The organism is Vibrio sp. 1457 (assembly GCF_033340195.1).
Lineage (GTDB): Bacteria > Pseudomonadota > Gammaproteobacteria > Enterobacterales > Vibrionaceae > Vibrio > Vibrio alginolyticus.
In genome coordinates this window covers 1-57,551 of sequence record NZ_JAWOWA010000007.1, presented here as the reverse complement: position 1 = coordinate 57,551, position 57,551 = coordinate 1, and the positions used below count along the sequence as shown (strand labels likewise).

Here is a 57,551-nt window from a genome sequence, read left to right as displayed (position 1 = left end):
CGTAGTTCGCGTATTCACAAAGCGGTAAATCGTTGATTGAATCGGTATAGAAATGGATTTCGGAATAAGGCTCAGGCTGATTTTCTAGCCACTGTTTTAATCGCGTGACTTTGCCTTCACGATAACTCGGAATACCGTTGATTTCAGCAGTATAACGGTTGTTTTTCTCGATTAAATCAATTCCGAGTGCGGTTGGAATATTAAGACGGCGACCAACGGCTTCCACCAAAAAAGTGACGCTGGCAGAGATGATAACCATATCTATACCATCACGAGACAGTTGCTCAATCAGGGTTTTGGCTTGAGGAAACTGTTTAGCCAGAATATGGCTTTCAACACATTCTTCAACCAAGGCGTTTACTTCTTCAATCGGCATGTTTTCTAGTGGCTTCATGGAGAACGCTAGATAGTCTTCCATGTCCATTTTGCCTTCAGAGTACAAGGCCATTAGACGCTGATCTTCCATAATAAATAAAGGATCAGTCGCGATGCCTCTATCAACCATAAACTCGTTCCAAATCATTGCGCAGTCAGCGTTTATTAGGGTTTCATCCATATCAAAAACATACAAAGGTTTGGACATGTTTAGGCTCTCACTGGTTGAATTTCGTTTAGGTTAAAGAGTAGCTCTAGTTGGCTGCCATTCGCTAGTAAGCGTTCTGAAGAGCGGTTAAGCAAGTCAACAGTGAGCTCACACTCTTCAACGTTCACTTGATAGCGAATAACATTACCTAGAAGCTGGTGGTTGGTGATCGTACCTACTTGTGGCGCTGAGATGTGGCTATCATATTGACGACCTTGCTCTTTTACATATATAGACTCTGGGCGAATCGCTACTTTCCATTCGGTATCAATGTTGAAGAGTTGCTTGGCTTTATTGGCCTCTACAAGGTTGTAGTGCCCCATGAAACCGGCCACAAACTCGTTAGCAGGATGAGTATAAATTTCTTCAGGTGTTCCTGCTTGAACAATTTCCCCTTTACTCATTAGGAAGATACGATCAGACATAATCATCGCCTCTTCTTGGTCATGAGTTACGAAGATAGTGGTGAGATTCATCTCTTTCTGAATGTCTCGGATTTGCTGACGAAGGTGTTTGCGGATTTTGGCATCAAGCGCAGAAAGTGGCTCATCAAGCAATAATATGCGAGGTTTCACCACCAACGCTCGAGCGAGTGCGACACGCTGGCGCTGACCGCCAGAAAGTTGATGCGGATAGTGTTTTTCTTTACCTGCCAGATCCACCAGTTTGATGACTTTAGCCACTTCACGTCGAATATCATCATTCGCAAGCTTTTTCATTTTTAAGCCAAATGCAATGTTGCCTTCGACGGTCATATTGGGAAACAGCGCATACGATTGAAAGACCATCCCAATACCACGCTCTTGCGGGACTTGATGCGTGATATCTTCTCCGTTTACCCAAATCTCGCCTCCATCGACAGGGTTAAGCCCAGCAAGGCTGCGAAGTAGTGTCGATTTACCACAACCGCTAGGGCCCAAAAGCGTAATGAATTCACCTTGCTCGATGTTAAAGTGAATATCCTCAAATACGGTGTTATCACCAAAACGTTTAGTTAGATTTTTCGCTGTTACGTAGCTCATTGTTTGACTCCTCGGCTGAAACGACTTGCCAACCAAGTCAGTAAAAAAATAAATAGGAAGTAGGTCATCACTAAGGCAGACGTAAAGTGGCCGCTCGTCTGACGCATGTTATACAAGTAGATTTGCAGGGTTTCATAACGTGTGCCGACTAAAATATTGGCGAACACAAACTCTCCCAATAGAAATGAAAATGAAAGGAAAAGCGATGCCATCAGTCCTTTTTTGAGGTTAGGTAAAATGACCATCAAAAACGCTTTGGTTGTGCTTGCTCCTAGCAAGTGTGCAGCGTCCATTAAATCGTTAAGGTTAATTGCTTCGAAGCTATTAGAAATCGCACGATACATGAACGGTAACGCGATGGTGAAGTAAGTACCTACTAGAATCCAAGGAGTACCGATAAGGGAGATTTCACTGTCAGCATAAAGTTGAAGTAAGCCGACGGAGGACACCACTGGTGGTACAGCGAATGGTAGCAAAATCAATACGTTCATGAGCTTATCGAGCCTTGGAAAGTAGTAAAACACCACGAATATCGCTGGCAGAACCAGAAGCACACTGAGGGTTAGCGAAGCAATACAAATAAACAGCGAACGCCCAAACGCTTGCAAAAAGCGTGGGTCGGTCAGCAATTTAACGTACCAATCAAAAGTGAAACCATCTGGAAGCACCGTGGCGCCCCAGCGTGATGAAAGCGAATAGACAAAGGCCGCTAAAATCGGGATGAGCATGATCCCAACAATGGAATAAACCACCGTTTTATGGAATCGAGTATTAACGTTGTTCATGACTACTTCCTACCTGCATAGCTTTTCGAAATGAGCCATTGGTTAATCACTGTGATAAAGGCAAGTAACGCCATTAGAATCACCGAAATTGCAGCGGCGAGATTAGGTTCAAGGAACAGGTCTCCCGATACCAGACTCGCAATTCGAATTGTGATGACGTTATAGTTACCGGAGGTCAGCGCATAAACACTCGCATAAGCGCCAATTGCGTTGGCTATTAAGATAATAAAGGTACCGAATAAGGCTGGTGAGAGCACTGGCAGCGCGATTTTCGCCCAATACTGTGATGTTTTGGCTCCCAGTAGTGCAGCAGCAGCTTGCCAATCATCACTCAACGCGTCGAACGCAGGGTAGAGCAACAACACCGCCAGCGGGATTTGGAAGTAGATGTAAATGGCCAGCAGGCCCCATTTACCATAAAGGTCGAAATCACCGAGTAAGCCATACTGCTTGAGCAAAAGGGTAATCGCCCCATTGGTGCCCAAAATAATAATAAAAGCGAATGACAGAGGTACGCCTGCAAAGTTGCTGCTCATGTTCGTAAACGCAATCACACCGTCGCGGACTTTAGAATCGACTCTGCGCAGAGAAGAGACCAACAGAGTCGCAATGGCTAAGCCAAAAATGCTCGACCATACAGCTAACCACAAACTGTTGCCAAACGCCTGCATCATAAAGGCGGAGTCGATCACTTCAATGTAGTTATCGAAGGCAAACTCGCCATCGTAGATAAAGCTGTTTAACAGTACCCAAATCATCGGTGCGAGTTGAAATAGATAGAAAAACAGTGCGAAAGGCGCCAACCAAATGGCTGGCTTAAAGCGCTTTAACCAAGTACTTGCCAAATTTGAACGTGATTCGCTAGAGCTTGGGGAGAGGACTGAACTGCTCATAGTGCTAACAATTCCTGAGTGTATGGCTTCGTGTGGTCAAGGTTTAGCAATTGACAAACGGTGCCACAAATATCAGTTTGCTTAATATGACAATCTTGATGGGTAAACTTATCACCAATGACAAACAGGGGAACTTCTCGCTCTTCAGGTAAAATCCCACCGTGAGAAAGATCGTTGTTCATGCCATGATCGCTGGTCACAATGATTTGATACCCATCAGCAAGCCATTGATCGATGTAGTTGGAAAGAATAATGTCTGCACCTCGCGCACAATTGCGGTATTGGCGAGAGTCTAGGCCAAACTTATGTCCTGTATCGTCGATATTCATCGGATGGATCAGTAAGAAATCAGGTTGATAGTTGCGGCGTAAATACTCTGCGTCCAGGAACAAGGCTTCATCAGGATAATGATCCCAATGGTAAAAGCAGCCGTGCTGGATATTCAGGGTTTCATCATGCGTGAAACGATCGCGAACAGGTTCAAATGGCGCGCGATTATAAAGCTCACTTACCCAGTGGTAGGCAGCCGCAGCGGTCACTTTTCCTTGGGCTTTTGCCAAACTGAAAATGGAATCGTGTTTGGATAGACGAACGATATTGTTGTTTACGATGCCGCTTTCTACAGGGCGAACGCCCGTTAAAATGCACTCATAAAGTGGGCGAGACATAGAGGGCAGCTCACACTGCACAGGATAAAGCGTTGCGCGAGTTTCTTGTTGGGAACGACTTTGTTCTAGAAGACCATTGAGGTAGCCCATGCAATCACGGGCTACCTGATAGTTCAGTCCATCTAGAACAACAAGGATGACCTTATTGCTCATAACGACTTACTCTTATTGCTGGTGGATTAAGACACTTTCTTGCCATTGACGTGGCAGCTTACGTGCGGACTTTTCCCAAGCTGAGAAGTCAGTCACTGGGTGAACATTGCTGTATTGGTCATTAGCAATTAGCTTGTCTTGCACTGCTTGAGGCAGTGTGATGTTGGTGCGGATTGGACGCGCATAACCTTCTGCTAAGTTGATTTGCCCTTGATCGCTGAAGATGTATTCACGAGCAAGCTTTGCTGCATTAGGGTTCTTCGCGTATTTATTGATTATGGTTGTATAACCAGAAATCACAGAGCCATCTTGAGGAATGCTCACTGTAAAGCAGTCGCGGTCAATTTTGTCGCGGTAGTTTAATGCATTGAAGTCCCACATGATCGCCACTTCCACTTCGCCTTTTTCTAGGTTGGCGATGTTCGGATCGGTAAATGAAAGACGACCTTGCTTCGCGAGTTCAGAAAAGAATTTGAGCGCAGGCTTGAGGTTGGATTCGTCCCCACCGTTGGCGAACGCTGCGGCGAGAACCGCGTTGTTTGCCTGTGCTGCTACGCCTACGTCACCTACGGTCACTTTGTAGTCGCCTTTTAATAGGTCATCCCACGTTTTTGGCGCGTCTTTTACGAGGTTATTGTTGGAGATAAAAGAAATAGTGCCAGTGTAAGCAAGTGCCCAATGACCATCTTCGTCTTTTGCCCAATCTGGGATGTCATTCCAAGTTGTTGGTTTATATGGCTGAGTGACGCCTTTTTTAACCGCTACACGTGCGAAGGCAAAGCCTACGTCACCAATGTCTGCGGTCGCGTTTTTCTTCTCAGCTTCGAATTTTGCGATTTCTTGAGCCGAGCTCATATCCGTGTCTTGGTGCTTAAGGTTGTAATTTGACTTTAAATCAGCCCAAGTGTCTTTCCAGTTTGCCCAACTGTCAGGCATACCCACACTGTAAACCGCCCCTTCTTTTTGTGCTGCTGCTACCAAAGATTCAATATCGGCTTCTTTCGCTACTGTTGGCGTAGCGAGCGTTACCGCAATGATTGCCGCTGGTGCGGTAATTGAACGACTTAGCAAAGTTTTCATTGTCTCCATCCTTCTGGACTAGGTCAGTAAGTTCGCTTTGTATGCTATGGATGGAATGTGACGATTTAGCGCAAGTAATTTGACAGTTTTGCTGATTTTATATGGCACTTATATTTCATACGTTCAGTATGTGTTCTGTTGATTAATGTCATATTTTTGTTACGTAAACGCCTTATGTTATTCGTCAAATTATCGTTGGACTAGATCAGAATGAGAGCGACAGGCACCGGACAATTTGGTACCCAATTAGGAAAAATTAGAAGCAGCTTAAAACAGCAGATTCTTTCCGGAATCATGTCGGAAGGACAAAAACTGCCGTCAGAGAGAGAGCTCAGTGAGCTGTTTTCTACAACTCGAATCACTATCAAAGATGCGTTGGTGTCTTTAGAAACTGAAGGTCTTATTTATCGAGAAGAGCGCCGGGGTTGGTATGTATCTCCTGAGCGTATCTGTTACAACCCGTTGTCTCGTTCTCACTTCCATCAGATGATTCGAGAGCAGCATCGTATTGCAGAAACTAAGTTACTCAACGTGCGAAGTGAAATGGCCGCAGGTGAGTATGCCAAATCGTTAGAGGTGGAGCGAATTACCCCAATTTATGTAATTGAACGGTTACGTTTTATTGATGGGCGAGCGGTATTGTTTGTTGAGAACGTGCTCAAAGCGGCACTGTTTGAGGGTATATTGTCTGAGAACCTCACCATGTCCCTGACGGGCATTTATCGTGAGAAGTATGGTTACGAAACAAAGCGCTCTCGTTTTGATGTGATTCCAACGTCAGCACCTGCTCATGTCGCTAAAGCGTTGAACTTGGCTGAAGGACAACCCGTTCTGAAAATTCGGCGGGTAAACTACAAACAAGATGGGCATTTAATGGACTGCGAATTCGAGTATTGGCGTCCAGACGCAGTGATGATTCGCATTGATAGCGTAGGATAAAGCGCAGAATTAAAAAGAGCCCAATGAAGGGCTCTTTTTCGCATATTGGTTAGAGAGGCGGTTTAAACGAGGCCTTGCTCTTTCGCCATTCTGCTTGCAATGCCGGGTGCTTTCCAAATGCTTGGCAGCAAAATGAAAGACACAGGCACGGCGGTAATCACAATGAAAGACTGCAATGCAGAAATACCACCAGAGCCCATTGAGATAAGCGCAATAGCGACAATACCCATAATCAGCCCCCAGAACGAGCGAATCACTGCGTTTGGTTCTGTTGAGCCCGTCATCACTACACTGATTGTGTAAGTCATCGAGTCACCCGTCGTCACGATAAATGTTGTCGTTAAGATCAGGAACAGAACCGAAATGATCATAGGGTAAGGTAATTCACCAGTAATCGCTAGCAGTGCTGCAGGCAAGTTAAAGCCTTCAAACGCAGATGAAATCAAACCAGGGTTATCAAGTTCAAACGCAAGGCCACTGCCACCAACGATACTAAACCAGAAGCAAGTAATCAGCGGTGCCGCGATGCTAATAGACATGATTAATTGGCGAATTGTACGACCACGAGAGATACGAGCAATAAAGATCGCCATCATTGGGCCATAACCGATAAACCAACCCCAGAAGAATACTGTCCACCAGCTTAGCCACCCTGTATCACCACGGTAAAGTGCCATAGGGAAGAAGTTATCCACCATACGGCCAACGCCTTGCACGTAGCCATCAACGATAAAGCTTGTCGGCCCGAAGAACAGGATGTAACCAATTAACAGTACAGACAAAATGATGTTGTAACGACTGACGATTTGAATACCCTTGCTCAAACCGCTCAGTGCGGAAAGGGTATACATCAGGATCGCCGCCATAATAACCATACTTTGCGTTACGAACGTATCTGGCAGGCCAAACAATGAATTTAGCGCGTAGCTAATTTGTAAACCTAAGAAGCCGATAGGACCGATGGTTCCTGCTGCTACTGCAATGATGCTACATGCGTCAGCAACATCACCAATCCAGCCTTTAATGGCTTTATCACCAAACACAGGGTAAAGCAGAGTACGCGGCTTAAGAGGCAGGCCTTTATCGTAATGCAAGTGCATTAAGACAATGGAAGATAGACCACCAAGGATCGCCCAAGCTAAGAAGCCCCAGTGCATAAAAGACTGAGATAGGGCATTGATTGCGGCAGTTTTCGGTGAAGCTTCCCCGTATAGAGGCGGAGCAGTCACAAAGTGGGCGATAGGCTCAGCTGCGGCCCAGAACACACCACCACCTGCAAGTAGAGTACAGAGTACGATTGACAACCACTTAAAGTTATCAATATCAGGTTTCGCTAGACCACCTAGGCGCACATAACCAGTGCGACCAAACGCAAGAGCCAAACCAATTAGGAAATTCAGAAGAAGCAGTACTTGCCAGTAAGCTCCGAAATATTTAGTAGCAAAGCCGAAGCCGGTGTTAACCATTGCGGTTAGAGAGTCGGTATTCGTTAGAGCAAGTAAAACGAATAGAGTGAGGAAGCTACCACTTAACCAAAAGACAGGATTGGTGAGTTCGAGGCGCTTGAGTAAAGATGGGGGATGAATAGCAGAATAGTCAGCATCCTGAATAGGCGCTGTGTGGGAGGCGGCATTCGTCATATTTGACATAATTACTTCGCTTTTTAGGGCTATGAAGCCGTGCATTTCCCCTCACATCGTTTCAACGAAAAGTGTGAGGATGTTCAAAAAGCCGATGATGTTAACATGTCGAAGTTGCAAATATAACCTTAGATTTCGATTAATTTTTAACAGGTTTGCCAAGTTGCTGATTTTTGGGTAGAGATCAAAAGAAAGAGTTTTTACGTGAAATGCACCGCATTTCGTATGTAATTAACATTTCCCTTATTTTTGCATGGGATTGTCAGGATTACATTGAGAAAACATGTTTTTCCCAAGCTAAGGTTTAACTCGATGGCTCACTTCGAACTTAACGGGCAGTGGATGCTTACCTCGCCACAGCGTCCCAATCTTGAAATTCCAATGTTTATTCCGGGCGATAATGTGTCGGCGCTTTTACAAGCAGAGCAGATTCCAGATCCTTATTTTGCCGATAATGAAAACAAAGTTCGATGGATTGAAGAGTGTGAGTGGCATATCTCACGTGAGTTTGACGTCGACGCGTTTACGTTGTCTGCCAAGCAAATTTGGATGACGCTAACTCGTGTCGATACCTTGGCAACCTTCTATGTTAATGGTGAGTTAGCACTAACTTGCAGCAACATGTTTACCCAGCAACGTGTGGATATTAAACCGCATTTAAAGCAAGGTACTAACACGATTCGGGTTGAGTTTGCTCGGGTGGATTTAGAAGGTATCGCAAGAGCAAAAAAACTGCCATTTCCTATCCCATCGGCAATGGGCAACAACCAAATTCCACACATGAACTTGATCCGCAAAACACAATGCCATTCCGGATGGGACTGGGGCATTTGCTTGATGGTATCGGGTATTTACGACCCCATTCAAATCGACATTGTGAATGAGCTTTGGCTCAAAGGCTTCTCGACAGAGCAGCAATGGCAAGCCGATGGGAGTGTGTTTCTTGATGTAGTAGTTGAAGTGGAAACGGACAGTCAACGCCATGAAATGATGGTTGAATTTAATGGTGAGCGTCAATGTATTCAAACAAAAGGAAGTGGTCACTATCATTGCCAGTTCCACATTTTGGAGCCTCAACGCTGGTGGCCATCGGGTTATGGCGAAGCGTATCTCTATCCCATTACCATTTCTTGCAGAGAGCAAAAGTTAACGCACAACATTGGTTTGCGTCAGCTAACTCTAAATAATCAAGCTGATGAGCACGGCTCTGCAATGGAATTTATCGTCAATGGCGTACCGATTAATGCTAAAGGTGCCAACTGGATCCCTATTGACGCAATGCCGGGGCGAGAGTGCGAAACACGTTATCGCAACCTTTTGCAAAGTGCGGTTGACGCCAACATGAACATGATTCGCGTATGGGGCGGTGGTCAGTACGAGAGTGAAATCTTTTATAACCTTTGTGATGAACTTGGCTTGTTGGTGTGGCAAGACATGATGTTCGCCTGCTCGTTGTACCCATCAAACGACGAGTTTTTAAAAGAGGTAGAAGAAGAACTTAGATTCCAAATCCCGAGGCTCAAGGAGCACCCATCAATCGCACTTTGGTGTGGTGACAATGAAGTGATTGGAGCTATTGGTTGGTATGACGAATCTAAGCGCAGTAAAGTCAAATACACGGTTAACTACGATCGCCTCAACCGCATGATTGAGAAGGAGATTACCGAGCAAGATAGCACTCGCCGTTTCTGGCCAAGTTCCCCATGTAATGGTGAACTGGATTTCGGTGATGCGTGGCATGATGATAGTAAAGGCGATATGCACTTTTGGGACGTTTGGCATTCAGGAAAATCATTCAGTGCCTACCTTGACGTGAATCCTCGTTTTTGCTCTGAGTTTGGTTTTCAATCTTGGCCATCTTTTGCTGAAGTTAAGCGGTTTGTCCCTGAGCAAGACTGGAATATTACATCCCCAGCTTTCGAACAACATCAGAAGAACCCTCGTGGTAATAGTATTATCACAGAGATGTTCACGCGCTATTTTCGTTTTCCCTCTGGATTTGAGAGCATGCTGTATTTAAGTCAAGTTCAGCAGGCAATCGCGATCAAAACTGCATGCGATCATTGGCGTGCCATTTCTCCAGTTTGTCGCGGCATGCTGTACTGGCAACTCAACGACAATTGGCCTGTCAGTTCTTGGTCTAGTTTGGAATACAGTGGTCGATGGAAGCAGTTGCACTACCATGCAAAACGCTTTTTTGCGCCGCAGTATTTGGTATTTTCCGAGCATACAGGCGAGTTGAGCCTACATTTGCTCAATGATGCCAAAGAGTCCGCAAGCGTCAACGCATTGCTCAAGTGGGTAGATTGGCAAGGGGAAGAAAAGCAATGTTGGAGCTTAGAACAAACAGTCATAGCAGACAGCAATACGATTTTGTGGCAATTGGATGAATCGATCGAGAAGGACGAACTTACGTCAGGCTTCTTCTATGTTGAAGCGCAAATCGGTGAAGACAGAATAAGCAACACATGGTTTAGTACTCATGAGCTAAAAACCTTGCCGATAGCGAAAGCCAATATAGGTGTCTCTATTGAAGGGAGGCGAATTACATTGATTGCGGATAAGCCTGCGTTTTTTGTTCATTTGGAGAGTGACGCTGATGGAAGGTTCAGTGACTCTAGTTTTACTCTGTTGGCCAAGGTTCCAATGACGGTTGAGTATTTAGGTGATGATGTTTCAGGTATGCAGCAGTCGTTGAGGGTATGCCACCTTAATGATTAAAGCGGGCATAGAACATCTATATGCTGATAACTAAAAAGGGAGCGTTTGCTCCCTTTTTAGTTACCAAGTATCCGTTATTAAGCTCAGGTTGAGACAGAAGTTTATTTAAGCTTCTGATGGACCCGATAGCTAACGACAAAGCCAATGTAGAATAGTGCAGCAAGAGTAATCACTGCCGTCGCGTACGCCAGCAGGCTGTTTAACCCTAAACCAAAAGCCAAAGTGAAGGCGATACCATGAATGGCTTCCGCAGGGATTCGGTACCAAGCAGCGTGGAAGGAAGATCCGAAGAGGATAAAGGTACTAAGTAAGACAATCGTGCCGCCTATAAAGCCGACCCATCTGCTGTTGTTCATGTTGCAGTCTCAGGGGTTACCGAGGTAACGTAACAAAATATTTCAGGATCGTATTATACAACCGATCATCGCGAAAAGCGCTAGAGAAATTTCGCGGATAAAACAGAGTGTTTTAATTCGAACAAAAGAATACGACCATAGCCAACTTAATACAGGAATAACAAAACATGTTGAGATTTATACAACGTCGCCGCATTAAGAAAGTGATTAAACTAATGAGTACCAGATTGGTGGTGGGATACGGCAGTCGTGAGTACTTTTCGGTTGGTCAGGTAAAGACGAGCACCAGCGAGTTAAGCGCGTGCCAACAAAAAATTGCGTTGGCATTATATGCGGATCCGCAACATCTTGATTTGGAAAACCAACCAGAGTTGCAAGCAATACGCTCAGACGTGGCGCATGATTTCTTTTCTGGTGCCGACTATACCGCTCAAGATGTGCTTAATTTACTCGGCTCTGGTGGCTGGAAAGGCGGCCGAATGGAAGATGGAATGTCTCATCATTTTGGTATGCACAGTCGCTATTAAAAACATGCGTTAATTTTATAAATTCGATAAATATTTTTGCTGTTAAAGATTAATTAAATTTTCTTTCAATTGGGTAACAATTACCTAATTATGCACCCGAATCCCAGCGCGTCGCTGGACTGGTTGGATTGCATACCATGAAATTAATCATCAAAGGATTGGGGCTGAGTGCTCTTGTGCTCAGCATGTTTGCTCATGCAGATAGCAAAACGTTGAACGTTTATGCATGGGGTGGCTATTTGCCGGAAGCATCGTTAAAAGCGTTTGAAAAACAAGAAGGCGTTACGATTAATTATTCGACCTTTGAGAATAATGAATCAATGTACACCAAGCTAAAATTGCTAAAAGGTTCTGGTTACGATGTGGTTTTTGCTTCTGCGTACTTCATTGAAAAAATGGGTCGAGAAGGACTGCTTTCGAAAATAGATCACGCTCAAGTGCCAAACATGCAAGACACAATGGACGGCTTACTTGGCCAAGCGCACGATCCGAAAAATGATTACTCGCTGCCTTATATTTGGGGCATTACAGGGATCAGCTACAACGAATCCATGGTTGAGCAACCAGTGACAAAATGGGCTGACTTATGGGAGTCTCAATACGAACAACAAGTTATGTTGATTGATGACGTCCGCGACGTGTTCGGTATGGCGCTGAAGAAAAATGGCCATAGCGTGAACACAAAAGACGAAGCTGAAATCGAGCAGGCTTTTGATTCTCTAGTCGCGCTGAAAAACAACGTATTACTGTACAACTCAGATGCGCCGCAAGTCCCTTACGTGTCCGGTGAAACATCGGTCGGCATGCAATGGAACGGCAACGCATTCCAAGGACAGGTTGAAATGCCTGAGCTGAAGTTCGTGATGCCGGAAGAGGGCGCGGTATTATGGATGGACAACTTCACTATTCCGTCTGGCAGTAAAAACAAAGCATTGGCGCATAAATTTATTAACTTTATGTACCAATCAGAGAACCAAGCGGAAATCGTGACCAGTTTGGGTTATGCGTCGGCAACGAACGCTGGGCGTGACAAATTGCCAGAAGAGTTGAAAAATAACCGTACTATTTTCCCTTCATCAGAAGACATGAAAAAAGGCGAGTTTATTAATGATGTTGGCGCAGAAACGTTAGCGATTTACGAAAAGTACTGGCAACGTTTAAGAACGCAATAAGCAACGTCTTTGCCTATTGTTAGGCTTAAAATCGTTCAAATTTGGATTCCCCTCATCACGAAAGTGGTGAGGGGAATTTTTTATAGGCTTTGTACTGCGAGTGTTGCTACGCGGCACGCTTTACGAGGCAGAAGTGCTTTTTACCGCGTTGCAGTAACCAATATTGATCAAACAGTGGGAAGCTTAAACTCGGGTTATCAGCCCCCACTTTTTCACCGTTTACACTGATGGCGTTGTTGCTGATGTGTTCGCGTGCAACACGCTTCGAACTTGCTAAGCCCGACTCAATCAACAGCTCAACCAAATCTTGTTGTGTGCTCTGAATGCTTGGTAAACCATCCAACTCCAACTGTTTTAATTCACCCAAACTCAGTTGTTGCACATTACCGCTGAATAAAGCTTGAGTGATGCGCTCGGCGCTAGCTAGGCCTTCTTCGCCATGAACAAATCGCGTCATTTCCTCAGCGAGGATACGTTGTGCTTGTGGCTTACCTTGGCTTGCTTGGTCTTGCGCTTCAATGCTGGCAATTTCTTCGCAGCTCAAGAACGTGTAGTAACGCAGGAAGTGGTAAACGTCGGCGTCTTCTGCGCCAAGCCAGAACTGGTAGAACGCGTAAGGAGAGGTCTTGCTAGGATCTAGCCATACTGCACCGCCTTCGGTTTTGCCAAATTTGGTACCATCGGATTTGGTGATCAGCGGCAGAGTTAAGCCAAATACTTGCTCACCATTTTGACGGCGAGTTAAATCGATCCCGCTGACGATGTTTCCCCATTGGTCATTGCCACCGATTTGCAAACGGCAACCGTATCGACGGTTTAGCTCGGCAAAATCGTACGATTGCAGTAGGGCGTAGCTAAATTCGGTGAAGGAGATACCTTGGTCAGGTCGTTGCAGGCGTTGTTTTACCGATTCTCGGTTGACCATAGTATTGATCGAGAAGTGCTTACCCACATCGCGGAAGAAGTCGATCACATTGATCACTTTCATCCAGTCAGCGTTGTTCACCATGATCATCGGCTTGGTCAGTTGGTGGTTCATCAACTGCTGAATTTGATTAGAAAGATCGTTAACCCAGCCTGAGACGATTTCCTCTGAGTTCAGACTGCGCTCAGTCGCTTTAAAGCTTGGGTCGCCAATCATGCCCGTTGCACCGCCAATCAAGGCAACAGCTTGGTGTCCGGCATCTTGAAAGCGCTTAAGCATAATCAAAGGCACGAGGTGGCCGATATGCAAGCTGCCAGCTGTAGGATCGAAGCCGCAGTAAACGGTTTGTGGCTGTGAGAGAAGTGTCTGAATTTCTTCCAAATCGCTGGCTTGTGCAATCAAGCCACGATCTTGTAAATCTTGCAGTAATGGTGTCGTCATTCTTTTTGTCTGTCTTAGTGGTTGTTACATTTAGACTAAAACGCGACACCTTTTCTCGATATATCCCTTAAGGGACAGTTTTTATCTTGAATGGAGAATGAGGTGATTGAGGAAAAGCTGGAATAACTCACTCAATGAAGACACATTTAATTGCGAGTAAATTCGCTTTCGATGATTTTTGACCGTGCCTTGAACTAAGTGTAACCGCGCGGCAATTTCTTTGGTGTCAAACCCTTGAGCGAGAAGCGAAGCCACCTCTTGTTCGCGACGGGTGAGTGATTCTACGCCAAACGTTGCTAAAGCTTGCTCAATGGCTAATCGCATACTGCCAGAATAAGCACTCTGTGCAAAAGCAGGCTCAGAAAAGGTAAATTCCGTTTGTTTCCAATGCTGCTGACAAAGCGACTGAATTATCGGGAAATAGGGCTTTAGCTTATTGATTTGTTGCTGAGAAAAGTATTTTCCATCAGTCATATATCCGAAGTACAGCATGACCCAACGGCCAGATTCAACTTCGACTAGCATGCTAAGCTCGTCTTTCCACCCTGTTTGATGATAGAACTGCTCGCAGTATGAGGTGAAGTCAACGCCTTTACGCGCCACGTCTTTGAGCGTAAATACGCCTTGTTGCTTTGTCTCGTTTAGTTTGAGAAAAAAAGGGTCATTTTGAAATGAGTCAGTAAGGTAGCGTTGAAAAAGTAACTCTCGCTCGTTCTCAATTGAGTCGTAGAGATAAATAGGATGTTTACCTTCTCGGTAACCTAAAATAACTGCGCAATCAAAATGAAAAAGAGTGCGAATGACACGCATAAGTTTAGGAGTAAAGTTAGGCGTGTTAAGAGCAGAAATTGCTTCTGCTAGCAGATTATTAAAGTTATTGTCAGGCATGGGATACCGAATTGCAGGTGGTTTTGCGCAAGCATAACCAAAAGCAATCCAACGAGAAAGGGAAGTCGCCATCTTCTGGTGACTTCCATAGAGAAAGTTGCGTAAGTGCTCAGTTTTGAGGAATCATATCCACGTTAACTTATTGATAAGGGTGCATAACAACGGTTTTATTTAAGCGATTAGTTGCTATGCATTACTGCGAGTTAGTGAGCTCTTCGTTAACCCAATATTTAGAACCAGACACGTTAGCATCGATGAGTAAACCTTTAGCGTTCAACTGATAGACGGCGACGCCGCTGTTAAATTGTTTTGAAAGTTGCTCTGAATCTTCGCCCGCAACAGCAGAGGCTTCACTTGTGGCCTCCCATCCTTCGTTGACGAACGTATCAAAATCTTCTTTGCTCTCAAACAGAACCACTTGTTGGTAAAATTTGCCGCCAGCCCCAAGTGCAACGCCCAAACCAAACATATTCATATAAGTGCGTTCTTCTGTTTCCTTATTCACTGCGACTCCTGACCCTGAGTTGGTGTGAAACAGCAAAGATAATTTACGAGAATCAAAGACCGCGTAGCCGTACGCGTTGTCGTAAATAGCTTTTGCCTCCGGCTTTTCATTAAATAACTTGAGCAAAGCGCTATCTGCCATTAAGTCCACGGCTTGGCGAGCTTCTTCTGGCGTATCGCCTTCCATCAGCTCATCAATTTTTTTGTCGGCAGCATCTATCCATTCTTTGCTCTTCTCGATGCTGGCTTCTGTCCATTCGCCTGCGGTATTGATCGCTTCCTCGGACCAATTCGTGAAATCTTGCCACGCTTGTTTTGAAAACGCTTTGGTGTCGTCCCAAGCATCTTGTGCAGTATCAGAAACTGCGTCGCCAAGCTCAGACATTTTATTGGAAATTTCATCCCAATCGGCATAAGCAGGGGATGCCAGGAGCATCAATGTAGTAAGGAGTGCGATAGGCTTTTTCATCAAATTCTCTCTGGAGTTATCGATATACCATTCATTTTAGGTCATCAGACTTTGATAATGAAATTGACTAAATGACGAACTTGAGAGAGGAATCACGAACTGATTGTGAAATGACGTGTGAATAACAAAGCCCTCACAAGTGGAGTGTGAGGGCTAGAGTTTATCGTGTGTTACTTGCTGCTAACTTTACCGAGTTTTAACCAAGTATCGATAACCGTATCTGGGTTTAGTGATACAGAGCTAATACCTTGATCCATTAGCCATTCCGCTAAGTCGTCGTGGTCTGATGGGCCTTGACCACAAATACCAACGTATTTGCCTGCTTTTGTTGCCGCATCAATCGCCATCTGAAGCATCACCTTAACCGCTGGGTTGCGCTCATCAAATAGATGTGCGACATCGCCAGAGTCACGGTCAAGACCAAGCGTTAGCTGAGTCATGTCGTTTGAGCCAATCGAGAAGCCATCAAAGTACTTTAAGAACTCATCGGCAAGGACCGCGTTGGATGGCAGTTCGCACATCATGATGACTTTAAGACCCTGATCGCCACGGCGCAGATCAAACTTCGCTAGCAAATCAATCACTGATGCTGCTTCGCTTGGTGTACGAACAAATGGGATCATGATTTCAACGTTTTTCAGACCCATTTCGTTACGAACGCGTTTGATTGCTTGAGTTTCTAGCTCGAAGCAGTCTTCAAACACTGGAGAAATGTAACGAGACGCGCCACGGAAGCCAAGCATTGGGTTTTCTTCATGCGGTTCGTATGCTTTACCGCCAACCAAGTTGCTGTATTCGTTAGACTTAAAGTCAGACATACGAACAATAACGCGTTTCGGCCAAAATGCCGCAGCAATGGTTGCGATACCTTCTGTCAGTTTGCTTACGTAGAAATCGATAGGATCTTTGTAACCACGAATACGCTGAGTGATTTCTGCTTTTAGCTCATCGCTTTGTGCATCAAAGTTAAGTAATGCTTTCGGGTGGATACCAATCATCTTATTGATGATGAATTCAAGACGAGCAAGACCAACACCTTCATTTGGAATTTGTGCGAAGTCAAACGCACGATCAGGGTTACCCACGTTCATCATCACTTTTGTTGGTAGCAGTGGCAGTTCATCAACAGAAGAGCGTTTTACATCAAATTCAAGTTCACCTTGGTAAACGTAGCCCGTTTCACCTTCAGAACAAGATACGGTCACGGTTGCACCATCGGTTAACTTGCTTGTCGCATCGCCACAGCCAACGATTGCAGGAATACCAAGCTCACGAGCGATGATGGCTGCGTGGCAAGTACGGCCACCACGGTTGGTTACGATTGCAGATGCTTTTTTCATCACTGGTTCCCAATCTGGGTCAGTCATGTCTGTAACTAGCACGTCACCTTCTTGGACTAAAGACATTTGGTCCAGAGAGTCAACCAAGCGAACCACGCCTTTACCGATGCGCTGACCGATTGCACGACCTTCAACTAAAACATCCGCTTTGTTTTGTAGCTCGTAGCGCTCAATCACGTTTTGTTCCGTTTGTGAACATACGGTTTCAGGACGCGCTTGAACAATGTACAGCTTGCCATCAATGCCATCTTTTGCCCATTCAATGTCCATTGGACGCTGATAGTGCTTTTCGATGATCATTGCTTGTTTTGCGAGCTCTTTGATCTCGTCGTCGTTCAATGAGAACGTGTTGCGCTCTTCATCAGAAGTATCAACGATATCAACTTGTTTGCCGATTTCTTGGTTATCTGAGTAGATCATTTTGATCAACTTAGAACCAAATGTTTTCTTAACGATTGGGTGTTCGCCTGCTTCAAGCATTGGCTTGTGAACGTAGAACTCGTCAGGGTTTACTGCACCTTGAACGACCATCTCGCCTAGACCCCATGAAGAGGTGATGAAGACAACTTGGTCGAAACCCGATTCAGTGTCTAGTGTAAACATAACACCCGACGAGGCTTTATCTGAACGCACCATACGTTGGATACCCGCAGATAGCGAGATGCCACGGTGGTCGAACCCTTGGTGAACGCGGTAAGAAATCGCACGGTCGTTAAATAGAGAAGCGTAAACGTGCTTAGTTGCTTCTAGTACTGCGTCGATGCCTTTCACGTTCAAAAACGTTTCTTGCTGACCAGCAAAAGAAGCATCAGGTAGGTCTTCTGCCGTAGCAGATGAACGAACTGCGACTGAAAGCTCAGGATTGCCTTCGATCAGTTCTTGGTAATTTTCACGAATTTCTTGTTCAAGGTCCGCAGGGAAAGGGGCCTCTAATACCCATTGACGAATGTTTGCACCTGTCTTACGCAGAGCTTCTACATCTTCAACGTCTAGTTCATCGAGTAATTGGTGAATACGCTCATCCAAACCTTCGTGGTCAAGGAATTGGTTAAACGCGTATGAGGTTGTCGCAAAACCATTTGGTACAGAAACGCCTGCGTTTGCTAGGTTAGATACCATTTCGCCAAGTGAAGCATTCTTACCGCCGACTTTGTCGACATCATCCATGGATAGGCCATTGAACCAGAGGGTGTTCTTTTGCATGTCTTTCTCCAGAAACATTGCAGCTTAGTAGGGGGACTTAAATCGATCTAAACAATCGCATGTTGGCTGTTATTACACGTTGACCATACATTGCTTCATTCAGATTGATATCAAAGGCAAACGATTACGTTCTGGCTGAAAAAAATTCAAAAGAATTTTTAAAGCTGTGGTGAACCTAACTGAAAGCCAAACTGATTTATTAATATTATGTGTACCATCCTACTCAAAAGATTTTGAAAAATTAAACAGAAATGCAAATAAATAACCAAAGTCGTGATGTGTTCTATGTTTCTGACGGTACGGCGATAACATGTGAGACATTAGGGCATGTTGTTCTCGGTCAATTTCCGTTCATTCCTAACGAAAAAACCTTTCCGTTTGTAGAAAGCCAGGACAAAGCTACTGACGTAGTCAAAGAAATTGAAACTTCCTACCAGCGCAATGGCGTCAAACCTCTGGTCTTTTTCTCAATTGTCGTTCCAGAAGTACGTGAAATGCTGCTTGAAGCGCCGGCATACAGTTACGATGTGTTGGAGAGTATTGTGCAGAAAGTGCAAGACGACATTCAGATGGCACCAAAGCCTAAGTTGCAGCGTTCTCGCAGTGTGGGGAAAGATTCCGATACCTATTTTGACCGTATTGCGGCTATTGAATACACATTGGCGCATGATGATGGCATCACGCTAAAAGGGTTGGAACAAGCCGATATTATCCTGCTGGGAGTATCGCGCAGCGGAAAAACGCCGACTAGCTTGTACATGGCGATGCAATTTGGTTTACGTGTTGTGAACTATCCGTTCATTGCGGAAGATGTGAAGATGATGCGTTTGTTGCCTGAGTTTGAGATCCATCGTCATAAGTTGTTTGGGCTGACTATCGATCCCGAGCGCTTGACTGAAATCCGTGAAAATCGTTTGTCTGGAAGTGATTACGCTAGCACAGAGCAGTGCAAGCTGGAGCTAGACACTGTTGAGGCGTTGTTTAGAAGAGAGGCGATCCCATATATCAATACGTCCTCTCTGTCTGTTGAGGAAATTACTACGCGTATTCTGGAAAAAGCAGGAATGAAGCGTCGCTTGTTTGGCTAACAAGAGACGCTCATGTCGCTATGTGTAAGAGGAGGTAAGGTGTGTACCTCCTCTATCGAATGAGCCTTAGACAGAATTAATAGTATTGGAACATCTTTTGGATGTCTTGATAGTTTTTCGTCTGAGTCAGTGACAGCATCAGTAAGATACGTGCTTTTTGTGGGTTCAATGTACCTGCGGCAACAAAGCCATATTTGTCGTCATCAATTTCAGCATCCAAAGTCGTTGAGCCGCTAGGCGTTCGGGAGCTTCTTACAACAACAACGCCATCTTTACTCGCTTTCTCTAGCTCATCAAACACAGTGTGGTACAAGTTACCATTACCGACACCAGCACTTACGATGCCGTCAAACTTCGCATCCACAAAGGCTTTCACTGGCAAATTGGAGGCATTTGCATAGTTATAAACAATACCGACCTTAGGCAACTTAGTAAGCTTTGATACATCGAATGGGGTTTCTGTCGTATGTTTACGCTCTGGGCTTCGTTGATATTTGGCATCGCTATTATGAATGTAGCCGATAGCACCAAAGTTGGGTGACTGGAAAGTGCTGACGGAGGTTGTATTGGTTTTTGTCACATCTCGCGCATCGAAAATCGTGTCATTCATTGCGACTAGCACGCCACGTCCTTCTGAATCTTCATCGGTGGCTGTTACGACTGCATTGTATAAGTTGACTGGTCCATCAGCACTCATTGCGGTGGAAGGACGCATTGCACCAACGATCACGACAGGCTTTGTGCTCTTGACGGTCAGATCAAGGAAGTAAGCGGTTTCCTCTAACGTATCCGTACCATGAGTAATGACGATGCCGTCAACATCATCTTGAGCGAGTAGCTCATTAACTCTTTTCGATAATTTTAGCCACACTTCATCATTCATATCTTGTGAACCGATACTGACCACTTGCTCTCCAGAAATATCGGCAATCTTGGTCATACTCGGCACCGCAGAAATCAATGATTCAACGCCGACTTTACCTGCTGTGTAGTTTGACTCGGTTGCAGATTGACCTGCGCCTGCAATGGTGCCGCCAGTGGCAAGAATTTTAATGTTCGGAAGATCGGATTGCGCGAAAGACAAAGAACTAAGGCACAAACCAAGGGTTATCGTACTGAGGCGGAAAAGATTTTTCGTCATGGGAATCACCTGCTGTTAGGTTGGATGTTGGGGAACTCATCTATCCTAAAAACAGCGGGTTAGATTTTTTGAGTACTAGTTCAACAAATTGCAGATGAAGATCGTGATCAACTAATCACTTAAAGAATATCAAATCAACCAGTTAACCTAATTGACGTGCTTCTTTAACAAGTGAGATGTGCTAGTAACGTGCACAACGTGTTAAGCCCTATAATTTATTGATTTATAAATAAAGGAGGTAGGAGTCTCGTGATGAGGTTACTAAACATGAATTTAGCCGTGCAATTTTTCAAAGTTTACAGTGTAAAAAAAAGCGGCTTTACCCCGGAACAGATAAAAGCCGCTTGCCAATGATGTGTTAATTCACATCTTATCGCATAATCATTTGTTCACGACCAGGACCCACAGACACCATTTTTACTGGTACGCCCATGAGTTCCTCAATGCGTAGAACGTATTTCTGTGCTGCTACTGGAAGCTCTTCAAACTTACGACAACCTGTGATGTCCTCGCTCCAGCTTTCCATCTTCTCGTAGATTGGCGCAAGAGAGGCAGTTTGAGGCCAGATTGGGTTTTCGCTGTGGTCGCCTTCGTAGCCAACACAGATTTTCAGATCGTTAAGGCCAGTCAAACAGTCTACTTTCGTTAGTGCAATTTCAGTTGCGGCTTGCAGTTCAACGCCATTTTTCGTAGCGACTGCGTCGAAGTAGCCCATGTCGCGTGGACGACCCGTAGTTGCACCGAACTCGCCAGCAAGTTCGCGGAAAGCGTCTTGCTCTTCCATTGCAGTGATCAACGTACCAGTACCCACTGATGAGCTGAAGGCTTTTGCAACCGCAATAACGCGTTCAGGACGAAGTGCCGGAAGGCCACTACCGATACCCGCGTACATTGATACAACGTTAGAAGATGTTGTCCAAGGGTACTCACCGTAAACAAGGTCACGACCCGCGCCAAGCTGCGCTTCGAACAATAGAGTTTTGTCTTTCGCTTGTAGTTCTTTTAGAGGAAGCGTTACGTTGCAAATTGAATTGCGCCAAGGTGCAGAGACTTCTAGCAGCCAGTTCGCCAGTTCTTCAGCGGTTTGTTCAAACTCGAACGTCGGGTAAAGTGCACGCAGTTGCGGCAGTTTCCAATCCATCATGAATTGAAGGCGCTCAACCAATACTTCTGGTTGCTTTAACCAACCAACTAGGATGCCTTTCTTCATTACGCGGTCACCGTACGCAGGTGCAATACCTTGACGAGTTGAACCGTATGCTTTGTCGCCTAAACGTTGTTCTTCTAGCGTATCTTCTAGTGCGTGTAGAGGTAGACACAGTGTTGCGCGATCAGAGATGCACATATTCACTTTTACGCCCGCTTCTTCAACTTCCGCAATCTCCTGAGACAGCAACGCAGGGCTGATAACCATACCCGGACCTAACACTGCCAAACAGTCTGGGTTGAATACGCCACTTGGTAGCTGGTGCAGCTTAAACGTACCTAGATCGTTAACCACGGTGTGACCCGCGTTGTTACCACCTTGGAAACGAATGCTCGCAGAAGCTTGCTCTGCCAAAAAGTCAACGATGCGGCCTTTGCCTTCATCACCCCAGTTTGCACCCACAACAACGATAGACGACATAATTTAATCTCCAAAAACAGATGCAAAAATCTTAAGGTGTTCGCCATAATAAGAGAAATTAATTATACTCATTAACTTGATAAGAATTTCATATCGGAATTGGCAATGTTAGATTTGAACTGGCTGCGAACCTTCGTAACTCTTGCAGAGGTAAAACACTTTGGTAAAACAGCGACGGAACTGCACATGACGCAGCCGAACGTAAGTTTGCATATCAAGCAGTTGGAGCAAGCCACGCGCACGAAATTGATTGAGCGAAATCCCGTGCAGTTGACGCAAGCGGGGAAGCGTTTGTTAGCTACGGCGCAGCGGATGCTTAATGAGCTGCAAATTTGTCAGTCGGATCTCAATGCCATCAACGATCTTACGCAGGGGACGCTTTCTATTGCGGCGAGCGATATTGTTTCACGTTTACTGCTTATCAAACCATTTCAGCAATTCAAAAGTGAATATCCGGGGATCGACTTGGCATTGTTCAATACCACATCTTCTCAAGCGGTGGATTTGGTGAAAAGTGCGCGTGCCGATATCGGCTTTGTTATCGCACAAAAAGAGAGTCAACCGCTGCATTTTACGCCTCTCACGCAAATTCACTGGTGTGCGTTTGGCGATAACATTTTTGAGTGGCAAGACAATCGAAAAGAGAGCCAGACGCTGATCCTGCTAGGGCACGATACTCGAACCCGAGAGCTGATTGATGCGTCTTTACCTGAACTAAATCTGCCTAAGCATCGCGTGATGGAAGTGGGCAGTGTGGAAGCACAAATCGACTGGGCGGAAGCGGGGTTTGGGACTGCTATTGTGCCGGATTTTTCGCTCGATCCGAGATTAAAGCTTTCTCGAGAAGTTACGCCTTTGCCAAGTTTTCCAAACACTGATTTCGGCTACATCGTGCGTCAAAATCAGGTGTTATCCAAAGCGGCAAAACAGTTGTTGGCTTGGGTTGGCGAGAATGTGTCGGTGGTTGAGGGCTAAGGCGATGAAAGAAAAGGCCATGAAAGAGACGAAGATTACGATTTCGCTCCCATCCTTGATTCACCGTATTGGGGGCGACCATGCCAAGCGAGCGAAAACACTCGCAGCAGAAAAACAGTGCGATCTTAAGCGAATTAGACGATCTCGTCATTGGCAAATCTCAGGCGAGGCTTTGGATGTAAAAGCGTTTTTAGGGCATCTCAAAAACGAAGAAGCAGAGACGATGCGATTTGCGATCAACAAGATCGAACAAGCTCTACTTGCTCACCAAGACAAATTGGAACCTTTGGACGTGAAGTTGATACGTTTGGTGAGACAAAACCCAAACATCACCTTAGCGGAGCTGATGGCTGAAACGAACTGCACGTTAGTTCAAGCTCGCACGGCACGATTTGATGCTGAGTTGCTTTAAGATCGGTTTGTGGTTTACTCACTTTATTAACAGATGTTAGGGTACCGATCAAAATCACTCACTAAGACCATTTTATTATGGATATTTGGCAGCTTCTCCTTTTTATCCCTGCTTGCTTTGCTCTAAATATGGCTCCAGGCCCAAACAATTTATTGGCAATGAATAATGCTCGTTGTTACGGCTTTAGGGCCGCGTTTACGGCCAGTTTAGGCAGAATTGCTGCTTTTTCAGCGATGATTGCGTTGTCTGCATCAGGTCTGGCTGTGATTTTGTATACGTCAGAAATGCTATTTTTGGCAATAAAGCTGGTAGGGGCGCTGTATCTACTGTGGATTGCGTTCAACCTTTGGCGTTCAGAGTCCAGCCCGATCTCTGACTTGGACAATTCGCGCAATTACGCAGGACTTGCGAAGCAAGAATTTACGCTTGCTGCTGGCAACCCGAAAGCGATACTTATTTTTACTGCATTCTTGCCGCAATTTGTTGATGCCAATGCCAACGTTCAAGAGCAGTTTTTTGCCCTTGGCTCCACGTTTTTGATATTAGAAATGGTCGCCATTTCAATCTATGCCATCTTTGGTTTGTACTTGAGACACTGGTTTTCAAATCCAAAAATGGCGAAACGTTTCAATCGCGGATGTTCGTTGTTTTTAGCAGCATCAGGTGCGAATTTGCTACTAAGTAAGCAATAACAACACATCATCTCTGTAGATTATTTTTCTATAAAAAGAGCCGCTGATGTTACATCAGCGGCTCTTTTCGTTGATGCATCGATTATTTATTGTTACCACATCAAATCGTCAGGCACGACGAAATCTGCGTATGGATCGTCTTCTGCTGGAATGTCAGATTCTGCTTCTTTCTGTTCGATGATGACGGACTCATCACGTTGAGCAATTTTATTCGCTACTCCACGTGGAATGACAACATAGCTTTCACCAACAATTGCGATTGCCAAAATACCTTTGATCAACTGCTCGCGGATAAGTGAATCTACATAAAGTGATTTCACTAGCGTACCGTGAGTGAAGTTGTATTTGATGTCGCCATCTTTTAAGTCGATCTTGTTCATCTCAATCAATTGATTGATCTGCGCTTTGATCTCTTTATTTAATCGCTCAGCATTTTGTTGCTCGCTCAATTGTTTATCACGCTCTAACTGTTGGCGTTTATTCTCTTCAACCGCCGCTTTTACTTCGCGTGCTTGAACGCGTGATTTTTTTGAGCCTTTCTTCGCTTTCTTTAGTTTCTTTTCATTAACTAAGCCAGCTTTCAGCATTTGTTCTTGAAGGGTAAGTTTTGCCATGTTTCATCCAGTTAGTGCGCAATTTTGGGCATTTTACCCACTATTGCCACTTGTAGTAAATAATAGTGCTTTCTATGGGTCTAAAATGTTTGGTTGGCTTGTTGTCTCTTTAATGGAAAGTGCAAAGCGGGCCTTCTCCAAAGCCCGCGAGCATTACTGAAATCTAGGTGGGTTATGGCTGCCACTGTTTAGATGTGACGAGGTTATCCATCACTTTGTTTACCGCTTGATGCGCTTTGTCGACAATGGTGTCTATATCGTTACGGTTCGCGATAAGCGGTGGAGCAAAACCGAGGATGTCACCATGTGGCATGGCGCGAGCGATTAAGCCTTGCTCTAAACAGGCTGCCGCGATTTGCGGGCCTACTTTCAAGTTTGGATCAAAGTGTGCTCTGCGGAGCTTGTCTGAAGAAAACTCCAACGCATGCAACAAGCCAACGCCACGAGTATCACCGACTAATGGATGATCGTTAAACGTCTCCGCCATACGTTGCTGCAAGTAAGCGCCGACTTCGGCCGCGTTTTGCACTAAGCCTTCACGTTCAATGATATCGAGGTTGCAGTTCGCGGCTGCCGCCCCCATTGGGTGACCAGAGTAGGTATAACCGTGTCCGATAGCGCCCCATTGGTCGGTGCCGTTTTCTAGCACACTCCAAACTCGTTCACCGACGATCACGCCAGACAGCGGTTGATACGCTGAGGTTAACCCTTTCGCTACCGTGATGAGATCTGGTTTCATGTCGTAGTGGAGTGAGCCAAAATCGGAGCCGAGGCGACCAAAGCCACACACCACTTCATCCGCAATCAAGAGCACATCGTATTTGTCGAGTACTTTGCGAATCGCCTGCCAGTACCCTGCTGGTGGTGGCACAATACCGCCAGTACCGAGCACTGGTTCCGCAATCATTGCTGCTACCGTTTCTGGGCCTTCTTCCAAGATCATCGCTTCGAGTTGATCTGCGCAATATTGAGAGAATTCAAGCTCAGACATACTCTCGTCTTCACGGCGATAATAATATGGCGCGATGGTGTGTTTGATACGCTCAAGTGGTAAATCAAAATGGGCGTGGAACAACGGTAAACCTGTCAGTGAACCGGACGCGATACTTGAACCATGGTAGCCGCGGTCACGCGAAATGATTTTTTTCTTCTCTGGTAGACCACGAGCATTGTTGTAATACCACACCAACTTAAGTTGAGTTTCGTTCGCGTCGCTGCCTGACATGCCGTAGTAAACTTTGCTCATGCCTTCAGGCGCCATTTTGATGATGCGATCTGACAGTGTCACGAGCGCTTCGTTCGTATGGCCGACGTAAGTGTGGTAGTACGCCAGTTCTTTGGCTTGTTCATAAATCGCATCGGCCATTTCAGTCCTGCCATAGCCAATGTTCACACAATACAACCCGGCAAAGCCGTCTATCAGCTCGATGCCTTCTGAATCGGTGATGCGTATTCCGCTTCCGCTCGAGATAATTCTTCCCGGAAGCTCCCCGGCCGCATACTGCTTCAGGTGGGTTGAGGCATGAAATACTCTCTGACGATCGATCTCTAAAAGTTGTTGGGTTTTGTTACTCATGATCCTTCTCCTCGAATAATTGGATATCCATATTTCGTGTCTCAACTGCCACTGACGGTTGGTAAAGCGCCTAAGCAGCAGTATTTGATTTCGCTGTATTCTTCAAATCCGTGACGGCTTCCTTCTCGTCCAAGACCAGACTGTTTCACGCCGCCGAATGGGATAGGGTGCCCTGTCATTTTGACGGAGTTCACGCTCACCATGCCAAACTCCAAACCGCGCATGCAGTGCCAAATTTGGTGAATATCGTGACCATAAACATAGGCAGCTAAGCCGTACTCAGTGTCGTTGCTCATTTCAATCACGGTATCTAAGTCTTGGTAAGGCAATACGCCTGCCACAGGACAAAAATTCTCTTCGCGATACACCGCCATTTCAGGGGTTACATCGGCTAGCAATGTCGGCGCGAAGAAGTTTTCGCCTGGTACGGGCTGGTGGTATCCCGCTACCAATCGCGCGCCTTTGTCGAGCGCGTCACGCACCAAATCATGCGCTTTATCCACCGCAGTGCGATTAATAAGCGGTCCCATGGTGGTTTTTTCGTCTAAGCCATTGCCCAAAACGATGTGGCTCATTTCTTTGGCAAACGCTTCCAAAAACGCTTCGTACTTATCGTCAGGGACGAAAATACGGTTTGCGGCCAAGCAGTCTTGTCCTGCGGTTTGAAACTTCGCATCCACGGCGGCTTTGGCTGCTTGCTCGACATCCATATCTGGCAGCACGATGAAAGGGGCGTTACCACCGAGCTCCATACTGCACTTCTTCACGGTTTGTGCCGCGTCGCGTAGCAATAGTTTGCCTACTCGAGTTGAGCCTGTGAACGAGAGCGCTTTGACTTTATCGGAGTGACACAAGGCTTGTGACACCATCACCGCATCGCCAGTGATCACGTTAAAGACACCAGGTGGAAAGCCAGCTCGGTCTGCTAACTCTGCCAACGCTAATGCAGAAAAAGGCGTTTCACTGGCGGGCTTAATGAGCACCGGACAGCCTATTGCTAGTGCGGCAGCGGCTTTGCGTGTGATCATGGCATTAGGAAAGTTCCATGGCGTAATCAGTGCTGCGACACCAATTGGCTCGCGCACCGTTGATAGCTGCGCATTCGGAATATGACTTGGGATGGTTTCGCCATAACAGCGGCGTGCTTCTTCGGCAAACCAACGAACAAAGGATGCGCCGTAGTCAATCTCACCTACAGCATCACCTAGTGTTTTTCCTTGCTCCATCACCATCAAATGAGCAAGGTCTTGCTTTGATTCTAGAATCAGGTCGTGCCAACGCATGAGAATTTCAGCGCGCTCTTCTGCTTGCATTTTTCGCCATTGACGAAAGGCTTGGTCGGCTTCATCAATCGCTTGATAGAGTTGTTGCTGAGATAGCTTAGTGATGTAACCGATGACCGTGCCATCTGCTGGATTATCCACCGGATGAAATTGATCACCACTTACCCATTTGCCATTCACGTACGCTAAACCTCTCACCAAACGTACGTCTTTCATTATCGCCATCATGTCGTGTGAGGCTTTTAATTCTTCAGTGTGTAAGCTGTGCAGTGCTGCCATGAGTCCTTCTCCCAGCATCGTTGTCCATAATGAAACTGTAATGGAGAAGTGACCGAAATAATTTCTGATACCGAGGTTTAAAACGTCAGAACTTTCTTTTTAGTGCAGTTAAATATGGTGTTTTTTCTGTTCACGCCTGATACGCATTTTCCCTTTTATAACAAAGCGTTTTGGTTTACTTCGAATGTGCCCGCATCACGTTTGATTGTTTTTGTCACAATGTAAGTAAAGTAGCGCTCAATGCCCACATCCGAGTCTAACCAGTTGTCGATAAGCCGCTGATATTGGTCGATATCTTCTGACTGAATTTTAAGGATGTAATCGATACCACCGCCCGTGGCATAGCAATCAGTGACTTCTGGTGAATGTTGAACCAGTTGCTCGAAGCGTTTGAACGCTTGGGCGTTGTGTTCTTTGAGCGTAACTTCAACCATAACCGACGTTCGTTTGAACAAAATATCGGTATTTACTTTTGCTCCGTAACCTTCAATGATGCCTGCTTCTTCCAGTTTTTTGACGCGCTCCCAGCAAGGGCTCACGGATAGGTTGATGGCCTCGGCAAGGTGAGATTTGGTGATACGACCATTATCATGAAGTATTTGTAGAATTTTTACGTCGTAGCGATCGAGGCGCATTATGAGTCTCCCTGTTGAATACTAATCATTTCATAAAGGCTGATGACTGGTCGCTGTTATAAGGTGCTTTCCAGTTTGCTTCTGGTATGCCATTTGTTTTGATTTCTTTAGTTGGCTTTTCAATCAGCCTATCTCGCCGCAGTCTTCGGCTATAACTGCGATAGTGTCACCGATATTCACCATAGCAGGAAAACGACGTGCCGCGAAAATACCATTGCGCTGTGACTTGTACTCAACGGGGGCGGTACCTGTGCGCTCGGTCGAGAAGATTCTCACTAATACATCTCCCTTTTTGACGGTATCGCCAAGATCAAATAAGTATTCTGTGATGCCGTGGTGCTGGCTTTGCACATAACAACTTGCATCAGGCATATCTAATAACTTAGTTGGTTGGGTTGGTTGTTCGTAGTCACCGGGCAAGTTGCCTGAGAAGCGCAAGAAGTTGCGAATGCCACGGTCGGAACAAGCGATGGTTTCTGGAGTGCTGGTTCCGCCTCCTCTTAGTTCGGTGGTAACAAAGATTTTTCCCTGAGACTCCACGGCAGTGTCATACAGGCTGGTGGCGTCCATTTCGAGCAAGATCATGGTGTAAGGTGCGCCAAACAGTTTTGCACCTAATATGCAGGCTTCTTCTTGATCGAGATTGTCGAGACGATGGGCAGCGGCGAACGGCACGATATCTAACGTTTTACCACCTGAGTGAATGTCTAACGCAAAATCGCACTTAGGAACTAGGTAACGAGTAAAATAATCCGCAATTTTCTCGGTCACTGTGCCTATGGGGTTGCCGGGAAAGCTGCGATTTAAATTCCCTTTATCGATAAACGACGTACGTGAGGCATTTTGTACCGCAGGTAAGTTCATCATGGGTACAATAATGACACGACCTTGGATTTGATCTGCCTGAAGCGAGTTCGTCAATTTTAGCAGGCTGGTGATGCCTTCGTATTCGTCTCCGTGATTACCGCCAGTAAGCAGTGCGGTTGGTCCGTGACCATTTTTGATCACGGTGATAGGTATCATAATACTGCCCCAAGCGGAGTCGTCATGTGAATAGGGCAGCGTTAAAAAGCCGTGCTGTACACCTTCTCGGTCAAAGTCTATGGTGGCTGTGATCGAGCTTTTTTGCATATCAAGTCCTTTTAGTTCTCAGATCTAGCTCAACAGAGCTTGAGGTTTGAAAAATTAGTGTTTAACAAATAAGTGGCGTGGAAAGTCACACAGCGTTTTTGCTCCATCATGGGTAATGACGATACTTTCCGTTGTTTCTAACCCCCAATCTTTGAACCACAGCCCCGGCATAAAATGGAATGTCATGCCTTCTCTCAAGATGGTTTTATCGGTGTCTCGCAAACTCATGGTTCGTTCCCCCCAATCTGGCGGGTAGCTCAAACCTATTGGATAGCCACAACGGGCGCCTTCGCGTGAGAATCCCGCTTTATCGAGAACCTGGTTTAGTGCATTGGCGATGTCGGCGCAGGTATTTCCGGGCTTTGCCACTTTTAGGCCTGCTTCAAGTCCTAAAGTTAGGGCTTCGTCGGCTCGTTTGAACTTGTCGTCAGGCTCGCCAAGAAAAATAGTGCGTGAGAGTGGGCAATGGTAACGGCGGTGCGCCCCTGCGATTTCAAAAAACGTCCCTTCGCCTTTCTTGAAGGGTCTGTCATCCCAAGTCAGGTGAGGTGCGGAAGCATCAGAACCTGATGGCAAAAGCGGCACAATCGCGGTGTAATCGCCAAAGTGGTCTTCATGCCCGAGCACGGCTTGGCGGTTAATCTCGGCAACAAGGTGGTGTTTCGGTAATCCTGGTTCAATCATGTCGAACGCGACACGGTGCATATTTTCAACAATGCGAGCGGCACGGTACATGTACGCCAGTTCTTGATCGGATTTAACGGCGCGGCACCAGTTGACTAGTCCAGTTGCATCGAGAAGTTGAGCATTCGGTAGGTGCGTAGTGAGTGATTCGTAAGCGGTGGCGCTAAAGTAATAGTTATCTTTTTCTACACCGATGCGACCACGATCCCAAAGGCGCGGAGCCAGTACGGCTTCGACCAGGAAATCCATCGGGTGTAGCGGCGGATTCATTACATAATGGTCTGGATAGTAGGTGATGTTTTCTGCCGACATATACGCAGTCCTGTATGCTCCGTTGGCATCTTGGCAGCGTCCAAACCAAACTGGCTCATCAGATGGACCAACAACGACACATTGTGGCACGTAAAAAGACCACCCATCATAGCCTGTCAGCCACGCCATGTTAGAAGGGTCATGAATGATAAGGACATCCAATTCTCTTTCTTCCATCGATTGCCGAACTTTCGTTAACCGATCCTGGAACTCATCCAGTGTAAAATGCAAAGCAACGCCTCTCATATTTTCTCCTTGTTAGAAATCCGACGCCTTATGGGCCTTCGGAGACGCTGAGGTATTTCTACCTTCTACCAGCTAGCCAGATCTGCGTTAAAAATGATTGCAATTTACCTCTGGGGTTGTATTTGGATTGAACGATGCTGTTTAACATGTTTGTTTAACCCATACATTTCATGTCAATCATTACAATTGTGGTTTATTTTTGTGCATTTCACCTCGTTTTGTGAGTTAAAGTTCGCCATTTGTTAAATGGAAGTTACAATGAGCATTAAAAATGAATCAATTAAAATATTGTGTCATGACAATTTCTTTGAACCCGATCATTCGGCCAGGCACCGCTAAATACATCTCCATTGGTAACTATCTTGTCGAATGTGTCCGCAGTGGTTATCTAAAACCGGGAACTCGATTACCCACACATCGTGAGTTTGCAGAGCAAATTGGCGTCAGCGTACAAACGGTGAGCCATGCATATGGTTATGCAGAGAAAAAAGGGGCGATCGAGTCTTGGGTTGGGAATGGTACTTTTGTCAAATCAGGTTTTGTGGATGAAAGTACGGACACGGAGTTCATGCTGACACAAGAGATGAAAGAAACGCCGGATGAAATTGATATGTCGATTGCACATCCAGTGGTGACCGATCGCCACATTACGCTTTTTAATCAGGCGTTAATGGAGATTGCTGGGCAAACAAACAATCGTGGTTTGATCAGTAAAGCAAAGCCGGTAACAGGTCAGCCTCATCATATTGAGTCAGGAGTACGATTTCTAAGTAGCCAAGGGCTGGATGTGGGTGCCGATCAAATATTACTCACAAATGGTGCATGCCATGGTTTAACGTTGGCTTTAAGCACAGTTGTTGAACACGGTGATTTAGTTGCTTGTGGTCACTTGGTTGATCATGGCTTGATCTCTCGCTCGAGAATGCTTGGATTTAAGTTGCAACCACTTGAAATGGATGAGTTTGGTATAACGCCGGATGCATTTGAATGGGCATGTAAACACAAACCAATCAAGGTATTGTGTTGCACACCGAGCATGGCTAACCCGACTAGTGCGCATATGGATGTTGCACGCCGAGAGGCGATAGCGAATATTGCGCAGCAATACGACATCTATGTCATTGAAGATGACGTGTATGGAGCACTAGAACCTAACCGTGTCCCACTCCTTGCCACATTGTTACCCGAACAAGCTTTCTATGTCACCAGTTTAACCAAAGTTGTAGCGCCAGGCATGCGCACTGGCTATCTGACGGTCCCACGTCATTTTCTGCAGCACGCGATTGGTCGTTTAGCGGCTACGAGTTGGTCTGCGACTCCATTACCATTTGAAGTCGCTCATTTGTGGATCGAAAACGGTACGTTAAATCGACTTATTCGCTTTCAAGTCAATGAGTTTGCTAAGCGACAGCGAATAGCAAAAGCCGCTTTAGAAGGGCATGTTTATAGCTCGCACCCGAATGGACAGCATATTTGGTTGAGACTACCCGAGCAGTGGAATAGCGATGACCTGGTTGCTTCGGCTAAGCGTTCAGGGGTGCAGATCACGGGATACAAACCGTTTGTTCTCGATACTAATCAGCCAATGCCTTACGTGCGAATCAGTTTGGGAGCAGAAACAAACCGAGGCTACATCAAACACGGGTTATCTGTGATTGCTGAAATTCTCGATACCAACCCTCCCACCTCACACTTTTTAGTTTGAGCGATAGGTTATTTATGCTTTTATCTGATGGGCTTAAACGTTTGTAACTGAGTTTTTTCTTGTCGCCGTTGCCTTGGCGATTTTCCCGTCCAGCGACGAAAGTGGCGGCTGAAGACCGCAGTTTCTGCATAGCCCAGTTGCAACGCGATATCGGTAATACTCTGAATATTCTCATGCAATCGCTGTTCGGCGAAATCCTGACGCACTTGTTGTAAAAGCTGCCGATAATTTGTGCCCTGTTGTTTCAGCTTGTTTTGCAGCATTCTCGGATGCAGATCCAATGCTCTTGCAACGCGCTCAACGCTGCATTCTCCGGTTGAGAGCAGACGGCCAATCATGTTTGCTGCTTGGTCACTGAGATTGTTGGGGTAACGGGTTTGCAGCTCTTTGAGGTGCTGTTGAAAATGGCGCTCTAGTGCGTCTTCATCTTGGTGGTTCTTAGCGTTAAGCAGAGTCGCTTTAAGTAGGATACCGTCAAACTTATCACCGAAACGCAGTTTGTTCTGCTGGGCAAACTTGCTTTTTTCTACTTCCAATGTTGCGTGTTGAGTCAAATGTAGCGCGAAGTGACTTGCTTCAATATCAAGTAAGCTCGCAACAAACATCGCCAGATGCGACACACTGAGCTGCATCAACTGCGCGATACCTCGTTCGCTGTGCACATCAATATTGAGCGACAACCGTACCCAATCATCTTGTGGCGTCATGTTGAGAGTTACCCCTGACGAATGTAGATAGAGAAAATCATTCACCCGCGCCAAGGCATCACCAACCGTTTCCGCGCGAGAAACCAGCATTGGTAAGTCCCCCAAGCTTTGTAGGTTTTGACGCTCAGCGAGTAACGCACCAAACAACGGTTGCTGACAACGAGCAGCCGCTTCCTCCAGCAATTCAGCCAGCCTAGGGTAGGCGAGATACGTATCGGGATTGCGAAACTGCGCCGCAGACAGCCCGACGGCAGCCATAATCTCAACCGGATTCTGCCCCAGTTCGGAAACCAAGCTATCAAATTTATCGGCAGCGCCACTTCGTACGATATACATGTCTCGATTTTTAAATGTTAACAGGTTGTAAATCGCAATGTGTCAAATTTACTTCGCAAAAGGTCAAGTGAGTGTCAGTGAGTTGATCTAGGTTACATTTTGATAACAAAAACGCATGAATGAGAAGGTGTATGGAACTTATCAATAAAACGGCCATCGTGACTGGCGCTGCGGGTGGAATTGGGCAAGCTATTATTGCAAAGCTAAGAGAGCAAGGAGCCAAAGTGCTTGCTGTCGATATTTCAGAGCAATCACTGCAAATGTACGCAAGTTTTGGCCCTAAGCAGTTGGAAACCTTTGTTGCGGACGTCACCGATTACCAACAAGTCGAAGCCATGGTGAAGTACGCGGTCGAACAGTTTGGCTCGCTTGACATCATGGTCAACAACGCGGGCATCGGTGCACCGAAACCTCTGCTTGACCACGACCCAATTGCCGATTTTGAGCCGATCTCTAAGGTCAACCAAAATGGCGTTTACTACGGCATTCTTGCCTCTGGAAGACAATTCCAAGCGCAAGGCACGCCGGGCGTGATCCTCAATACTTCTTCTGTTTACGCACGAATGGCGTCTGAGATGACCTTTACCTACAACGTCAGTAAAGCCGCAGTCGATATGATGACCAAATGCGCCGCATTAGAACTCGCACCATTGGGTATTCGTGTTTGCGCTGTCGCTCCGGGACGCGTTGATACTCCGATGTTAAGGCAATACGAAGAGATTGGCCTGTGGGACCACATCCGCAAAGAACAGATGCGTCAAAACTTCACACAACCAGAAGAGATTGCTGATGTGGTGGCGTTTCTGGTCAGCGAGAAAGCCAACTGTATCAACGGTTGTACCATCAGCGCATCTGACGGTTTCGAGAATTTTAAGTACCCACTTATGGGATAGGCGAGTACGCCACATTACAGCAATAGCGAGGATGTAAGTTATGTCATTACCAGAAGTTATTCAGCACCAAGATTTCTTATTAACTCTTAATACTAATGAAGAGTCGATCATCGAAGACGCGTTACCGGGTGTGGATGTTTACCCGTTGTTTCTTGATCCAGAAAACGGGACTTGGGTGGTTCGCGCCAAATTCAAACCGGGTATCACTCTGCCTAAGCACTACCACACTGGTGTGGTGCATTTCTATACCCTGAGTGGCGCTTGGCACTACATCGAGTATCCGGACCAAGTCCAAACCGCTGGCAGCTACTTATATGAGCCGGGCGGTTCAATTCATACCTTCCACTGCCCTGAAAGCTCAGGCGGTGCCGACGGATTTATGGTGATCCAAGGTGCCAACATTAACTTTGACGAAGAAGGTAACTTCATCAACATCATGGATGCAGGTTGGATTGAGCAAGTTGTTATTGCAACAGCGAAAGCACAAGGCTTTACCGCGCGTTACATCAAACCGGGTGCGATTGCTGGCCTAAGCGATGAGCTAGCGGAGTAACCCCATGCAACAGATGAACAGTATCGTAATGCAAGATGGTAGTGTCCGCCTGAAGCAAGTCGAAATCCCTAAACCTGCAGCGGGACAAGTGTTGGTTCGCAGCCTTGCCTGTGGCATTTGTGGCTCCGACCTTCACATTACTCGACACGCGGATGAGGTATTTGATGTATTCCACCAGCTCGGGTTGATGCCTGATGAAGCCGGTGAGCACGCTCAAGTGATGTTGGGGCATGAGTTCTGTGCGGAAATTATCGAATACGGTGCCGATACGCAGCAAACGTTGTCCGTTGGTAGCCGAGTCACCTCAGTGCCGATGTTGCTCAGCCAAAATGGCGCGGGCGTTGGTGTTACTCCGGGTACTTATGGCGCTTACTCTGAGTACTTCCTGCTTGATGAAGCGTTATTGCTACCTGTGCCAGACGGAATGCCATCTGAGGCGGCGGCACTGACTGAACCACTGGCGGTCGGTTTGCACGCGGTCAATCGCAGTGAAATCGAGACGGAAGAAACAGCGCTGGTTGTCGGTTGCGGTCCTATAGGGCTGGCGGTGATTGCTGCACTGAAACAACGTGGCGTCAGCAATATTCTTGCGGTCAATCTTCAGGAAGAAAAGCTGCAACTTGCCAGCGAGTTTGGCGCAAATCGATTGATCAACCCGACCAAGGAAGACGAGATCGCCGTTGGTGAGCAGTACGCGATGAACTCACGTCTGGTCATTTATGAGTGTGTGGGCAAGCATACCTTGATTGACGATTTTATGCGCCGCGCCCCTGCCCGAGCGCGAATCGTCATCTCGGGTATCCATACGACACCCGCAATCATTAACTACGCGTACGCGACGGTAAAAGAGCTCGACTTGAGATTCTCTTACTACTACCAACCGCACGAGTTTGAGCAATGCCTACAAGCGATTGCCGAACACAAGTTGCCTTGGCAGAAAATGCTCACCGCCAAAGTGGGAATCGACGGTGTCGAAGACGCGTTTAGACAGTTAATGACGCCAAATGACCACATCAAAGTCGTTATCGAACCTTGGCGCTGCGGCGCGTTAGAAGTGATTTAACTCTTAGCCAGATTAAGCTAGCTAAAACCAATTTTAGTTTGGTGACAGCCCCAACCGTAGCTGCTAGGTTGGGGCTTTTTTGTTAGGCCTGTTCTGCGCATTCCTGTTGCAGAGCAGGGTAATCGGTGTAGCCTCGTTCGTTTCCGCCAAACAACGTTGAGCCATCGAGTTCTGCCAACGGATGGTGATGTTGCAAGCGAGAGACTAAGTCTGGGTTTGCTACGAATGGCCGTCCGAATGCGACAAGATCCGCGTAGCCTTTCTCTAATACTTCGTTTGCTCGTTGAGGATCGTAGCGACCTGCGACAATGATAGCGTTGCGAAAGCGCTTTCTAAGTTCGATTCGGAACGTCTCTGGAATCGTTGGGGCATCGGCCCAATCAGCCTCGGACAAGTGCAAGTAGGCGATGTCACGATCCTGCAGTTGTTTTGATGCTTCCAAGATTGTTGGCACGATATCTGGGCAGTCCATATCTTTAAACGTAATAAATGGTGCCAATCTCACTCCAACTCGATGCGCACCAACAGCGGCGATAACTGCCTCCACTACTTCGATAAGAAAACGGATACGATTTTCTCGTGAACCGCCGTAGTTGTCTGTTCGATGGTTTGAGTTGGTTCTTAAGAACTGATCGATCAGATACCCATTCCCGCCGTGGATTTCTACACCATCAAAACCCGATTCAATGGCGCGTTTGGCTGCGTTCGCGAAATCACCGACAACTCGGTTGATATCTGCTTGTGTCATGGCGCGAGGCTCAACACAATCGACCATATTGCCGTTGCCTTGTTCATCTGCAATCCAAACTTGCGTCTCTACCGGAGCGAGCGCAGATGGCGCGATAGGCTGTTCACCATTTTGGAATGTTGGGTGAGACACTCTGCCCACATGCCATAGCTGACAAAACATCGCTGCGCCTTGTGATTTGACCGCTTGGGTCACACCTTGCCAGCCCGCCACTTGCGCATCGGTGTAAACGCCAGGGGTGAACGAATAGCCTTGAGAATCGTCCGAAATTTGCGTGGCTTCGGAAATGATCAGTCCGGCAGAAGCGCGCTGTTGATAATACGTTGCCATCATCTCATTCGGGATGTTGCCCGGCTGAGTGGTGCGTGCGCGAGTCATTGGTGCCATGACAATACGGTTTTGTAGTGACAACGATTTCAGTTGAGCTGGCTCAAACAGCTTATTTGTTCTTTGTTGCATGTTGCGCTCCTTAGATAAGTACAGGCACGTTGGTCGCTTTACGAGCGGTTGCCATCCAGTGAAGTACGGCTGGATCCCATTGCACTTCGGGCGCACTGAAAAAGCCGCGTAGAATGGAAAACATAATGGCTTGATCAACCAGTGACGTTTGCTTTTCTGAACTTAGGTTGAGCAAGGGTTTGGTTTGTTCTATCAAAGCGGCGACTTCTTTCGCAATCGCAGGTGTATCGTTAATCAAGGCTTCAAAATTTAACGCTTCGGTTTCTTTTTTTGCACGCCATGCTTGTTTAGCGGTTTCTGTTGCAAATTCCGGTAACGTCATGTTTGACCAACGCGGATACCCGACTTTTTGTAGCGGTAAAAACGCTTGTTTTTGCCAGTCTAAAACCAGTGTCGAGGGTTGGCTGTTTTCGCTGGAAGATGCCAATTCAAGGAAGTAGTTGATGATGTCTAAGCTTTCCGCCATGGCTTCACCATCGTCTTTGATCAAAAGAGGAACTTGTTTTGCGCCGATGATGTTTGTGGTGGTGCTCTCGTCGTCATAAGCAATGTTGATGACGTCGAGCTGAATATTCAGTATGCCTGCAACAAAACGGACGCGGGCGCTAAAGGGGCAATGTTCATAAATGTACAGTTTCATGTTTTGTTTCCTATCTCTGGCTGGACAGGGCGTGTTGTTGTGCGTTGTACAGCGTTACGGCGTTTAACTTTGCCCTGTCACATAACGCTCTGGGTCTAAACAATGTCGATAGGGCCAGTATATGGATTCGACTTAATTTGATAATTGGGTAATATCTGAATTGATTATTCAGTTTTTCTAAACAATAAGGGCGCGAAGATGGATAAGTTTTCGGATATGACGTTGTTTGTCAGCATCGTTAAACATCAAGGTCTGGCAGCGGCGGGAAGGGAGCTAGGTTTATCTCCGGCGACGGTAACGGCAAGGCTGCAAGCGATAGAAGAACGCTATGGCGTAAAGCTGCTCAACCGAAGTACCCGCCATGTATCACTCACGGACGCCGGGGCAATGTACCATCAAGCTTGTCTGAACATCATTGATAGCGTGAAAGAGACGGAAAACTTGCTGCAAACGGGTATTTCGCAAGTGCGCGGAACGTTGAAAATTTCAGCTCCACGAGATATTGGCAAACAAATTATTTCGCCGATGGTGTCGGCTTTTTCTGAGCAATATCCGGATGTGACGCCTTATCTTTACCTTAATGACAATTTATCGAACTTGGCTGAATCGGGGCTCGATTTAGTGATTCGTTACGGTGAGTTAGCGGACAGTAATCTCATTTCGCGCAAGCTAGCATCGAGTCAACGTGTGCTGTGCGCGTCACCTGATTATTTGTCGAAGCAAGGTGTCCCAAACTGTCCTCAAGATCTCGCGGACCATCGCTGCTTAGCCATGGTGCGCAGCAATGAAGAATTAAAAACGTGGCACTTTAAAGATGAAGAGTCTCACCAAACGATCACGGTCACGCCAAAGCGCTTTTCTGATGATGGTGAAGTGATTCGACAATGGGCGTTGGAGGGGGCGGGGATTGCGTTGAAATCGATTTTAGATATTCAGCAAGACCTCAAACAGCAACGTTTAGTAACGGTTTTGGATGGGTATATGAAAAACTTCAGCGCCTTTTCGCAAGGCGCTGAAGCGGATCTACATGTCATTTATCAAAGCCGCCAATATCAACCGAAAAGAGTTCGCCTGTTTTTGGACTTTCTAGTTGAGTAATTTAGCGCGCTGAGTGATGCCAGCAATCAGATCTAGATGCGATTCAGAGGTTTCTCGGCGGTGGCGATAAATCCCGACGGTGCCAGGGTTTGGTTCGTTTTCCATGGTTAAGCATCGTAAGCCAAAGGATTCCAAATACGGTTTGAGGTGGCCGGTATAAGACATCACCGCGACGCTTTCTTTCAGTACATCAATACTGGCGAGCAGAGAATCCACTTCGTAAGTCGGTCTGTCATCCAGTTGCTGCCTTTCGCGTTCATTTTGTTTCGGGATTGGGTTATCGATGACGTGAGCGAATTTCTTAGCGTCATAAGTGACCGAAAGAGCAGGGTATTCGTGCAGCATCTCTTCGGTGACGGCTTTACCTAGCAGTGGATGGTTTGGGGAAACAAAATAGGCATCAACCGTTTGAAATAACGGAATAAACGTAACATCGCATTTAGACGACAAGCCGACAATCTCGTGGCCGATGAAAAATTCAATCTGTTCGTTGATTAATGAATCCATCAAGCCTAAGTGGTTGCCAAATTCGACGTGTGTAGATGCCGATGGCTGCTTGGTCAGATGTTCATTGAGTGCTTGTTTGACGAACAGCGGCCACCACGCATCGCCAGTACCCATTTTAATTTTTCCGACTTGATACTGTTTCCGTTCATCAATGCTTTGCATCATTTGGTTGTATTCATGCTGCATCGCGTTGCTATGGCGATAGAGGATGCGTCCGTATTCGGTCAACACCATGCCATTAGGATGACGTTCAAACAGCGTCACGCCGAGATTCTCTTCCAGCTTCTTTAAATTGCTTGTTACCGTTGGCTGGCTTAACCCTGCCATTCTTGCCGCAGCGCTGATGCTTTGGCAGCGTGCAACCAGTAAAAATTGCTGCAGAGATTTGTCCATTTTCTTTCCCCTCTAAGAACGAGGGGTATTTTGCACAATTTCATTTATAAATCACAAATCTGTAATCTCATTTGATTGAAATTATGCGCATTTCATAGATCTACATCACTGTTGGGGTCTGACGTATAGATGTTATCTATAGCTCGCTCCTGACTTCCTATTTTCCCCTCAAAAAGGTGTTCTTTAGACTGTCGCCAAAACAACAATCTAAGGGATGAACATGAAACCGAGTTTTATTGCGCTTGCTGTCGCGTCTTGTATTGGTCTTGCTGGATGTGGGTCTGATTCCTCTGATGCGCCTGTGCCGGTCGACAAACCAATTATTTCAGCCGACTTATATTTACGTGGTTTAAATGGGGATTGGGGCACGGCAGAGCATGCCAAGCTAAACTATTTGGGTAATAACGAGTACGAAACCGTACTGCGCGTCGCTCGAGGTAGCAATCAGTTCAAGATTGCTGATCCGGGTTGGCAGATCCAATACACCTATTTTGAGGAGCCCGCGGCGTTCGATAAAGCTCAGGAGTACCTGCCAAAACCAGACACGAATGAAGCGTGTATGAACGATGATTGCAACTCTGAGATCACGTTTGAAGACAAAGGGTATTACAAGTTTTCTGTGAGCTTTGCCGATGAAAGTCGCGCGACAATGACTGTGACGAAAGCAACGCAAGAAGAAGCGGAAAAATACTACTCTGATGCGATTCTCGACCCTGCAATGGTGCATGAAGGGCATCAGAGCAGAGAAGTGAAACTGTTCGCCAATTACGATGACTCGAGTGATACCGTGATTTTCTCGGTGAAAGATCCTAAAGCTGAACTGCGTGAATTTGGTATTTCAACGACGACAGAATTGCGTGATGCGCTCGACCAAGGCTTAGTGATTAATGAGCAAGCAGGGCCGCGAGTGGTGTCGGATGATGTCGCGTTTGACGCGTTGTTTGCGTTGACGATGAAAGAGCTAGACCAGCTTGCTGTTTCTGAAATCAAAGACGGCAATTACAACTACAACAACCCAATCAAAGCGGAAGTTTTTGAGACGGGCGCGAAGTGGCATTACGTGTGGACGCGTGATTTGGCGTACGCAGCAGACCTTTCGCTTGCATTGATGAATCCAACTCGGGTGCAAAATGGTTTGAATTTCAAATTGTCTGCTTTCCGCGACACGACCGATCAGCAATACGATGGCGAGCAGATTGTGCAAGACACGGGCACTGGCGGCAGTTGGCCAATCAGTACCGACCGCACGACTTGGGCGCTTGGTGCAGAACGCTTACTTTCGGCATTGAATGGGGAAGAGTACAACCAGTTTGCCGAGCGCGCATATAACGCTATCAGTAATACACTTGAAGCCGATCGCCTGGCGGCTTTTGATGCGAAATCCGGTTTATACACTGGTGAGCAATCATTCCTCGACTGGCGTGAGCAAACTTACTCAACGTGGACGCCAAACGATGTCAATGCGATTGGTAGCAGCAAAGCGTTATCGACAAACGTGGTTCACTACCGCGCGATTCAGCTCGCGGCTAAGTTGGCAGAGAAGTACGATTCAACCAACGCGGTCAAATACACCGAGTGGGCTGAGCAGTTAAAAACCGCTATCAACGAGCAGTTTTGGAATGCCGAACGCGGTATGTACGTAAGCTATTTGTTTGACAATGGCAAAGACATCGCGGTCGACAAATACGATATGTTGGGCGAAGCGTTGGCGATCATCAGTGGCGTGGCAAGTGATGCGCAGGCGAAACAAATCATGGCCAATTACCCACACAGTGAGTTTGGCGTGCCGGTTTACTTCCCTCAACAACCGGACGTGCCTGTGTACCATAATCGCGCAATTTGGCCATTTGTTACCGCGTACAGCTTGCGCGCCGCGCATCAAACACAAAATGTGGCAGCAGCGAACAATGCCATTCAATCGTTGGTTCGTGGTACGGCAACTAATTTATCCAACATGGAAAACTTAGAGTGGCTTTCTGGTAAGTCATTCATCATCCATAGTGATCATGGTGAAGATCCAAGCATGGATGGCCCAGTTATTAACTCTCAGCGTCAGCTTTGGTCTGTGGGTGGCTACTTGAACATGGTGGTAGAGACCCTATTCGGCATCCATACCGAAACGGGCAAGTTGGAAGTGAAGCCGTTTATCACAAGTTGGGTGCGCAATAACTTGTTGGCTCAGTCTGAACAAATCACGTTGGAAAACTTTGCCTTCAAAGGAAAGAACTACTCGGTAACGATTGACTTGCCTGAAGTAAGCAAAGATGAAACAGGTTACTACCCAGTTGAAAATGTCACGATGGACGAAGAGGGGCATTTCCACGTGACATTGGGCGCGCTTGTGAATGTAGATAGCAGCATTACTTTAGTTTCTGGTGTGAAACCGTACGCAAGTGAAGATAGTCGCGTATATTCTCCGCAAGAGCCAACATTGGTGGTAAAAAGCGTTGATAATTCGGTTTCGATTGACGTGACGAGTAAGTACAACGTGAACTTGTATCGCAATGGCGAGCTGATTCAAAAGAACGTGATTGCTCAATCTTATTCCGATACGCCAACAGGTTTTGCTTGTTATTTGGCTGAAAGCATTAACGATAAAGGCTTCCGTTCTAACCCAAGCCAACCTGTTTGTGTCGGTGAAGAGATCCGCATCAAACTTGATAGCGAATATCAGCCACTCAAAGACAATGTCTCAGTGGTTACGGTGAGTAAAGACAGTGGCATCGTAAAAGGTGCAGAGTCGTTTACAGCCCCTGTAACGGGCACTTACCAGTTCAATGCTTGGTACAACAATAACCTAGGGCAACTTAATACTGGCATCACGAACACCGTGAAATTGTTAGAGGTATTGGATGATGCAGGTAAAGTGGTTGGTCAAGGTTACTTGCAGATGGGCCATATTGGTGAAAACCAAGGTATGCGTTACTCAACGCCAATTGAGGTGACGTTGGAGCAGGGAAAAACCTATCAGGTCGCGCTGAAGGACCACTTCAATATGAGTTACCTCAAATCGAATGAAACCTACATCTACGCAGGTGGTATTGAGGGTGAAAAGAACGAAGCGCAAATCGCAGATATTCGAATCACACCTTTAATGTAGGCTGTTTTAACAAAGCTGTGTTCTAAAAACTGTGTTCTAAGAAAGACAAAGCCGCTGAGATTATCAGCGGCTTTGTTGTATTTTCTATCGGGCTGTTTGCAGATTAGTTTGTGGCCTGTGGACGAGGCTTACGACGCTGACCTGATGGTTTGTTTCCTGCAGGTTTAGCATTGTTTGGCTTGCGGTTACCAGACGGTTTACCAGCGTTGCCACTCTTATTACCGTTTGGTTTATTTCCACTCGGTTTATTGCCATTTGGCTTGTTGCCGTTAGGTTTGCGGTCATCTGGTTTACTGTTTGCACGACCTTGGCCTTCACGGTTGCCTTTAGGCTTGCCCGCACCGCCTTGGTTGGTGCTGTTTTTGTTGCCGTTGTTACCACCGTTGAAGCGACGCTTAGGTTTGTTTGCACCATTGCCTGTTTTCTTTTCGGTTGCTGGAGCGTTTTCACTTGCAGCATTTGGCGTTTTTGGTTTTTTTGGCTTCTTAGGTTTTTTCGGTTTGATTGGGCGCGTATCCAGTTTAGATTCTGGCACCACATTGGTTGGCGCAAAACCTTCCAACTCTTTACGTGGTAGTACTTCTTGAATCAAACGTTCAATCGCAAACAACTCAGATGCTTCTAGCGCACACACCAGTGAAATCGCTTTACCTACTTCGCCCGCGCGGCCAGTACGACCAATACGGTGAACGTAGTCTTCTGCCACTTTCGGTAGCTCAAAGTTCACCACTTGCGGTAATTGCGGAATATCGATACCGCGCGCAGCAATGTCCGTCGCGACCAACACACGAATTTCACCCGATTTGAAATCCGCCAGTGCTTTGGTACGTGCGCCTTGGCTCTTGTTGCCGTGGATGGCAGCAGCCGGTAGATTTTGTTCGATCAGGAACTTCGCCAGACGGTTTGCGCCGTGTTTCGTTTTCGTAAACACCAGCACTTGCTTCCAATCGCCGTCTTTGATCAATTTAACCAACATCGGTGCTTTCTTCTTCACGTCTGCTGGGTAGATGCTTTGCTCAACCGTTCTCGCCGTCGAGTTTGCCGGGTTCACTGAAATCTCAACCGGGTTGTTCACCAAGCCTTTCGCAAGGTCGCGGATTTCATCCGAGAAAGTCGCAGAGAACAGTAGGTTCTGACGTTGTTTTGGTAGCAGAGCTAGGATTTTGCGAATATCACGGATAAAGCCCATATCCAGCATGCGGTCTGCTTCATCCAGTACTAGCACTTCCAGTTGGTCGAATTTGACCGCATTTTGGTTGTACAAATCCATCAGGCGGCCTGGTGTTGCTACCAGCACATCCGCACCTTTGCGAAGACGCTGCATTTGCGGGTTGATCTTCACACCACCAAAAACAACTGCACTGCTTAGTGGAAGGTGACGGCCGTACATAAACACGTTTTCTTGCACCTGAGCCGCAAGTTCACGCGTTGGCGTCAGGATAAGTGCACGAACTTGGTTAGCACGAACGCGAGGGCCGTTCGATAAACGCTCAAGAATCGGTAGCGTAAAGCCTGCGGTTTTACCTGTACCAGTCTGCGCTGCTGCCATTACGTCTTTCCCTTCCAAAATAGCAGGAATTGCTTTTGCCTGAATTGGCGAAGGGGTGTCGTAGCCTTTCTCTTGAATAGCTTTAAGGATTGGAGCAGATAGACCTAACGAGGTAAAACCCATATGTATGATTCTCAATTGTAGAGTTAGATAACAACGCGCCGAAAACAAATCGGTGCGAAAAGTGCGACATTCTGAGGCTTTTAAGCGCAGGCTTCAACTAATTCCGTCATGGATAAATATTTGAACTGGATCTCATTTCTTTTTGGCAGGCAAAACTGATAACTGGTTTGGTCGAACGATTGAATGGTTTTACGTTGGCGGTGCCCATTCTTACATCGCTATCACGGTATGTAGTTTGAGTTTATCAAATGCTGTTCGGAGTGTGGGGGAGGCTTGCTCCTTTCATTACTCAGCTTTTTGCATGCGTTAAAAACGCACTCGTCAATTGCTGAAAGAGCGAATCTACCGATGGGCGGTCGGATACATGATGGAAGAGCGGTGTGTGGACATCACCACGAATATCATCGCTGTGACCGCAAAGCTGATTACACATTCGTACTGGTTCGACAATCTTCCCGACGTCGGCATCAATCAGAATGCATGCTTGTGACAATACCACTTGTCCGCCGCCTTTTTTAAGTAAAACACGCTGCGCGGTTCCCACGACTTTTTGCCCGCCAATGTTGAGGTTGTACTCGCCATCGCAGTAGGAATAAGGCGTAGCATGAACATCCACTTTCACGCCGAGCTGTTTAAAGAAAACCGTTAATATCGCACATAAATCGAGATACGCTTTTTTGATGTTGTAAGGCTCGCCTTCTGGCCAGTGGTAAATGTGAGATAGATTGATAATACCTGGCACCTGAGGGACTGGGGCACCACCGGTTTTACGAGAAAAGAGCTTCCAGCCAGACGTATTTAACGCATGTTCTAACTCATTAGACACTGGCCATTTCTTACCAGCGGGAAGCACGAGCGTTGGACTTTTTACTTGCCAAAGCAATAGCACTTGCGAGAGTTGGTTGGACTGAACTTGTTTAATGAGCTCATCTTCTTTGTCAAATGCATCAGCGACTTCCGTAGCTGTGTAGCGAATTAGCTTATTTTTAGCAACCAAACTCTATCCCTCGCGGCTATTTAATCATTACTGTTGTATCTCAGATACAGCTTGATTGCTAGGTCTGTGATTATTAGGTTTTTGCTCGCTAGCTGCATGATCACCTTTTGGATCTTTTCCGTTGTCCATTAATTCTGCTTGAACACGCGATAAAAAGTTTTTGCTAGTCATCACATCAGCCATTCATAAAATCTGCCATCTATGAAAAATTTTGGCGATATAAGTATGAAAAAGCGAGTGATGTGTCTCGCGTTAGCGGCATCATTAACGGGATGTGTGACGTTCCCAACTCAAGAATCTGAGCAAGTACAGGTGCTTTGGGACAATGTGAATGCGATTGAAAACTGTGAACTAATGGGTACCGTGATCGGCTCAGAAGGACACTTTTACGACTACTGGCTTCACACAGATAAAGACATGGTTTGGGGTACGCTAAACCAAATGCGCATCAAGGCGGCGGATTTAGGCGCGGATACCTTGTACTTATATCAACCGTTGAGCTTTTCTACGTCAGTGACGATGTTTGCAAATGCTTACAAGTGCAAACAGTAGCGATTTGCTTGCTCATCATTGAAAGACAGGCGCTGCTCGCCTGTCTTTGATGCGTTCTACAAATACTGGCGACTTTGCGTTAATTGACGTTTGCTGTCGCCACCGCTGATGTATCAGAAAACAACAATGTAAAGTCTCGCTCGGTATTAAGCACTTTGGCTGGAAACTCTAAGCTCAACTGCGTATGTGGCGCGACTTCTGAAGCAATGCTAGTAACGAATTTTCGGGTTTCTCCAGGAGAGATCGATATGTCACTTCCACCTTGTGATGAGAGCTCAGCGATACCCATTGTTTCAAGTGTGTTACCTGCAGTATCCGCCAGGTGTAGTAAAGATTCTGACTTGTAGATTAATTCTCCACTTTCTGTGCGATATGCATTAAACGTGTTGAAATTTGGTTGTAATGATCCTTGTGATCCAATGTTAGTAACGGAAAATGTCACATTAGCGCCATCAAAGTTCTCGACTCTTACAAGTACGTTACTGTCTTGGTAACGAGCGGCTGCCGCCGCAGTTGCTTGATGTTTCTGCCTCTGTTTCTCTTTTTCAATGTCGCTTAACTGTTTCTGCTCATTAGCGATTCGATTCTTTGCCATGTAGTACGACTGATCGACCATTGCTATTAAAGCGGGGATTGAATACAAAGTGAGGCCTTCCAAATGGTCAAAGTCGATTTTGGCATGTTGAGTACGTTTATGATTAGAAAATTGGCAGTAACCATCAATCAAACTGATGAAAGCCACTTCAAAAGTGCCCTGTAATCGGCTTACTTCCTGTGCTGCTTTCTCTAGATTTGAGCGGACTTTCCGAATCTCTTCCAAACTCTTTTGTGAAAGACGACCGTTTGGCGATACGTCGTTAGAAACCGAAACCAGTTCTTCGGTCACAAATGGATTGTTTTCGGCAGGAATCACCGTAGTGATACGGTTGGATTTGGTGATGTCTTCGCCCAATAAAACCATCATTTTTTGCGATGCGGCGGTTGTGTTGCCCGCTAATACGTCACTACAGTTTGGCGACGTATTGGCATATGCGGCGAATGCGGTAAAAAGTGAAAGTGTAACGGACCAGCCGATGGTGACAAGTCCTGTCGTGATTCGAGTATTCATCCTGATAACCCCTCTGTCATTTGGTGCGATTCACTGACGTAATTGCCAATCAAAAGATTGGCTCGCGACATTCAGAATGGTTCTGGTCAACCCTTCGTAGTGGGTATGCCCACAGATGCTTTTTTAGTCGTTTATCAACCGCTAAGCCACGATTGATAAAGTGTCTGAAATTGAGAGCATTAACGCTGCGAAGTTGATGTCTTTGACTGAAAGATAGACGTAACTTTTCTAACCATCAAATACGTGATTGAGTTCTCATTTTTATATGAGTGAGAGGTTCAAGAGAAAACAGGCACTTACTGTAGAGAGTTGATTTGAAGGAAAAATATAAATTTTTTTGGGGAACTTTTTTGATGCTGCCTTTGAGACTTTTTTTGAATCTCAAAGGCAGGTTCTTACACTCGCGTTCAATTACAACGTGTTGAGGACATCCGCGAGTCGAGAGACAGCTGTCGTCAGTTCTTCTGGTGTGGCATTGGTAAAGTTAAGACGCAGAGCGGCTTTTACCTTTGAACCTTCTGGATAAAAGACCGGGCTCGGCACTACGGCAACCCAGTTTGCGAGAAGGTTTTTCGCCAGTTCGAAGGTGTCGCATTCTGGAATCTCGACCCAAACGAACATGCCACCATCGACGGGTTTGAGTACGCAACTTTCTGGCAGCTGTTTTTGCAGTTCAGCAAACATGACATCGTAACGTGATTTGTAAAGCGCACAGATGGTTGAAATGTGCGTTTCGAAGTTGTCATGTTGCAGTAGACCATGCAGCAAAGCTTGCATAGGAATACTAGAGTGCAGATCGGCACCTTGTTTAATTTTGATGAGTGGCTCAAGGTAGCTACTCTTGCCCGTAACTACACCAATACGCAAGCCTGGTGAAGCTATTTTGGAGAAAGAGCGCAATACGATGGAGTGCTGTGGGCAGAAGTCCGAAACCAGTGGAAGCGCTTCACCAGAAAAACGTAGCTCGCGGTATGGTGCGTCTTCAATGAATGCCACGTCGTATTGTATACAAAGCTCGGCAACTTTTTGGCGAGTCTCTAGCGCCCAGCACACGCCCGTTGGGTTGTGAAAATCGGGCACAGCATAGAACATTTTCGGTTGCTGTGTAGCAAAGCATTGTTCAAGTTCTTCAAGGTTTGGACCACACTCGGTTTGTGAAACGGTCACGATGTTGGCTTGCACTAGACCGAATACTTGCATAGCACCAAGGTAGCTCGGTGCTTCCATCACCACTTTATCGCCCGGATTCACGTACGCACGCGCAATCAAATCTAGCCCTTGCTGAGAGCCCGTTGTGATCATAGCCAAATGAGATTCCGGCAGCTGGTAATAATCGGTCAAAAAGTTAAGTAGCGGGGCGTAGCCTGCTGTTGCGCCGTATTGAAACACCTCTGGCATATTCGCGAGGTTTTCGAGCGTCGGTTTCATTAAGTCGATCGGGAAGGTTTTTTCGTCCGGCAAGCCACCTGCAAGAGAAATGACGTTCTTATCGCTCGCTGCTGCGAGGATCTCTCGGATGTAGGATGACTTAGTTTGTTGTAATGACTGTGCGATTTCCATGTGCTGTGCTTCTCGTAAATGTCTTTTTTATGTCAGAAATAGTATAGGTAAATTGCCAAGCTTGGTGTGTCCATTTATGCTGTTAAACATGTCCATTTATGCTATTTAAGCGAAAGTTTACTCCGTGAGCCATCAACAAGTTTCCAGAATCAATGACGTGCTGTTTTACATTCACCAAGACATTAGCAGAGATTTATCGGCTAAAGAGCTAGCAGATGTAGCAGCCTATTCTGAACAGCACTTCCATCGTATTTTTAAAGATGTGGTAGGGGAGTCTGTCCATCAATATATCCGTCGCACAAGAATGGAATACGCCGCCAATCAACTGATGTTTGATACCAGCTCATCGGTGTTAGACATTGCTAACAAGTGCGGCTTTAGCTCGGTATCTTCTTTTAGCCGAGCGTTTAGAGCAACGTTCGCTATGTCTCCTGGCGCGTGGCGAAAACATGATTTACAAGTCGCAGAAAAGCCGTATCTAAAAGATCCGGAAGTGGCTGCGGGTTATCATCGGGTTGCTAAACGCGAGTTGCCAGAACCTAAAATTATGGAGGTTCCACAACGCTTTGCGGCTTATGTGCGGCATGAGGGTTATAGCCGTTCCATTCGCAATGCGTGGCTGATTTTGAAGGCGTGGGCAAGCTCTGAGAATCGGGACTTTTCGGTTCAATACGGTTTGCATCACTCCAACCCCGCTTGGGTTGAGCTCGATAAGTGTCGCTATGTGGCTTGTATGGCGATTGATAAGCCGCTTAAAGTACGCGGTGTCGTGAATCAAATGACGATTCCGGGTGGTTTGCATGCTGTTTTTCGCTTAACAGGGGTATATGGAGAGCTTCTTCCTCAATTGAGTATGGTGTTAGAAAAGTGGTTGCCGAATTCAGGCTTTAAGCAGCGTTCTACTCCCGCTTATGTTCACTATCATAAAAACCATTTCCTTAGCCATGATGAGGCGTTTGAGCTGGACTTCTATCTGCCCATCAGTTTTTTCTAACTGGAGTATTTATTTACTATCCGTAAGGAAGAAAATGCTAAGCTCTATATGGTGATTTTTTACAAATAATTGAAAATTAAATGAACATCGATCATGTAAAGCTATTTGTCCGTTTGGCTTCGACACACAACATCAGCATGGCTGGTCAGGAGCTTGGACTTTCTCCTGCTGTCGCTAGTGCGCACATCAACAAACTTGAGGACAGCTTAGGAGTTCGTTTAGTTCATCGCACCACACGCAAAGTTTCCTTAACTGAAGAAGGGCAGGCTTTTTTACCTCACGCGGAGGAGGTCCTTGCAACAGTGGAGGCAGCAAGGGGAGCTGTTGGCTCAGGGCAGAGTGCGCCAACGGGAGTATTACGTATAACCGCCTCTGCAACTTTTGGTCGCTTGCATATTGTGCCCGCATTAAAAGGTTTTATGGCGCGTTACCCAGGGTTAACCGTGGACTGCCGATTTTCTGATTCCATTATGGATCTGGTTGAGGGAGGTTTTGATGTCGCCATTCGTGTCGCTGAGTTGAAAGATTCTTCATTGGTCGCAAGAAAGCTTGCGCCAGATCGTCGTATTATCGTTGCATCACCAGATTATATTGAACAATTTGGAAGACCCAACAAGCCCCAAGACTTGACGAATCATGAGTGTATTAACTTAGTTGGAATGAATAATTGGTCATTCAATACAAAAGATGGAATGGTCAATGTAAGAACTTCTGGTCGTTTTAAAACTGATAATGGTGATGCGATGAGAGACGCGACGGTAAACGGGTTAGGTATTTCTATCAACTCGGTTTGGAGTGTTTATCAAGAATTACAAAGTGGTCAGCTAGTGGAAGTACTCGAAGATCACCCTTTAGCGATGGATGCTGGGATTTGGGCTGTGTACCCAAGCTCTCGTTTAATTGCGCCTAAGGTGCGTGCCTTTATTGATTACTTTGCTGAATACTATGGTACGCCACCTTATTGGGAGTTTGCGGAAAAGTGATAACAAGTTTCACTTATCGAATACATTGTTTTTAAGGTCCGAATAAAAACGAACCTCAAGATAATTCTTAATTGTTATTAATAGAGTTTGCTTAAGATTAATTCAATAGTATCAATTATCTGCTGTGTTTTGCTTTGATCTAATGCATCAGGGTGTGGGGGCGCGAATGCTTCAATGTCATTATCGAAGTACATACCATGCGCTTGAGCAAACTCTTCTGATAGCGCAGCGCGAGTTAGAATATCTGCTCCTAAGCGGATATCACCACCAGCAACCCCATAAGCATCTTTAACCATCTTACTACCTAGGAATGATTTTGGGTTTACTGATACCAACATAGGGCCAGTGTTCTTAAGCTTTAGTCCGATTGCTCGTGACCACATCGTTAATGCCAATTTGCTTTGGGCATATGCTTCGCCATCTGACAATGGTTTGTTACCGAGTAAAGCGCTAGTGTTTACTGTTGTTTGTGCAGCTGAAGACAAATTAACCACACGACCCGTATCTCCGAGCAACGGCAATAGCTCTCTAGTGAGTAAGTAGGGAGCAATGGTGTTGACTGCGAAGCGTACATCAAGACCCTCTTTAGTTCTTGGATTTGGTGTTGCGTACACACCAGCATTGTTAATGATGACGTCTAAATGATTGAACCGTTCTGTTATCTCCATCACTATCTGTTTTACCGCATTGGGAGAGGATAAATCAGCAACAAGGCTTTCAACTTTACCACTTTTCATCTCCCTCAAACTTTGCTCAACTTGTTGAACTTTCTCTATATTCCGGCCATGGATTATTACGTGTTGTTCACGGTTAATTAACATTTTCGCGGTTTCTAAACCAATACCGTCAGTAGATCCAGTAACTAGAATTGTCTTTCGCATGATCGCTCTCATTGTTGAAGGTTAATATAGAACGATCATAGTGGCATCTTTTGCATTCGACTATTGAGACTAAAAAGAAAACACTTTCTAGGAAAAATTGAAAATAACTTTGTTGTTCTTTTTGTGGACGGTGCGACGAATTAACGTCTCATTAGATGCTACGGTTATACATGTGGTGCTCAAAAATTAGGCACTATTTTGTACTCAAATAATAGCCAAGAGGTCTCTATGTTAGGTGAAAATCACTCATTAACTCATGAATTCCCAGAACATTTGGATACCATTACTCAGCTTACCGAAAACGATGCATCATTTGCTGAAACCGTTAAAAACTACAATGCTTTAGATAAGGAAATCCGCGTACTAGAACTTCAAGGAAGCCCGATTGATGATCACGAAATGAACGTGTTAAAACATAACCGGGCTGAGCTCAAAGACTGGCTCCACTCGCGAATAATGGGTTCTTAGTGACGAAATGATCATCGGCTCGTAAATTGCGGGCCGATTTTAGTTCCAATGGACGATGCCAAGTGTGCAAACACTAGGAGTGCTGAGCAGGAGCTTGGAGCGGCAGGTGACCAGTTTTTACCCAAATGATCGTTTCTTGCTCTACAAAAGGAAAATGCTCACTCATATGTGGGCTTCGAATCCAAGAGAGAGCGGGATAGGTACCTAGCTCGTCTCTAAACTCTCCTGACAATACGAAAACTTCTTCACCACCAAAGTGACGGTGTGGTTGAAACTTCTTACCTTTTGGCCATTTAACCAATGCGACATGTTCGTGCTCAAAATTATGCAGCGGCATGACTTGCAACCCACCGACACCACTCTGCCAGCTCGCTTGGTTTGTATTAATGCGAACTGTTTCAAGATCCTCAGATTCGAACTGATTTAGTTTAACTAAAATCACACAGCCTTCTTTGCTAAATGGTGCGTGTTGACTTCCTGGAGGGTTACGAAGGTAAGTGCCGGCAGGATAGTCACCGTATTCGTCAGAGAATACCCCCTCGAGCACCAATATTTCTTCTCCTTGAGGGTGAGGATGAGTCGAAAACTGCGAATTTGGCTCGTACTTAACGACGCTGGTGGTATGCCCTGATTCTTTGGCTTCTCGTTCCAAAGGTTTGCGCCACACACCTTTGGAAGGGCTGGCGATCCACTCCTGTTGAGCAGTATCTATCACGATTCTTTTTGAAAAATCCATATTCAACATATTGAAATTCCGTTACTTATTTAATTACTAATTCTCATTAGTATACGTATAAAAAACATCAATTGATTCATTTGTTGATAGCCCAATTCATGGATTGAGTACGAACATGAAATCGGAGCCTAATTTAAATTTCTGCTTGTGTAATGAGAATTGTTATATTATAACATCGCAAAATTAAATGTTATAACATAACAAAAAGGAAATAGTAGTGAATAAGAAATTGGTGTCTCTCGTGATCGGTAGCATTTTTGCATCCCCTGTTTTTGCCGACACACTATCGAACCCACAGATTGGTGTTGTTGTTGATGGCTACTACCAAGATGGCCAACGTCATAATTCTGAGCGCGAAGAAGGCTTTGGTCTAGGCCATACGGAATTAAACTTCTCATCAAATATCGACGACAAGTTTTACGGCGCATTGACCGCGGTTCTTGAAAGTCATGGTGATGAGACAGAATTAGAGCTTGAAGAGGCATTCATCGAAACTTTGGCATTGCCATATGGTGTAAACGTGCGCGCTGGCCGATTCCTATCTGACTTTGGTTACCTGAACAACCAACACATGCACACCGATAGCTTTGTTGAGCGTCCAATTGCTTATCGTACTTTCCTTGGCTCGCACTACTACGATGATGGTGTACGTGCAAACATCGTGTTGCCAACCGACCTTTATGTAAAACTTGGTGTAGAAGCGCTCAGTGGTAGCAAAATGTCTTCTGTCGAAGATGGTTCTGAAGTTGGCGTGTACACCACGACGCTGAAGCTTGGTAGTGACTTCTCCGAATCTTCAAGTTGGCAGTTTGGTTTAAGTTACCTGCGTAACGAAAACGGCAAGGTTAAAGAATTCGAAGATCACGACCACGGTCATGAAGAAGAGCATGAGCACGATCACCATCATGGCGCAGCAGTGACAGGTGCGAACCTTTACGGTGCTGATTTTGTTTGGAAATGGGCACCAGACGGTAATTACAAATACAGCAACTTCACGCTATCGGCTGAATACATGCTGTTAGACGGTGTGGTAGATAGCAAATATAAAAACGATGCAGAGTCACCAGACAACTTAAGCGCTTACTATGTTTCGGGTGTTTATCGCTTCAACCCAAGCTGGTCAGCAGGTCTACGTTACGGCGAAGCAGAAAGCTACGATGGTCATGCACATGGCGACCACATGCATTTTACTGAGCTGAATGATAAAGAAATGGATGCGATGATCGCATGGGATTCTTCTCACTTCGGTACTATCCGTGCGCAATACACTCGCATTGATAACCAAGACAGTGAGACAGACAACGTGTTCACTCTGCAATACGTGATGACATTTGGAGCGCACGGTGCTCATGCGTTCTAAGCTGACATTAAATAAATGCAGTTTGGTGATGATGGCGGCAGGAGCTGCCATCATTGCTTCGCCTGCTTCGGCTCTAAACATTTTCGTTTGTGAGCCAGAATGGAAAGCCTTTCTTGAAAGCCACGCGCCAGATGCCAGTATTTATTCAGCGACAACGGCTAAGCAAGACCCACATTACGTACAAGCTCGTCCTTCTTTGATTGCGAAGATGCGCCAAGCGGACATGGCAATGTGTTCGGGCGCAGAGCTAGAGGTGGGGTGGTTACCTATGCTGCAAGTTCGTAGCAGCAATGCGGCGGTGCAAAATGGTGCGCCGAGCATGATCTACGCGACGGACTTCGTGCGCATGTTAGATACTCATGCTCACGTTGACCGTAGCATGGGAGATATACACGCTCACGGTAACCCACATGTTCAATTTGCGGCAAATGACATGATTCCATTATCTCGTAAAGTCACGGAGCGCCTAAAAGCGATTGATCCCGACAACGCACAAAGTTACCAAGTGAATGGTATGAAGTTTCGTGCTCATTGGCGTAAAAAGCTTAAAGAATGGAATGAGAAAGGGGCTGCTTTAAAGGGTAAGCAAGTTGTCGGTTATCACGCGACGTATCGTTATTTGTACGATTGGCTCGGAATGAAGCAGATTGCCGATCTCGAACCTAAACCGGGCATTTCACCGACCACATCTCACCTGCAATCACTCACCAAGTTAGATGCTGACAGTTTTGATGCGATTGTTTACTCCTCTCATCAGGATCAGCGTCCAGCGAACTGGTTGCAAGATCATACTGACAAACCTGTGATTCAACTGCCATTGACCGTTTCTGAGAGTGAAAGCTTGGATGAGATGTACGATCAGGTCATTGATGATTTACTGGATGTGTTAGTGCCGCCCGTTCCTGAGAAGATCTAAGCCATGGCTGATTATGCATGGCTTTTACCTGCGGTTTTGTGTGGTTTAATTGCGTTAGTTGGCAACATCGTTCTGGGGCAACAAGTTCTTAATCGTCAGATCATCTTTATAGATTTGGCGGTGGCGCAAGTCGCGGCATTGGGGGCAGCACTAAGCCACTACTGGTTGAGCCAATACGCGCTGTTCTCAGGCTCATTCTTTGGCGAAATGATTGGCCCTTGGGTGATGTCTTTGATGCTTTGCGGTTTGATCGCCTTAATGGAGAAACGATACCAGCAGCATTTAGAGCCCATGATTGGCAGCTTGTTTGTCGTGTCTGCATCGCTGGCAATCCTGCTGGTGAGCAAAGACCCACACGGCGGAGACTTTATTCAAGGCATTCTTAATGGGCAACTGTTATGGGCGACTTGGGCAGACGTTTGGCCTTTGGCACTCATTACCACTGCGATGTTGCTATTGGTTTGGTTAAAACCTGCGTTTATGCGCGGTAGTGGTTTTTATCTGATCTTTGCTATTCTGATGCCCATTACGGTCAAGTTAACCGGCATTTATTTAGAATTTGCTTTGTTGGTGATTCCAGCTTTATGTGCGGCAGCATTGAAGGGAACTCGATTCTTTGTCGCTAGTATCAGCATTGGTATTGTTGGGATCTTATCGGGTATTGCCGCATCGGCTCGCTATGACTTACCGAGTGGTGCGAGTATTGTGATCACCCTGTTTATTGCTGGCATGTTGTTTAATCTCTTGCTTCAGCCTTTTCTGGTGAAAATAACAAAACCAGCTTTTGTAAGAGATTAAGAGACAAGTAATATTGGTTTGATGAAGTAGTATTTGAGTAATCAGACCAATACTTTTCTATCCAAGTCCTCCAATCGTTTAACTTTGCGCCCTCCAGCACACTTTCTTACGTTGATCTTGCCATAGTCATCAAGTTGCCTTGATTAGTTCACATCCGACTCCCAGACTGTTTCTATAGTTTTTATAAGATATAAAAGACCCTGCGTATGAGAAGCGCAGTTGTAACGCGACTAGGCATAAAAACAAAAAACGCTAGGGATACAAGCGAATTTGTAATCTCAACATTTAAGGAAGACCAAGATGAAACCGGAAAAAGTAGCAGTAGTCACTGGTGCGGCTCGTGGTATTGGCCAAGCGATTTGTGAACAATTACTGGAGGATGGATTCCATGTTGTCGGGCTAGATATAGCGCCCGTGGAATGGAGTCAGTCGGCGCAGCTAAGCAGTTATCAAGTCAACTTGTGTGATGCCGAAGCCGTCAGTGAAGTAGTAGAAAGTGTTGTAGAGCAGCACGGAAGAATCGATGCTCTGGTTAACAACGCGGGCATCACTCGAGATGCATTGTTGCCAGATATGTTAGAGCAAGACTGGGACAGCGTGATCGACGTGAACCTAAAAGCGGTGTTCTTACTCACCCAACGTGTTGCTCCTGTCATGCTAGAGCAGGGCACAGGCAGTATTGTTAGCATTTCTTCTATAGTGGGAACGGATGGTAATATCGGCCAGAGCAACTACGGCGCAAGTAAAGGCGGCGTCATCTCAATGAGCAAAGGCTGGGCGAAAGAACTTTCAAGAAAGGGTGCACAGATACGCGTCAACTGTGTCGCGCCAGGCTTTATCGCCACCGACATGACCAAGAACCTGCCAGAGAAAGTCATTCAAATGATGGAAGGCAAAACCCCATTAGGGCGCATGGGCTCAGTTCAAGATATTGCCAGTGGCGTCTCTTTCCTAACCTCAGACAAGAGCGCCTACATCACAGGCCAAGTGCTCAAGATTGACGGTGGGTTGGTATTATAGCTCGTTAATCAAAATCTAAAATAAAAATGCCTTTTACTTATGTAAAGGGCTTTTTTGTTTGAGGAACCCGACTTATGCGAGTACTACTAACTAATAGAAAGCTTCGATGCCGCTTCGAGTTGAGTTTTTGAAGCAAAAGGCCAATACGTTTGAATAGCGTCTCCTCTTAAACACTGCATTCCCTAAAGCACCGTATTCCCAAAAGAAAAGCCCACCGAAAAGCGCAATGTAGATCAGATAAGGATCAGTTGACCGATCCTTCTGATGAGAGACAATCGGAAACCTGTTTATAGGTTTCCG

The 57,551-nt window shown here is 46.0% G+C and carries 54 protein-coding genes (1 of these 54 running past the window's edge); 22 read left to right on the top strand and 32 right to left on the bottom strand.

The genetic code is table 11. The annotated features are described in order from the left end of the window. The 6 genes in view from R7Z41_RS09410 to R7Z41_RS09385 are tightly spaced (at most 12 nt apart) and all read right to left on the bottom strand, a layout consistent with a single transcriptional unit that may run on beyond the window. Positions 1–583: the 5' portion of an HAD family hydrolase gene (locus tag R7Z41_RS09410; protein WP_225477511.1), read on the bottom strand. 77 nt of this gene lie to the left of the window's left edge; the window shows 583 of its 660 coding nt (coding positions 1–583); it begins with the start codon at positions 581–583; its stop codon lies off the left edge, out of view. 2 nt (positions 584–585) lie between these two features. Further along, positions 586–1,605, bottom strand: coding sequence for an ABC transporter ATP-binding protein (locus tag R7Z41_RS09405; RefSeq protein ID WP_005373862.1), 1,020 nt, complete (start codon positions 1,603–1,605; stop codon positions 586–588). Next, complete coding sequence (locus R7Z41_RS09400; RefSeq protein ID WP_225477509.1) at positions 1,602–2,390, bottom strand: ABC transporter permease; 789 nt, start codon at positions 2,388–2,390, stop codon at positions 1,602–1,604. Before R7Z41_RS09400 ends, R7Z41_RS09405 begins: the two co-directional genes overlap by 4 nt. Before the next feature lie 2 nt (positions 2,391–2,392). After that, the gene (locus R7Z41_RS09395) at positions 2,393–3,283 is read right to left on the bottom strand and encodes an ABC transporter permease (RefSeq protein ID WP_213895372.1); all 891 of its coding nucleotides are present in this window, start codon (positions 3,281–3,283) and stop codon (positions 2,393–2,395) included. Next, the gene (locus R7Z41_RS09390) at positions 3,280–4,104 is read right to left on the bottom strand and encodes an alkaline phosphatase family protein (protein ID WP_005373854.1); all 825 of its coding nucleotides are present in this window, start codon (positions 4,102–4,104) and stop codon (positions 3,280–3,282) included. Before R7Z41_RS09390 ends, R7Z41_RS09395 begins: the two co-directional genes overlap by 4 nt. Positions 4,105–4,116: 12 nt before the next feature. Further along, positions 4,117–5,184 carry an ABC transporter substrate-binding protein gene (locus tag R7Z41_RS09385; RefSeq protein ID WP_318136353.1) on the bottom strand — a complete coding sequence of 356 codons (1,068 nt, stop codon included), beginning with the start codon at positions 5,182–5,184 and terminating at the stop codon, positions 4,117–4,119. Between the two features lie 210 nt (positions 5,185–5,394). Here R7Z41_RS09385 and R7Z41_RS09380 point away from each other — a divergent pair, with 210 nt between their 5' ends. Continuing rightward, the gene (locus R7Z41_RS09380) at positions 5,395–6,123 is read left to right on the top strand and encodes a UTRA domain-containing protein (RefSeq protein ID WP_005387087.1); all 729 of its coding nucleotides are present in this window, start codon (positions 5,395–5,397) and stop codon (positions 6,121–6,123) included. A gap of 62 nt (positions 6,124–6,185) precedes the next feature. Here R7Z41_RS09380 and R7Z41_RS09375 read toward each other — a convergent pair whose 3' ends face one another. Further along, positions 6,186–7,772 carry a BCCT family transporter gene (locus tag R7Z41_RS09375; protein WP_005373846.1) on the bottom strand — a complete coding sequence of 529 codons (1,587 nt, stop codon included), beginning with the start codon at positions 7,770–7,772 and terminating at the stop codon, positions 6,186–6,188. Between the two features lie 303 nt (positions 7,773–8,075). Here R7Z41_RS09375 and R7Z41_RS09370 point away from each other — a divergent pair, with 303 nt between their 5' ends. Beyond that, positions 8,076–10,484 carry a beta-mannosidase gene (locus R7Z41_RS09370; RefSeq protein ID WP_225477507.1) on the top strand — a complete coding sequence of 803 codons (2,409 nt, stop codon included), beginning with the start codon at positions 8,076–8,078 and terminating at the stop codon, positions 10,482–10,484. A 101-nt stretch (positions 10,485–10,585) separates the two neighbouring features. Here R7Z41_RS09370 and R7Z41_RS09365 read toward each other — a convergent pair whose 3' ends face one another. Then, the gene (locus R7Z41_RS09365; protein WP_206970384.1) at positions 10,586–10,840 is read right to left on the bottom strand and encodes a hypothetical protein; all 255 of its coding nucleotides are present in this window, start codon (positions 10,838–10,840) and stop codon (positions 10,586–10,588) included. Positions 10,841–11,007: 167 nt separating this feature from the next. Here R7Z41_RS09365 and R7Z41_RS09360 point away from each other — a divergent pair, with 167 nt between their 5' ends. Continuing rightward, positions 11,008–11,367 carry a DUF6559 family protein gene (locus R7Z41_RS09360; RefSeq protein ID WP_054577718.1) on the top strand — a complete coding sequence of 120 codons (360 nt, stop codon included), beginning with the start codon at positions 11,008–11,010 and terminating at the stop codon, positions 11,365–11,367. 137 nt (positions 11,368–11,504) lie between these two features. Continuing rightward, complete coding sequence (locus R7Z41_RS09355; RefSeq protein ID WP_047102765.1) at positions 11,505–12,539, top strand: PotD/PotF family extracellular solute-binding protein; 1,035 nt, start codon at positions 11,505–11,507, stop codon at positions 12,537–12,539. Between the two features lie 106 nt (positions 12,540–12,645). Here the strand turns inward: R7Z41_RS09355 and tyrS are convergent, their stop codons facing one another. The 4 genes from tyrS to ppsA all read right to left on the bottom strand — a co-directional run bounded on the left by tyrS (position 12,646) and on the right by ppsA (position 18,309). Further along, positions 12,646–13,905 carry a tyrosine--tRNA ligase gene (tyrS, locus tag R7Z41_RS09350; RefSeq protein ID WP_206970382.1) on the bottom strand — a complete coding sequence of 420 codons (1,260 nt, stop codon included), beginning with the start codon at positions 13,903–13,905 and terminating at the stop codon, positions 12,646–12,648. Positions 13,906–13,986: 81 nt separating this feature from the next. Continuing rightward, on the bottom strand, positions 13,987–14,793 hold the full coding sequence (locus R7Z41_RS09345; RefSeq protein WP_206970464.1) for a response regulator transcription factor: 807 nt from the start codon (positions 14,791–14,793) through the stop codon (positions 13,987–13,989). Positions 14,794–14,986: 193 nt separating this feature from the next. Continuing rightward, positions 14,987–15,766: a hypothetical protein gene (locus tag R7Z41_RS09340; protein ID WP_005373824.1), complete on the bottom strand. Its 780-nt coding sequence runs from the start codon at positions 15,764–15,766 to the stop codon at positions 14,987–14,989. A 170-nt stretch (positions 15,767–15,936) separates the two neighbouring features. Beyond that, a complete protein-coding gene (gene ppsA / locus R7Z41_RS09335; protein WP_005373822.1) occupies positions 15,937–18,309 on the bottom strand; it encodes a phosphoenolpyruvate synthase in 2,373 nt (790 codons plus the stop codon). A gap of 251 nt (positions 18,310–18,560) precedes the next feature. Here ppsA and R7Z41_RS09330 point away from each other — a divergent pair, with 251 nt between their 5' ends. Next, entirely contained in the window at positions 18,561–19,397 is an 837-nt protein-coding gene (locus R7Z41_RS09330) for a pyruvate, water dikinase regulatory protein (protein ID WP_005373820.1), read from the top strand. Between the two features lie 76 nt (positions 19,398–19,473). Here the strand turns inward: R7Z41_RS09330 and ansB are convergent, their stop codons facing one another. Both ansB and R7Z41_RS09320 read right to left on the bottom strand, forming a co-directional pair. Next, positions 19,474–20,538, bottom strand: coding sequence for an L-asparaginase 2 (gene ansB, locus R7Z41_RS09325; RefSeq protein ID WP_225477505.1), 1,065 nt, complete (start codon positions 20,536–20,538; stop codon positions 19,474–19,476). Positions 20,539–20,908: 370 nt separating this feature from the next. Then, positions 20,909–22,165 carry an adenylosuccinate synthase gene (locus R7Z41_RS09320; protein ID WP_054574549.1) on the bottom strand — a complete coding sequence of 419 codons (1,257 nt, stop codon included), beginning with the start codon at positions 22,163–22,165 and terminating at the stop codon, positions 20,909–20,911. Between the two features lie 105 nt (positions 22,166–22,270). Here R7Z41_RS09320 and R7Z41_RS09315 point away from each other — a divergent pair, with 105 nt between their 5' ends. From R7Z41_RS09315 to R7Z41_RS09305, 3 genes are all read left to right on the top strand, one after another. Continuing rightward, complete coding sequence (locus tag R7Z41_RS09315; protein ID WP_005373812.1) at positions 22,271–23,140, top strand: LysR family transcriptional regulator; 870 nt, start codon at positions 22,271–22,273, stop codon at positions 23,138–23,140. A 19-nt stretch (positions 23,141–23,159) separates the two neighbouring features. Further along, a complete protein-coding gene (locus tag R7Z41_RS09310) occupies positions 23,160–23,552 on the top strand; it encodes a ribosome recycling factor family protein (protein WP_225477503.1) in 393 nt (130 codons plus the stop codon). A gap of 77 nt (positions 23,553–23,629) precedes the next feature. Beyond that, on the top strand, positions 23,630–24,244 hold the full coding sequence (locus R7Z41_RS09305; protein WP_017633575.1) for a LysE family translocator: 615 nt from the start codon (positions 23,630–23,632) through the stop codon (positions 24,242–24,244). 92 nt (positions 24,245–24,336) lie between these two features. Here the strand turns inward: R7Z41_RS09305 and R7Z41_RS09300 are convergent, their stop codons facing one another. The 6 genes from R7Z41_RS09300 to doeA form a co-directional block, all read right to left on the bottom strand. Continuing rightward, a complete protein-coding gene (locus R7Z41_RS09300; RefSeq protein WP_053307193.1) occupies positions 24,337–24,858 on the bottom strand; it encodes a DUF2058 domain-containing protein in 522 nt (173 codons plus the stop codon). A 172-nt stretch (positions 24,859–25,030) separates the two neighbouring features. Then, positions 25,031–26,434, bottom strand: coding sequence for an aspartate aminotransferase family protein (locus tag R7Z41_RS09295; RefSeq protein ID WP_017819816.1), 1,404 nt, complete (start codon positions 26,432–26,434; stop codon positions 25,031–25,033). Positions 26,435–26,475: 41 nt separating this feature from the next. Beyond that, positions 26,476–27,996: an NAD-dependent succinate-semialdehyde dehydrogenase gene (locus R7Z41_RS09290; RefSeq protein WP_054702559.1), complete on the bottom strand. Its 1,521-nt coding sequence runs from the start codon at positions 27,994–27,996 to the stop codon at positions 26,476–26,478. A gap of 155 nt (positions 27,997–28,151) precedes the next feature. After that, positions 28,152–28,631, bottom strand: coding sequence for an Lrp/AsnC family transcriptional regulator (locus R7Z41_RS09285; RefSeq protein WP_005387046.1), 480 nt, complete (start codon positions 28,629–28,631; stop codon positions 28,152–28,154). 123 nt (positions 28,632–28,754) lie between these two features. After that, positions 28,755–29,762, bottom strand: a complete 1,008-nt coding sequence (gene doeB, locus R7Z41_RS09280) for a N(2)-acetyl-L-2,4-diaminobutanoate deacetylase DoeB (protein WP_017819818.1) — start codon at positions 29,760–29,762, stop codon at positions 28,755–28,757. A 54-nt stretch (positions 29,763–29,816) separates the two neighbouring features. Next, complete coding sequence (doeA, locus tag R7Z41_RS09275; RefSeq protein ID WP_005373780.1) at positions 29,817–31,004, bottom strand: ectoine hydrolase DoeA; 1,188 nt, start codon at positions 31,002–31,004, stop codon at positions 29,817–29,819. 271 nt (positions 31,005–31,275) lie between these two features. Between doeA and R7Z41_RS09270 the strand changes: the two genes are divergently transcribed. Continuing rightward, positions 31,276–32,709 carry a PLP-dependent aminotransferase family protein gene (locus tag R7Z41_RS09270; protein ID WP_158159468.1) on the top strand — a complete coding sequence of 478 codons (1,434 nt, stop codon included), beginning with the start codon at positions 31,276–31,278 and terminating at the stop codon, positions 32,707–32,709. 20 nt (positions 32,710–32,729) lie between these two features. On the opposite strand, the gene R7Z41_RS09265 is transcribed toward R7Z41_RS09270, so the two are convergent. After that, the gene (locus R7Z41_RS09265; protein WP_222716433.1) at positions 32,730–33,752 is read right to left on the bottom strand and encodes a helix-turn-helix domain-containing protein; all 1,023 of its coding nucleotides are present in this window, start codon (positions 33,750–33,752) and stop codon (positions 32,730–32,732) included. A 131-nt stretch (positions 33,753–33,883) separates the two neighbouring features. Between R7Z41_RS09265 and R7Z41_RS09260 the strand changes: the two genes are divergently transcribed. From R7Z41_RS09260 to R7Z41_RS09250, 3 genes are read left to right on the top strand one after another with little or no spacing between them, the layout of a single operon-like run. Then, positions 33,884–34,645, top strand: a complete 762-nt coding sequence (locus R7Z41_RS09260) for an SDR family NAD(P)-dependent oxidoreductase (protein ID WP_225477501.1) — start codon at positions 33,884–33,886, stop codon at positions 34,643–34,645. A 40-nt stretch (positions 34,646–34,685) separates the two neighbouring features. Next, the gene (locus tag R7Z41_RS09255; RefSeq protein WP_023585584.1) at positions 34,686–35,198 is read left to right on the top strand and encodes a 2,4'-dihydroxyacetophenone dioxygenase family protein; all 513 of its coding nucleotides are present in this window, start codon (positions 34,686–34,688) and stop codon (positions 35,196–35,198) included. A 4-nt stretch (positions 35,199–35,202) separates the two neighbouring features. Then, positions 35,203–36,261: a zinc-binding dehydrogenase gene (locus R7Z41_RS09250; protein WP_318136352.1), complete on the top strand. Its 1,059-nt coding sequence runs from the start codon at positions 35,203–35,205 to the stop codon at positions 36,259–36,261. A gap of 82 nt (positions 36,262–36,343) precedes the next feature. Here the strand turns inward: R7Z41_RS09250 and R7Z41_RS09245 are convergent, their stop codons facing one another. Next, positions 36,344–37,468: an alkene reductase gene (locus R7Z41_RS09245; RefSeq protein ID WP_225477499.1), complete on the bottom strand. Its 1,125-nt coding sequence runs from the start codon at positions 37,466–37,468 to the stop codon at positions 36,344–36,346. A gap of 10 nt (positions 37,469–37,478) precedes the next feature. Continuing rightward, positions 37,479–38,108 carry a glutaredoxin 2 gene (gene grxB / locus R7Z41_RS09240; RefSeq protein ID WP_225477497.1) on the bottom strand — a complete coding sequence of 210 codons (630 nt, stop codon included), beginning with the start codon at positions 38,106–38,108 and terminating at the stop codon, positions 37,479–37,481. 198 nt (positions 38,109–38,306) lie between these two features. On the opposite strand from grxB, the gene R7Z41_RS09235 reads away from it, so the two are divergent. Next, positions 38,307–39,206 (top strand): LysR family transcriptional regulator, encoded by a 900-nt coding sequence (locus R7Z41_RS09235; protein ID WP_318136351.1) that lies wholly within the window; start codon positions 38,307–38,309, stop codon positions 39,204–39,206. On the opposite strand, the gene R7Z41_RS09230 is transcribed toward R7Z41_RS09235, so the two are convergent. Next, positions 39,195–40,106 (bottom strand): LysR family transcriptional regulator, encoded by a 912-nt coding sequence (locus R7Z41_RS09230; RefSeq protein WP_225477493.1) that lies wholly within the window; start codon positions 40,104–40,106, stop codon positions 39,195–39,197. The two genes, R7Z41_RS09235 and R7Z41_RS09230, sit on opposite strands and share 12 nt — an antisense overlap. A 220-nt stretch (positions 40,107–40,326) precedes the next feature. On the opposite strand from R7Z41_RS09230, the gene R7Z41_RS09225 reads away from it, so the two are divergent. Further along, on the top strand, positions 40,327–43,206 hold the full coding sequence (locus R7Z41_RS09225; protein WP_225477491.1) for an amylo-alpha-1,6-glucosidase: 2,880 nt from the start codon (positions 40,327–40,329) through the stop codon (positions 43,204–43,206). A gap of 103 nt (positions 43,207–43,309) precedes the next feature. Here R7Z41_RS09225 and R7Z41_RS09220 read toward each other — a convergent pair whose 3' ends face one another. The 3 genes from R7Z41_RS09220 to R7Z41_RS09210 form a co-directional block, all read right to left on the bottom strand. Then, entirely contained in the window at positions 43,310–44,878 is a 1,569-nt protein-coding gene (locus R7Z41_RS09220) for a DEAD/DEAH box helicase (protein ID WP_064369387.1), read from the bottom strand. Positions 44,879–45,167: 289 nt separating this feature from the next. Then, a complete protein-coding gene (locus tag R7Z41_RS09215; protein WP_225477489.1) occupies positions 45,168–45,875 on the bottom strand; it encodes a biotin/lipoate A/B protein ligase family protein in 708 nt (235 codons plus the stop codon). Positions 45,876–45,902: 27 nt separating this feature from the next. Next, positions 45,903–46,058, bottom strand: a complete 156-nt coding sequence (locus R7Z41_RS09210) for a hypothetical protein (protein ID WP_206970468.1) — start codon at positions 46,056–46,058, stop codon at positions 45,903–45,905. A 42-nt stretch (positions 46,059–46,100) separates the two neighbouring features. Here R7Z41_RS09210 and R7Z41_RS09205 point away from each other — a divergent pair, with 42 nt between their 5' ends. Next, on the top strand, positions 46,101–46,427 hold the full coding sequence (locus tag R7Z41_RS09205; protein WP_206970370.1) for a DUF4156 domain-containing protein: 327 nt from the start codon (positions 46,101–46,103) through the stop codon (positions 46,425–46,427). Positions 46,428–46,506: 79 nt separating this feature from the next. Here the strand turns inward: R7Z41_RS09205 and R7Z41_RS09200 are convergent, their stop codons facing one another. Beyond that, positions 46,507–47,535, bottom strand: coding sequence for a hypothetical protein (locus R7Z41_RS09200; RefSeq protein ID WP_206970369.1), 1,029 nt, complete (start codon positions 47,533–47,535; stop codon positions 46,507–46,509). 411 nt (positions 47,536–47,946) lie between these two features. Beyond that, entirely contained in the window at positions 47,947–49,095 is a 1,149-nt protein-coding gene (locus R7Z41_RS09195; protein WP_017819834.1) for a PLP-dependent aminotransferase family protein, read from the bottom strand. Positions 49,096–49,219: 124 nt separating this feature from the next. On the opposite strand from R7Z41_RS09195, the gene R7Z41_RS09190 reads away from it, so the two are divergent. Together R7Z41_RS09190 and R7Z41_RS09185 are read left to right on the top strand one after the other, a co-directional pair. Next, the gene (locus R7Z41_RS09190) at positions 49,220–50,089 is read left to right on the top strand and encodes a GyrI-like domain-containing protein (protein ID WP_033906341.1); all 870 of its coding nucleotides are present in this window, start codon (positions 49,220–49,222) and stop codon (positions 50,087–50,089) included. Between the two features lie 80 nt (positions 50,090–50,169). Next, entirely contained in the window at positions 50,170–51,072 is a 903-nt protein-coding gene (locus R7Z41_RS09185; protein WP_206970368.1) for a LysR family transcriptional regulator, read from the top strand. A gap of 77 nt (positions 51,073–51,149) precedes the next feature. Here R7Z41_RS09185 and R7Z41_RS09180 read toward each other — a convergent pair whose 3' ends face one another. Next, positions 51,150–51,953 (bottom strand): SDR family NAD(P)-dependent oxidoreductase, encoded by an 804-nt coding sequence (locus tag R7Z41_RS09180; protein ID WP_025767963.1) that lies wholly within the window; start codon positions 51,951–51,953, stop codon positions 51,150–51,152. 228 nt (positions 51,954–52,181) lie between these two features. Here R7Z41_RS09180 and R7Z41_RS09175 point away from each other — a divergent pair, with 228 nt between their 5' ends. Then, entirely contained in the window at positions 52,182–52,421 is a 240-nt protein-coding gene (locus R7Z41_RS09175; RefSeq protein WP_005373737.1) for a YdcH family protein, read from the top strand. A gap of 73 nt (positions 52,422–52,494) precedes the next feature. Here the strand turns inward: R7Z41_RS09175 and R7Z41_RS09170 are convergent, their stop codons facing one another. Beyond that, the gene (locus R7Z41_RS09170) at positions 52,495–53,166 is read right to left on the bottom strand and encodes a cupin domain-containing protein (RefSeq protein WP_206970367.1); all 672 of its coding nucleotides are present in this window, start codon (positions 53,164–53,166) and stop codon (positions 52,495–52,497) included. Positions 53,167–53,374: 208 nt separating this feature from the next. Here R7Z41_RS09170 and R7Z41_RS09165 point away from each other — a divergent pair, with 208 nt between their 5' ends. The 4 genes from R7Z41_RS09165 (at position 53,375) to fabG (ending at position 57,251) form a co-directional block, all read left to right on the top strand. Next, the gene (locus R7Z41_RS09165; protein WP_017633595.1) at positions 53,375–54,517 is read left to right on the top strand and encodes a hypothetical protein; all 1,143 of its coding nucleotides are present in this window, start codon (positions 53,375–53,377) and stop codon (positions 54,515–54,517) included. Next, the gene (locus tag R7Z41_RS09160; protein ID WP_206970366.1) at positions 54,507–55,433 is read left to right on the top strand and encodes a metal ABC transporter solute-binding protein, Zn/Mn family; all 927 of its coding nucleotides are present in this window, start codon (positions 54,507–54,509) and stop codon (positions 55,431–55,433) included. The genes R7Z41_RS09165 and R7Z41_RS09160 overlap by 11 nt, the downstream gene beginning before the upstream one ends. A 3-nt stretch (positions 55,434–55,436) precedes the next feature. After that, a complete protein-coding gene (locus R7Z41_RS09155; protein ID WP_206970364.1) occupies positions 55,437–56,231 on the top strand; it encodes a metal ABC transporter permease in 795 nt (264 codons plus the stop codon). 300 nt (positions 56,232–56,531) lie between these two features. Next, entirely contained in the window at positions 56,532–57,251 is a 720-nt protein-coding gene (gene fabG, locus R7Z41_RS09150; RefSeq protein WP_206970363.1) for a 3-oxoacyl-ACP reductase FabG, read from the top strand. A gap of 90 nt (positions 57,252–57,341) precedes the next feature. Here the strand turns inward: fabG and R7Z41_RS09145 are convergent. Continuing rightward, on the bottom strand, positions 57,342–57,551 hold a 210-nt coding region (locus tag R7Z41_RS09145), incomplete at its 5' end, for a hypothetical protein (RefSeq protein ID WP_318136350.1).

Excerpts from the sequence above, each read along its gene's own strand:
- R7Z41_RS09250 (WP_318136352.1), top strand. The coding sequence starts at position 35,203 with ATGCAACAGATGAACAGTATCGTAATGCAAGATGGTAGTGTCCGCCTG.
- R7Z41_RS09345 (WP_206970464.1), bottom strand. The coding sequence starts at position 14,793 with ATGCCTGACAATAACTTTAATAATCTGCTAGCAGAAGCAATTTCTGCT.
- R7Z41_RS09395 (WP_213895372.1), bottom strand. The coding sequence starts at position 3,283 with ATGAGCAGTTCAGTCCTCTCCCCAAGCTCTAGCGAATCACGTTCAAAT.
- R7Z41_RS09330 (WP_005373820.1), top strand. The coding sequence starts at position 18,561 with ATGCAAATAAATAACCAAAGTCGTGATGTGTTCTATGTTTCTGACGGT.
- R7Z41_RS09170 (WP_206970367.1), bottom strand. The coding sequence starts at position 53,166 with ATGTTGAATATGGATTTTTCAAAAAGAATCGTGATAGATACTGCTCAA.
- R7Z41_RS09260 (WP_225477501.1), top strand. The coding sequence starts at position 33,884 with ATGGAACTTATCAATAAAACGGCCATCGTGACTGGCGCTGCGGGTGGA.
- R7Z41_RS09310 (WP_225477503.1), top strand. The coding sequence starts at position 23,160 with ATGAAAGAGACGAAGATTACGATTTCGCTCCCATCCTTGATTCACCGT.
- R7Z41_RS09195 (WP_017819834.1), bottom strand. The coding sequence starts at position 49,095 with ATGGAAATCGCACAGTCATTACAACAAACTAAGTCATCCTACATCCGA.
- R7Z41_RS09390 (WP_005373854.1), bottom strand. The coding sequence starts at position 4,104 with ATGAGCAATAAGGTCATCCTTGTTGTTCTAGATGGACTGAACTATCAG.
- R7Z41_RS09400 (WP_225477509.1), bottom strand. The coding sequence starts at position 2,390 with ATGAACAACGTTAATACTCGATTCCATAAAACGGTGGTTTATTCCATT.
- R7Z41_RS09300 (WP_053307193.1), bottom strand. The coding sequence starts at position 24,858 with ATGGCAAAACTTACCCTTCAAGAACAAATGCTGAAAGCTGGCTTAGTT.
- R7Z41_RS09295 (WP_017819816.1), bottom strand. The coding sequence starts at position 26,434 with ATGAGTAACAAAACCCAACAACTTTTAGAGATCGATCGTCAGAGAGTA.
- R7Z41_RS09265 (WP_222716433.1), bottom strand. The coding sequence starts at position 33,752 with ATGTATATCGTACGAAGTGGCGCTGCCGATAAATTTGATAGCTTGGTT.
- R7Z41_RS09210 (WP_206970468.1), bottom strand. The coding sequence starts at position 46,058 with ATGGCTGATGTGATGACTAGCAAAAACTTTTTATCGCGTGTTCAAGCA.
- R7Z41_RS09320 (WP_054574549.1), bottom strand. The coding sequence starts at position 22,165 with ATGTCGTCTATCGTTGTTGTGGGTGCAAACTGGGGTGATGAAGGCAAA.
- grxB (WP_225477497.1), bottom strand. The coding sequence starts at position 38,108 with ATGAAACTGTACATTTATGAACATTGCCCCTTTAGCGCCCGCGTCCGT.
- R7Z41_RS09185 (WP_206970368.1), top strand. The coding sequence starts at position 50,170 with ATGAACATCGATCATGTAAAGCTATTTGTCCGTTTGGCTTCGACACAC.
- R7Z41_RS09315 (WP_005373812.1), top strand. The coding sequence starts at position 22,271 with ATGTTAGATTTGAACTGGCTGCGAACCTTCGTAACTCTTGCAGAGGTA.
- R7Z41_RS09365 (WP_206970384.1), bottom strand. The coding sequence starts at position 10,840 with ATGAACAACAGCAGATGGGTCGGCTTTATAGGCGGCACGATTGTCTTA.
- R7Z41_RS09270 (WP_158159468.1), top strand. The coding sequence starts at position 31,276 with ATGAATCAATTAAAATATTGTGTCATGACAATTTCTTTGAACCCGATC.
- R7Z41_RS09200 (WP_206970369.1), bottom strand. The coding sequence starts at position 47,535 with ATGAATACTCGAATCACGACAGGACTTGTCACCATCGGCTGGTCCGTT.
- R7Z41_RS09380 (WP_005387087.1), top strand. The coding sequence starts at position 5,395 with ATGAGAGCGACAGGCACCGGACAATTTGGTACCCAATTAGGAAAAATT.
- R7Z41_RS09340 (WP_005373824.1), bottom strand. The coding sequence starts at position 15,766 with ATGAAAAAGCCTATCGCACTCCTTACTACATTGATGCTCCTGGCATCC.
- doeA (WP_005373780.1), bottom strand. The coding sequence starts at position 31,004 with ATGAGAGGCGTTGCTTTGCATTTTACACTGGATGAGTTCCAGGATCGG.
- R7Z41_RS09180 (WP_025767963.1), bottom strand. The coding sequence starts at position 51,953 with ATGCGAAAGACAATTCTAGTTACTGGATCTACTGACGGTATTGGTTTA.
- R7Z41_RS09220 (WP_064369387.1), bottom strand. The coding sequence starts at position 44,878 with ATGGGTTTTACCTCGTTAGGTCTATCTGCTCCAATCCTTAAAGCTATT.
- R7Z41_RS09205 (WP_206970370.1), top strand. The coding sequence starts at position 46,101 with ATGAAAAAGCGAGTGATGTGTCTCGCGTTAGCGGCATCATTAACGGGA.
- R7Z41_RS09175 (WP_005373737.1), top strand. The coding sequence starts at position 52,182 with ATGTTAGGTGAAAATCACTCATTAACTCATGAATTCCCAGAACATTTG.
- R7Z41_RS09225 (WP_225477491.1), top strand. The coding sequence starts at position 40,327 with ATGAAACCGAGTTTTATTGCGCTTGCTGTCGCGTCTTGTATTGGTCTT.
- fabG (WP_206970363.1), top strand. The coding sequence starts at position 56,532 with ATGAAACCGGAAAAAGTAGCAGTAGTCACTGGTGCGGCTCGTGGTATT.
- R7Z41_RS09375 (WP_005373846.1), bottom strand. The coding sequence starts at position 7,772 with ATGTCAAATATGACGAATGCCGCCTCCCACACAGCGCCTATTCAGGAT.
- tyrS (WP_206970382.1), bottom strand. The coding sequence starts at position 13,905 with ATGACGACACCATTACTGCAAGATTTACAAGATCGTGGCTTGATTGCA.
- ansB (WP_225477505.1), bottom strand. The coding sequence starts at position 20,538 with ATGACGAAAAATCTTTTCCGCCTCAGTACGATAACCCTTGGTTTGTGC.
- R7Z41_RS09290 (WP_054702559.1), bottom strand. The coding sequence starts at position 27,996 with ATGGCAGCACTGCACAGCTTACACACTGAAGAATTAAAAGCCTCACAC.
- R7Z41_RS09305 (WP_017633575.1), top strand. The coding sequence starts at position 23,630 with ATGGATATTTGGCAGCTTCTCCTTTTTATCCCTGCTTGCTTTGCTCTA.
- R7Z41_RS09285 (WP_005387046.1), bottom strand. The coding sequence starts at position 28,631 with ATGCGCCTCGATCGCTACGACGTAAAAATTCTACAAATACTTCATGAT.
- ppsA (WP_005373822.1), bottom strand. The coding sequence starts at position 18,309 with ATGCAAAAGAACACCCTCTGGTTCAATGGCCTATCCATGGATGATGTC.
- R7Z41_RS09235 (WP_318136351.1), top strand. The coding sequence starts at position 38,307 with ATGGATAAGTTTTCGGATATGACGTTGTTTGTCAGCATCGTTAAACAT.
- doeB (WP_017819818.1), bottom strand. The coding sequence starts at position 29,762 with ATGCAAAAAAGCTCGATCACAGCCACCATAGACTTTGACCGAGAAGGT.
- R7Z41_RS09155 (WP_206970364.1), top strand. The coding sequence starts at position 55,437 with ATGGCTGATTATGCATGGCTTTTACCTGCGGTTTTGTGTGGTTTAATT.
- R7Z41_RS09355 (WP_047102765.1), top strand. The coding sequence starts at position 11,505 with ATGAAATTAATCATCAAAGGATTGGGGCTGAGTGCTCTTGTGCTCAGC.
- R7Z41_RS09405 (WP_005373862.1), bottom strand. The coding sequence starts at position 1,605 with ATGAGCTACGTAACAGCGAAAAATCTAACTAAACGTTTTGGTGATAAC.
- R7Z41_RS09370 (WP_225477507.1), top strand. The coding sequence starts at position 8,076 with ATGGCTCACTTCGAACTTAACGGGCAGTGGATGCTTACCTCGCCACAG.
- R7Z41_RS09160 (WP_206970366.1), top strand. The coding sequence starts at position 54,507 with ATGCGTTCTAAGCTGACATTAAATAAATGCAGTTTGGTGATGATGGCG.
- R7Z41_RS09385 (WP_318136353.1), bottom strand. The coding sequence starts at position 5,184 with ATGAAAACTTTGCTAAGTCGTTCAATTACCGCACCAGCGGCAATCATT.
- R7Z41_RS09245 (WP_225477499.1), bottom strand. The coding sequence starts at position 37,468 with ATGCAACAAAGAACAAATAAGCTGTTTGAGCCAGCTCAACTGAAATCG.
- R7Z41_RS09230 (WP_225477493.1), bottom strand. The coding sequence starts at position 40,106 with ATGGACAAATCTCTGCAGCAATTTTTACTGGTTGCACGCTGCCAAAGC.
- R7Z41_RS09360 (WP_054577718.1), top strand. The coding sequence starts at position 11,008 with ATGTTGAGATTTATACAACGTCGCCGCATTAAGAAAGTGATTAAACTA.
- R7Z41_RS09255 (WP_023585584.1), top strand. The coding sequence starts at position 34,686 with ATGTCATTACCAGAAGTTATTCAGCACCAAGATTTCTTATTAACTCTT.